Source organism: Amycolatopsis sp. NPDC059657 (assembly GCF_042734395.1).
Lineage (GTDB): Bacteria > Actinomycetota > Actinomycetes > Mycobacteriales > Pseudonocardiaceae > Amycolatopsis.
In genome coordinates, this window is record NZ_JBHWEB010000079.1 from 1 (window position 1) to 45812 (window position 45812).

Here is a 45812-nt window from a genome sequence, read left to right on the forward strand (position 1 = left end):
ACCAAGTAAAAAAAATCCCAATGTGGCTTTCGTCAGATCTGCGCTGACGAAAGCCACATTGGCGTGCTGAAACCTGACGAATGCCGCATTGGGATTTTTTTCCCAGGAAAGCGCTGGTCAGATGGGGTCGTACCGCCCGCAACGCTCACGAGTCACTTAGCCCGTCGCGCGGAAGGTGCTTCGGTAGGCGCTGGGCGAGACGCCGAGGCTCGCCTGCAGGTGTTGCCGCAGCGAAGCGGCCGTTCCGAAACCCGAGTCGGCCGCGATCCGGTCCACCGGCAGATCCGTCTGCTCCAGCAGTTGCCGGGCGCGCTCGATTCGTTGCTGTGTAAGCCATTGCAGTGGCGAGACGCCCACCTCCTCGCGGAAGCGGCGAGTGAACGTCCGCGTGCTCATCGACTGCCGCGCGGCCAGTTCCTTCAGCGTCAACGGCCGGTGCAGCTGCTCGAGTGCCCACGCGCGGGCGTTGCCGGTGGTCGCGAACTGCGGTTCCGGCACCGGGCGCTGGATGAACTGCGCCTGCCCGCCCTCGCGGTGCGGGGACACGACCGTGCCGCGTGCGACGTCGTTGGCGATCGCCGAGCCGTGGTCGCAGCGGATCATGTGCAGGCAGAGGTCGATGCCCGAAGCCACGCCAGCCGACGTCAGCACGTCGCCCTCGTCGGTGTAGAGCACGCCGGGGTCGAGGTCGACGGCAGGGAACAGCGCGCGGAAGTCGTCGGCGGAACGCCAGTGCGTGGTCGCGCGGCGCCCGTCGAGCAGCCCGGCGGCGGCCAGCACGAACGCGCCGGTGCAGATCGACGCGATCCGCGTGCCCGGCCGGATCAGCGCGAGCGCGGCGGCGAGCGCGGGCCCGAGCTCGCCGTAGTACCGCGGCTCCTCGTCGTCGTGCGAGGCCGGGATGACGACCGTGTCGGCGGTCGCGAGCACCTCCGGGCCATGCGGGACGTTGATCGTGACGTCGGTGTCCGTCCGGATGGGACCGGGGGTGACGGCGCAGGTCAGGACCTCGTAGAGCGATTCGCCCCCGGCCTTGGCCTGGCTGAACAGGCGATGCACGATGCCCAGTTCGATGGGCAGCATCCCGTGCCGGACGAGCACGGCCACCCGATGACGCTCCATGGCCCGATTCTGGCACATATCGGCCATCAGGCCACAACGACTCAGGGGTGGTATCGCCGGCCCCAGCCGGCGATACCACCCCTGAATCCCCCAGTTCCCCCAAGCCGGCGGGCGTCGGCGCGGACGGTCAACCCCCGTTGACCGACCCCCTTGGTGCGCCGACGACCCGTGTCATTTGGTCCGGATGTACCGGAAAGGCTTGTACGCCTGCGACTTCCGCCCATGCGGGTAGTCGATCATGTGCAGCACCGTGCCCAGGCCGCCCACCTGCTCGTACCCCCAGAACCTGCTCCGGCGCCGGTTCGCCCACGCGCCGAAGAGGATCACGTGCCGCGTCAGGTTCGTGCCCTCGCAGCGCAGCAGCACATCACCCGGCGCAAGCTCAGCCTTGGCGATCTCGAACCCGGCCTTGGACAACCCCACGGTGTCCAAGCCGCCGTGCACGTTGCCCGCCTTGCCGGGGATCCCCCACGCCATCGAGATGTAGCCGGAGCAGTCGGTCCGGTAGACGCCGTGCTCGTTCTCGTGGAACGCGTACTGGCTGTACGGGACCGATGGCCGCAACCAGCTCGCCGCCCGCGCGATGATCTCGTCGCGGGTCGTCTGCTGGCCCAACCTCAGCAGTGACTTGTCCGGTGCGATGGCGACCATGTTCCCCTCGCTTCTGCTCACCTCGTTCGATGAGCAAAGCTTGGCCGACGCCGCCAGAGATCCCCTTCAGAGAATCGGGGGTCACCTATAAGTTCGCTATAGAGACGGCATTTCGCCAGGTCAACGGGGTATGCGCGGCCAGCTCGGCGAGTTCACGACCGCCGGTCGAAGCGAACAGCTCCAGTGCTTCCCGCCAAGGCGCCCGGCCATCCTCCACCGCGGCGGCGAGATCGCGCAAGGTCCGCGCGCGCCACAGCGGAAGATCGAGTTCGGTCCACTGGCCGAGCGCGACGCCCAGCAGCTCGCTCGCCCGCTCGAGTTCGCCGCGCGCCAGCGCCAGCTCGCCTGCGGTCCTGGTCATCAGTGCGACGCCGAACCGGTCACGGTGCTGCGCGCAGACTTCGAGGCACGAGTCGAGCAGCTCGGCGACGCCGTCGACCTCGCGCTGCCGGATACGGGCCTTCGCGAGCGACTGCCGCGCGTACGCGGCGCCGAGCGCGTCGCCGACATCGCACAGGATGATTTCGGCTTCCCTGCTCAGATCGACGGCCTCGCCGAGCTTGCCGTTCGCGCGGTGGCACAGGCTCAGCGCGCGCAACGCGAGCGCCTCCCCACGCCGGTCACCCAGCTCGCGGTACAGGGTCACGCATGTTTCGAACGAGCCGAAGGCCGCCGCCAGATCGCCGTGATCGCGGCTGATCGCTCCGGCGCCGTAGCTCGCGGCCGCGAGCACCGTGTCGTCGCCGATGCGCTCGGCGAGCTCCGCCGCCTGCCCGAGGTCGGCCAGCGCCTCGTCGAACTGCGCCAGATCCCGCCGCACGGTCCCGATCCCGACCAGCGCGACGGCCAGCGTCGCGTCGTCGCCGACGGTCACCGCGTACCGCTTCGCGAGCTGGAAATGATCGAGCGCGGTCGCGAAATCGTCCTTCTCGTAGAACAGCTGCCCGAGCCCGGCCAGCACGCTGGCCTCGGACCGCAGGTCACCGGACTTCCGCGCGGCGGCGAGCGCGACCTCGTGCGTGCGCTGCCAGCCGTCGAACTCGTTGCGCGCGGCGAACGGCGAGGAGAGCAGCGCGGTGATCAACGTGGTGGTGACCTCGTCGATGCCGAGTTCGTGCGCGCGCTCGACCGCCCGGACCACGGCCGCCGTCTCGGATTTCAGCCATTCCGTCGGGTTCTGCTCGGCTTCTTCGATGAGCCGGGGATCGGTCACGACCGTGGTCTCGACCTTCGGCCGCAGCCCGAGCGTCACGCGCGGCAGCCGTTTCGCGCCTGCTTCGACCAGCGCCATCCACGTCGCGAGCGCGCGGCTCAAGGCGGCCGCGACCAGCTCCGGCGACTCCGTTTCGGCTTGCTCGGCACCGAAAAGCTGGACCAGGTCATGGAAGCGGTACCGGACGCGGCCGAGCGGATCGATGCCGACCACGTCGAGCAGCCGCAGGTCGACGAGCCGTTCGACGATGTCTTCGGCGTCTTCGAGCGAGACCTCCAGCAGCGGCGCGGCCAGCCAGAGGCCGAAATCGGGCAGATCGAGCAGCGCGAGCAGGTGGAACGCGCGGCGATGACGCTCGTCCAGTTCCGCGTAGTTGAGCCGCAGGCTCGACCTGATCGCCAGGTCGCCGACGGCCAGCTCGTCCAGCCTGCGGCGCTCGTCGGACAACCGCGACGCGAGTGCGCGCAGCGGCCAGTGCGGCCTGGCGAGCAGCTTCGCCGCGGCGGCCCGGATGGCCAGCGGGACACCGCCGCAGAGCGAGACGATCGTGAGCGCCGCCTCCGGTTCGGCCGCGACGCGGGCGGGGCCGATGATCTTGCGCAGCATGTCGACCGCGGCTTCGGTGGAGAAGAAGCCGAGTTCGATCGGCGCGGTGCCTTCGAGCCCGGTCAGCCGCGAGCGGCTCGTGATGATCACCAGGCAGTGCGGGTCACCGGGCAGCAGCCGCCGGACCTGATGCTCGCCGCGTGCGTTGTCCAGCACGATGACGAGACGGCGGCCCGCGACCTTGCGGCGGTAGAGATCGACGCGGTCGTCGAGGGTGTCCGGCAGATCGCTGCCGCTGATGCCGAGCGCGCCTAGGAACCGGCCGAGCACCTCCTGCGCCTCGAGGTCGCGCTCCGAGCCGCGCAAGTCCGCGAAGAGCTGGCCGTCCGGGTAGTCGCCGCGCAGCAGATGCGCCGCGTGCACGGCGAGCGCGGACTTCCCGGCGCCACCGAAACCGGAGATCACCACGGTCGGCGTCGCGGTGCGAGTGTCCAAAGCAGACTGTCCCGCCAGCCGGAGCACGTCGCCGAGATGTTCGGCGCGGCCGGTGAAATCGCCGATGTCGGGCGGCAGGTGCCGGGGGACCACGTACTCGTCCTGCTGCCGGGGCGCCGGGACCTCCGACGGCGCGACCGGCTTCTTGACGGTCAGCGTCCCGTTGAGGATCTCAGTGTGCAGGTTCTTGAGCTTCTCGCCGGGTTCCATGCCCAGCTCGTCCTGGAGATGCCGGCGGCCGTCGCGGTAGACGGCGAGCGCGTCGGCGTGCCTGCCGGCTTCGTAGAGCGCGCGCATCAGGAGTCCGCGCGCCTCCTCACGCAGCGGGTTGGCGTTGACGAGCTGCGTGAGGCTCGCGGTGACCTCGCCGCCGCGCCCCAGTTCGAGCAGGCAGCGGGCGCGGCCTTCGGTGGCGCCGAGCCGGTCCTCGTCGAGCGCGTCGGCGCTGCTGCGGGCGAACGCGGTGTCGACGCCGCCGAACGCCGGGCCGCGCCACAGCCGCAGCGCCTGCTCGTAGCGCTCGTTCGCCTCCGTGTGGTCCCCGCGGCGCTCGGCTTGCCTGGCCTTGTCGATGAGCTGCTCGAAGGCTTCGAGGTCACAGTCGTCCGCGGTCACGTCGAGCAGGTAGCCGGGCGGGCGGGTGACGAGCGCCTCGGCATTGCCCGCCTCACCGAAAGCGCGTCTGAGCTGGGAGACGTAGGTGTGGACGAGCGCGGTGGCCGAGCGCGGCGGCGCGTCGTCCCAGATGAGCGCGATCAGCCGTTCGACGGAGACGACCTGCCGGGGCTGCAGGAGCAGGGCGGCGAGCAGCGCCTTCGGCTTCGGGCCGCCGAGCGGGACCGCGCGCTCGTCCGTTCTGAGCTCGATCGGGCCCAACGCCTGGATGCGCATTTTCGCTTCTCCCCAGAGGACTGTGCGCGGTGATTTTGGCACAGGTTTCAGGCCTGGAGGTACTTCAGCACCGCGAGCACGCGGCGATTGTCCCCCTCGGACTGGTGCAGTCCCAGCTTGCCGAAAATACTGGTCACGTGCTTTTCGACGGATCCCGCGGAGAGGAACAGTTTCGCGCAGATGGCCGCGTTCGACCGGCCCTCGGCCATCAGGTCGAGCACCTCGCGCTCGCGTGTGGTCAACCTGTCGAGTTCTCCGGTTTTACGCGTGGCTGAAAAGAGCTGGCTGACGACCTCGGGATCGAGCACGGTTTCGCCGTCGGCGACCCTTTTGAGCGCATCGAGGAAATCCGAAACCTCGGCGACGCGGTCCTTCAGCAGATAGCCGACCCCGCCTGCCCGGTCGGCGAGCAGCTCTGCGGCGTACCGGGTCTCGACGTACTGGGAGAACAGCAAGACGGCCTGGCCCGGCTGCTCTTTGCGGAGCGCGATGGCGGCGCGCAGGCCCTCGTCGGTGTGCGTCGGCGGCATCCGGATATCCACAATGGACACATCGGGCGCGTGCGTCTTGACGGCCTGTTCGAGCGCGGCCGCGTCCTTGACGGCGGCGACCACCTCATGCCCGCGCAGAGTCAGCAGCTCGGCCAGTCCGTGGCGCAGGATGGTGGAGTCTTCCGCGATCACGACCCGCACTGCCTTACCCCCTTGGTGACTTCACCACTTTAGCCAGTCAGGGGGATCGATGCGGTCACCATGGTGGGCCCGCCGGGCGGGCTGGAGACGTCCAGCGTGCCGTCGACGGCACGCAGCCGTTCGGTGATCCCGGCCAGCCCGCCGCCGGGCGTGATCCTGGCACCGCCGAGGCCTTGGTCGGAGACGGTGACTTCGAGCGTGTCGGTCGCTCTGACCTGCAGATGTATGCCGCTGGGAGCGTGCTTGGCCGCATTGGTGAGCAGCTCGGCCGCGGTGAAGTAGGCGATCGTCTCCAGCGACGGCGGCGGCCGCCGCCCGACGTCGACGTCCAGTTCGACGTCCACCCCGATCGTGGTGACCAAAGTGGACAGAGCGACGTCCAGCCCGGCGTCGAGCGCAGGCGGGTGGATGCCCCTGGCGAGGTCGCGGAGTTCGATGAGCGCCTGCTTGGCGTTGGCGTGCGCGGTGGTGACCAGCTGCCGCAGCTGGGTGACATCGGGGCTGGCCTCGTTCAGCTCGTCCTTGGCGATCCCGAGCTTCATCGCGAGCGCGACCAGCTGCGCCTGCGCCCCGTCGTGCAGATCGCGCTCGATCCGCCGCAGCTTGACGTCGGCGTCCTCGACGGCCGCGGCCCGGCTGACCTCCAGGTCACGCACCCGTTCGGTCAGTGTCTTCGGCCCGAGCAGTCCGCGCACCAGCAGCTTGTCGACCCCGACCATCAGCCTGATCACCCACGGCAGCGCGATGAGGATGGCCGCCCCCAGCAGCGCGAGCGGGAAGCTCAGCAACCACGTGTCGGTCCGGATGCGGAACATCGGCATCTCCCGGCCACCCGTGGTGTGCCAGAAGAACGGGTACAGCACGGTCGCGACCCCGCCCACGATCATCCAGGCGGTCACCAGCAGCTCGGCGGCCGCGACCGGCACCCGCAGCACCAGGTAGGCGACGGCCCGCCACGCGATCGGATCCCCGATCCGCGCCTTCATCCACTTCCCGAGCCCCGGCTCCATCGGCCGTGACGCGGGCACCCCCACCTTCACGCCGAGCAGCCTCGCCGCCAGCCGCCGATGCATCCCACCCAGCGCCCGCACGAACACCAGCACACCCGACAGCAGCATCAACCCCACGAAAAGCGGTGAGACCACCACCCCGACCGCCAGCCCGGCGACCACCAGCACCAGGCACACGGCGGCCAGCGGAACTCCGGCCAGCACCCACCCCAGCTCAGCCCGAAACCGCCGCCGTCCGATCTCCCCGACGACCAGCCGAACCCCAGGATGCACCCGCTTCACACCCTCACCCTGCCTCCCCGGACCCACCCCCGCCCACCGGGTTTTCCCCCGCAGATCGCGGACACGCGTGCACAGAAAGCGGACACGCGTGCACAGAAAGCAAGTTACGTGACTTGCTCGCTGTGCACGCGTGTCCGCGATCCCTGCACGCGCGTCCGCGATCCGGGTACGGGGTCAGGGGTCGAGTTTTTCGGGGGTGGTGTCGTTGCGGGCACGGGTGGAGGCTTCGCGCATTTCGATCACGTCGGTGATCCAGTCGCCGGTTTCGCGGGCGACGTCGCGGACGGCGCCGGTGATGATCGTCGCTATCCGGCCGATGTGCGTGGCCGCCGACTCGGTGATCTCCTGGATCGTGTCCTTGGTGCTCTCGAACTGGCCGACCATAGTTCGTTCCTAAGCCGCTCGGAGTGTGCTGGCGGACTCCACGGTACTGGGCCGAGCCGGTTCCCCGCCCGGCAAAGCCAGCTTGACGATCTTGCGGGCGACCGAGAGCAGCTGCTTGTGCAGGGGGCCGGTGTTGTACGGCAGGCCGTACTTCTCGCAGATCGCGCGCACCTCACCGGCGATTTCCGGGTAGCGGCGCGCGGGGATGTCCGGGAACAGGTGGTGCTCGATCTGGTGCGAGAGGTTCCCGCTCATGATGTGGAACAGCTTCCCGCCGGTGATGTTCGCCGACCCGAGTATCTGCCGCAGGTACCACTGCCCGCGTGTCTCGGAAGCGGTCTCCTCCTCGGTGAAGCTCTCGACGTCCGCGGGGAAGTGGCCGCAGAAGATGATCGAGAACGACCACAGGTTGCGCACCAGGTTCGCGGTCGCGTTGCCGAGGAACGTCAGCGGCGCCATCGGCCCGGTGAGCAGCGGGAACAGCACGTAGTCCTTGCCGACCTGACGCGCGGCCTTGCGGACCATCCGGCCGGAGACCTCCTTGGTCTCGGCCCAGGTGCGCTCGCCCTTGACGATCCGGTCGAACTCGAGGTCGTGCAGCATCACGCCCCACTGGAACATGAACGCCAGCATCACCGCGTACACCGGGTTGCCCAGGTAGTACGGGTGCCACTTCTGCGCCGGGTCCAGCCGCAGGATGCCGTAACCGATGTCGCGGTCCTTGTCGAGGATGTTCGTGTACGTGTGGTGCATGTAATTGTGCGAATGCCGCCAGTTCTCGGCGGGCGCGACGTTGTCCCATTCGAACTTCTGCGAGCTCAGCGCCGGGTCACGCGTCCAGTCGTACTGGCCGTGCATGACGTTGTGGCCGATCTCCATGTTGTCCAGGATCTTCGACACCGAAAGCGCCGCGACACCCGCGAACCAAGCCGGCGGGAAGAAACCCGCGAAAAGCAGCGCGCGGCCCGTGACCTCCAGCGAACGCTGGGCCTTGATGACGGTATGGATGTAGTCGACGTCCTCCTGGCCGAGCGAAGCGACGACCCGCTGGCGGATCGCATCCAATTCGGCGCCGAATTCCTCGACCTGTGCCGGGGTGAGCCGGTCTTGCAAGCCGGTCATGAAAAGTCTCCTTAAGCGTTGATCTCGACGTCTCCGACGGGGACGGAAATGCACAGCTGGATTTCTTCGTTCTCTTCTTCGGAAAGCTCGCCCGTTTTGGCGTTGCGCACGCAGCCGGAGGTTTTGACCTTCGTGCACGAGAAGCAGATCCCCATGCGACATCCGTGCTCCGGGCTCAGCCCGGCCGCCTCGGCCTGCTCCAGCAGCGGCTTGCCGGAGTTCGCGAACTCCTTGCCGCTGTGGGCGAACCGCACCTGGCCCTCGGCTGACGCGGTGTCGAACACCAGCGTCGGCGGGGTGAACTCCTCGGTGTGCAGGTGTTCACTCAAGCCTTCATCGGCGTACATCGCGCGCACCGAGTCCATCAACGGCTTGGGTCCGCACAGGAACGTCTCGGCGTCACGGAACCACGGCGCGGCCTTCTCCAGATGCTCCATGGAGAAGAATCCGTGCAGGTCGGCGCCGGATCCGCTGGTGTACGCGAGCATGGTGTGCTCGCCCGCGTAGAGGACATCGCCGGCGTCGTTCGCGTAGTGCAGGAACGCGAGCTCACCCGAATAGCCCTCGTCGCGCAGCGTCTGGAACATCGACCGCACCGGCGTGATGCCGCTGCCGCCACTGATCAGCACGATCCGCGAAGGACGCGGCGCCGGCATCGTGAAAGCACCGTCCGGTTCGGACAGTCCGAGCGTCATGCCGGGCCGCGCGTTGTCGTGCAGGAACCCGGAAACGAGCCCGTCGCGCTTGATCGTGAGTTCCAGCAGGCCACGGGTGTGCTCTGAACAGGCAGGGGAGTAGCACCGGGTGCGCCGCACCCCGTCGATGTCGACCGTGATCCGCACGTACTGCCCGGCGGTGAACCCGCGCCACGCCCGGCTGGGGCGGATCGCGAGCGTCACGGTGTCGGCGGTCTGCCGCCTGACCTCCCGGATCTCGCCGCGGATCTCGCGGCGCACCAGCATCGGGTTGACGAGCTCGAGGTAGCGGTCCATGCCGTGCGGGGTGAGCAGCGCCTCGGCGACCGAGGCGAGCGAACGGAGCGCTGGCATGCTTCCCTCCCGAGATTGAGTGAACAGTCGTACACTGAATAGTGCACCGCGTCCGAACCGCGCTGTCAACTGGAAGGACCTGTGATGTGGTCGATACCGTGAACACCGTGACCGAGCCGGTGACCCGCCAAGAGCGCAAGCAGCGCACCCGTCAGTCCCTGCTGGACGCGGCATGGGAACTGCTGGCGGTCCGCAGTTTCGACGCGCTCAGCCTGCGTGAGGTGGCGAAAGGCGCCGGCATCGTGCCGACCGCCTTCTACCGCCATTTCTCGTCTATGGAAGAACTCGGCGTCACACTGGTGGAGCAGTCGATGCGCACGCTGCGCGGCATGATCCGCGCTGCACGCGCCAAGCCGACCCAGCCCAGCCGGATGATCCGGGCATCCGTGCACACGCTCTACGAGCACGTGCGCGCGCACGAGGACCACTTCCGGTTCCTCACCCGCGAGCGGTACGGCGGCAACGAGCAGGTCGCCCGCGCGATCGCGGTCGAGCTGAAGCTGTTCTCCAGCGAGCTCGCCATCGACCTCGTCCGGCTCGACGGACTGCGCGAATGGAACACCGACGACCTGCACATGATGGCGGACCTGATCGTCGTCGCGATGCTCGCGACCGTCCTCGAACTACTCGAGGCGCGCCCGCGCGACCAACAGACCGACAACGCGATCAAACTGGTCGCCGAGAAGCGGCTTCGGCTGATCTTCCTGGGGGTTCCGCACTGGCGGAGTTCGTAACCAGCATCTCTTGACCGGTCAACAGGGGCTCCCTGACCTCATATTTAGGGGTCTCAAGCCGATGAACAGGGACCTTGGAACGTGGGAAGCACCCCGTGACCGTGGTACAAACTCCCGGTGATCGCGCCCATCGGGGCAGATCTTCAGTGCCGAGGAGGTCGCGGAGTGGCCGAAACCGAGCAGCTCACGGTCGGCGTCGTGAAGGAGTCCAGGCCCGGCGAACGCCGGGTCTCGCTCGTGCCCAAACTGATCGAACGCCTCACGAAGAGAGGCTTGCGGATCGTCGTCGAATCCGGGGCGGGCGAAGGCGCCTATCTCGCCGATTCCGTCTTCGAAGAAGCAGGCGCCGTCATCGGTGACGCCTGGGGCGCGGATGTCGTGCTCAAGGTCGCGCCGCCGACCGCGGACGAGGTCGCGAAACTCAAGACCGGAACGCTCCTGATCGGATTCCTGAATCCCAGGTCCGATCCGGACGGCATCACCGCGCTGGAAAAGGCGGGGGTGCGCGCGTTCGCCGTCGAAGCCATTCCCCGTATTTCCCGCGCGCAGGCGATGGACGCGCTTTCGTCGCAAAGCGGTGTCGCGGGTTATCGCGCGGTACTGCTGGCCGCCGAGAAACTGCCGCGGTTCTTCCCGATGCTCACCACCGCGGCAGGCACCGTCCCGCCCGCGAAGGTGCTCGTATTGGGCGCCGGTGTCGCCGGGTTGCAGGCGCTGGCGACGGCGAAACGGCTCGGCGCGCAGACCACCGGCTACGATGTGCGCCCCGAGGTGGGCGAGCAGGTCAAGTCGCTCGGCGCGAAGTTCCTGGAACTCGGCATCGAGGCCGCCGGCGAGGGCGGGTACGCCCGCGAGCTCACCGAGGACGAACGCGCCGAGCAGCAGCGCAGGCTCACCGACGCGATCACGAAGTTCGACGTCGTGATCACCACCGCGCTGGTGCCCGGCCGCAAGGCGCCGACGCTCGTCACGGCCGAAGCGGTCAAGGGCATGCCTGCCGGCGCGGTCGTCGTCGACCTCGCCGGCGAGTCCGGCGGCAACTGCGAACTCACCAAGCCGGGCGAGGACGTCGTCGAGTACGACGTCACCATCACGTCTCCGCTCAACCTGCCCGCCGAGATGCCCGCGCACGCCAGCGAGCTCTACGCGCGCAACGTGACCGAACTGCTGGAGCTCATCGTCGACAAAGAGGGCAAGCTCGCGCTCGACTTCTCCGACGAGATCGTCGCCGGAGCCTGCGTGGCCGGGAAGGGAGCGGAGTAATGCTGGTGCAGAGCCTGGCCATCCTGGTGCTGGCCGGATTCGTGGGTTTCACGGTGATCTCCAAGGTGCCCAACACCTTGCACACCCCGCTGATGTCGGGCACGAACGCCATCCACGGCATCGTGCTGCTCGGCGGGCTGGTGGTGCTCGGCCTCTCGGCTGACGGCGTGCTCAACAAGATCCTGCTGGTGATCGCCATCGCGTTCGGCACGATCAACGTGGTCGGCGGGTTCCTGGTCACCGACCGGATGCTGTCGATGTTCAAGGACAAGAAGAAAGAGGGAGCCGACTCATGACGAGTTTCATCGCTGTCCTCTACATCATCTCGTTCGCCTTGTTCATCTACGGCCTGATGGGCCTGACCGGTCCGCGCACGGCCGTCCGCGGCAACTGGATCGCCGCCGTCGGCATGGGCATCGCGGTGATCGCGACGCTGCTGACGCCGGGCATGAGCAACTGGGTACTCATCATTTTGGGCGTCGCGATCGGCACCGTGGTCGGCGTCCCGTCGGCACGCAAGGTCAAGATGACCGCGATGCCGCAGATGGTGGCGTTGTTCAACGGCGTGGGCGGCGGCGCGGTCGCGCTCATCGCCTGGGTCGAGTTCCGGTCCTCCGAGGGCTACGCGCACGAGCCGAAGTACGTGGCCATCGCGTCGCTGTTTTCGGCGATCGTCGGTTCCATTTCGTTCTGGGGCTCGAACATCGCCTTCGGCAAGCTGCAGGAGCTGATCTCCGGCCGCCCGATCAGCCTGGGCAAGCTCCAGCAGCCGATCAACGCGCTGCTGCTGCTCGTCGCGCTGGGCTGCGCTGTCACCATCGGCTTCGGCGGCGACAGCGAGCTGCTGATCGTCGGCCTGCTGATCGCGGCGGGCGTGCTGGGTGTCACCTCGGTGCTGCCGATCGGTGGCGCGGACATGCCGGTGGTCATCTCGCTGCTCAACGCCCTCACCGGGCTTTCGGCCGCCGCGATGGGCCTCGCGCTGAACAACACCGCGCTGATCGTCGCGGGCATGATCGTCGGCGCGTCCGGTTCGATCCTGACCAATCTGATGGCCAAGGCGATGAACCGGTCCATCCCGGCGATCGTCGCCGGCGGGTTCGGCGGGGGCTCGTCGGTCGCCAGCAACCGGTCCACGGAGGAACGCCCGGTCCGCAGCACCAGCGCGTCCGACACGGCCATCCAGATGGCCTACGCGAACAAGGTCGTGGTCGTGCCCGGGTACGGCATGGCCGTCGCGCAGGCGCAGCACCAGGTCCGCGAGATGGCGAAGCTGCTGGAAGCCAAGGGGATCACGGTCGCCTACGCGATCCACCCCGTGGCGGGCCGCATGCCTGGGCACATGAACGTGCTGCTCGCCGAGGCCGACGTGCCTTACGAGCAGCTCAAGGAAATGGACGAGATCAACTCCGAGTTCGCCCAGACCGACGTCGCGCTGGTGATCGGCGCGAACGACGTCACGAACCCGGCCGCCGAGACCGACCCCGGCTCGCCGATCTACGGCATGCCGATCCTCAAGGTCAACCACAGCCGGTCGGTGATCGTCCTGAAACGCTCGATGAGCTCGGGCTTCGCCGGTATCGACAACGATCTGTTCTACGATCCGAAGACCAGCATGCTCTTCGGCGACGCGAAGTCTTCGGTGGGCGACATCGTGGAGGAACTCAAAGCACTGTGACAGCGGGCGACATCAGCGCGGGGTCTTCGGATCCTGCCGAAAACCTCGCGCTGGATGAAGCTCTGCTGCGCGCCGCGCCTGCCGGGCCGCTGATCTGGATCTGGCGTAACCCGGCTTGCGTGGTCGTCGGGCGCGGGCAGAAGGTGCATCGCGAGGTGCGCACGGACGTCTGCGCCCAGGACGGGATTCCCGTGCTGCGGCGGGCCAGTGGCGGCGGCACGGTTTTTCACGATGACGGGAATTTGAACGTCACACTGGTGCTGCCCGACGCCGGTGAACGCCCGTTGGAAGCCATCGGCGAACTCATGAGCGGCGCGGTGTCGGAGCTGGGGCTGCCGCCCCGCCTCGGCGATCGCGGCCTGTTCATCGGCGAGGCGAAACTGTGCGGGTTCGCGGTTTTCCGCACCAAGACGGGACTGCTCGCGCATTCGACGCTGCTGGTGCACACGGCGGCCGAACGCGTCGGCCGGTATCTGACCGGGCCGCCGCCGGACCCGAAGCCGCTGGACTCCCACCGCAGTCAGGTCGCGTCGCTGGCCGAACACGGCTTACGGGTGGGTATTCGCGAGGCGTCGGCCGCTGTTCGCGTCGCGGCCGCCCGGCAGTTCGACGGGCTGGCCGCGCGGCCGCCCAGCGCCGGGGAACGGGACTGGCAGCGCCGTCTGCTCGACTCGCGCTACCGGTTCCCGGATTGGCACGCCGACGGGCGCCAGAAGTCCTAGTGACCCCAGAACGCCGAAAGGGCCGCCCAGGGAACCGGTGAGTTCCCTGGGCGGCCCTTTTTCGCGTCTTATTGCGCGGCCGAGAACTTGACCGGCGGAGCCTTGCGGATCGTGCGGGTGGTCTTCGCCACCGGCTTGTCAGCCACGGGCTTCGCCGTCGTCTTGGCCGGAGCCTTGGCGGCGGCTGGCTTGGCGGGAGCCTTGGCGGCGGCGGGCTTCGTCGCGGTGGTGCGTGCGGCGGGCTTCACCGCGGTCTTGGCGGCGGGCTTCGCCGCGGCTTTGGCCGCCGGCTTGGCCACGGTCGCCTTCGCGGCGGGCTTCGCGGGCGCCGCCTTCTTGGTGACCGGCTTGGCCGCTGCCTTCGCCGGGGCCGCCTTCTTGGCCGCCGGCGCCGGAGCTGCCTTGGCCGTCCTGGTGGTTTTGGCGCGCGTGGCGGTCGCCTTGACCGGCGCGGCCTTGGCCGGGGTCTTGGCGGCGGCACGCTTCGGCGTCGCCTTCACCGGAGCGGCTTTCACCGGAGCGGCTTTCGCCGGGGCGGCCTTCTTCGCGACCGCGGTTTTCGCCGCGGCGGCGGCCTTCGGGGCCGCCTTCTTCCTGGCCGCCTTCGGCTGCGCGATGATCCGCGGCGCGCGCTTGCGGCCGCCGGTGCGGCGGCCGTTCGTCACGTAGGCGTCGAAGATCTCGCGCAGGTTTCCGGCGTTCTCAGCGGAAAGGTCGATGTCGTACTCGATCCCGTCCAACGCGAAGCTGACCGTTTCCTCGGCGGGGTCGCCGTTGAGGTCGTCCAGCAAGTGCACAGCAGTGTTCTGGGCCACGAAAACTCCCGGGGTGCTCGATCGAAGTCTGACTCTGCTGCAACCGGCCGTCGCCGAGTTCTCCAGCTCGCACCGAGGATACCGTTGGGTTGCGCGAACGTGCGCGGTGGTGTGGATTGAAAGCATGTCCGTACAGACTTTTGACGTAGTGGTGATCGGCGCGGGGCCCGTCGGCGAGAACGCGGCGGCCAGGGCGGTGCGGGGCGGGCTGACCGCGGCGCTCGTGGAAAAGGAACGTTTCGGTGGTGAATGTTCCTATTGGGCGTGCATCCCGAGCAAGGCGTTGCTGCGTCCGGGAAACGCGCTGGCCGCCGCGAAACGCCTGCCAGGCGTCCCGGTGGGCGACGCGCTCGACGCCGAGGCCGTGTTCGCCAGGCGGGACTGGTTCACGTCCAAAGGGGACGACACCGGCCAGTTCGACTGGGCGCGGGGAGCGGGTATCGAGGCGATCCGCGGCGAAGCGAAGATCACCGGGGTCAAGGAGGTCACCGTCGGCGAGCGGGTGCTCGTGGCGCGGCACGCGGTGATCGTCTGCACGGGCAGCGTTCCGGTGACCCCGCCGATCCCGGGGCTCGACGAGATTCCCGTGTGGGGTTCCCGTGAAGCGACTTCGGCGAGCGAGGTGCCTCGCAGGCTCGCGGTGCTCGGCGGCGGCGTGGTCGGCGTCGAGATGGCGCAGGCGTGGGCGCGGCTCGGCGCGAAGGTCGACCTCATCCTCACTGGGGCAAGGCCTTTGCCGAGGCTGCCCGAGTTCGCCGGTAACGCCGTTGCGGACGGGCTGCGCGCGGACGGCGTCACCGTGCACACCGGCTCCGGGCTGGAGCGTGCGTCCCTAGTGGACGGTGCGGCGAAGCTCGAGCTGCGCGGCGGCGTCGAGCTGACCGCCGACAAGCTGCTCGTCGCGACCGGGCGGCGTCCCGCCACCGAGAACCTCGGCGTCGAGTCGATCGGACTGACGCCCGGCAAGCCGCTGACCGTCGACGACGCGGGCCGAGTGTCCGAAGTGGACGGAGGCTGGCTGTTCGCGGCCGGCGACGTCACCGGCCGCGCACCGGTGACCCACCAGGGCAAATACGCGGCCCGCGCGGCTGGCGACGCCGTCGCGGCGCTGGCCCGAGGCGAGTCGGTCAAGCCGGAGCCGTGGAGCGCGTACGCCGCGACCGCCGACCATCACGCGGTGCCCCAGGTGATCTTCACCGACCCGGAGGTGGCCTCGGTCGGCCTCACCGCCGCCCGCGAGGGCAAGCCGGACCGCGTGGTCGAAATCGACATCGCCGTCGCGGGCTCGTCACTGCACGCGGACAACTTCACCGGCAAGGCCTCGATGGTCGTCGACACCGAGCGCGACGTACTGCTCGGCGTCACCTTCGCCGGCCAGGACGTCGCCGAACTCCTGCACGCGGCCACGATCGCGATCGTCGGCGAGGTCCCGCTGCACCGACTCTGGCACGCGGTACCCGCCTTCCCGACCATGAGCGAGGTCTGGCTCCGCCTCCTCGAGGAATACGGCCTCTGACCTGGGAAAAAAATCCCAATGCGGCATTGGTCAGGTTTGAGCACGCCAATGTGGCTTTCGTCAGCCGAAAACTGACGAAAGCCACATTGGGATTTTTTTCAGAGGTTGATGGGGAGGTCGAGGGCGGCTTTGGCGGCGCGCTGGAGGCCTGGGTCGTCCGGTGTGGACGGTCCGGGGAGCCAGGCGACCAGCACCAGGCGGACCGAGGTGCCGTTGAGTGAGCTGGCGTAGGCGGCGCCGTCGAATTTCGGGACCTCGCCGGTCCATTTGCCGGTTTCGGTGGCGAGGTCGAGTATTCCGCCGCCGCCGGGGGTGTCGGCGACCGCTTTGAAATCGGCCGCCTGCTGCGCGTCGGGGAATTCGATGATGCCGACGGTCGCGGCGGCCTGCCTGCCGTCGATGTTCGCCGCGAAACTGCCGCGCTTGACCGCTGTACAACTGGTGCGGCCCAAGCTCGCCTGCACATCGCCGAAAGCGTGCGACGCGCATTTCTGGTCGGCGGCGGCGTCCTGCGGGGTGAACTGGAGGCTCTCGATCGGGCGGCTGCTCGACGGCGGCGCGACGGTCTTCGTGGGGGACGGGGACGCCTTCGGGGGCGGCGGGGTCTCGTTGTCACCGCTGGCGACGAGGATCGCGGCGATCAGCAGCACGGCCAGCATCCCGATCGCGCCGATCGGCAGCCAGCGGACGAGCGACGGTCTCGGCTTGGCGGCCGGGGGAGGAGCGACCGGCGGCGTGGCGGCAGGCTGCGGTCTGACCTCCTGTCTGACCTGAGGCTGCGGCTGAACCTGGGGCTGAACCCGAACCTGAGGCTTCGGCGGGGATTGAGGCGCGGGCAGCGGAGGAGCCGCGGCCACCGAAACCCGCTGCTTGCCGGGATGTTCGGCCGGAACCGTCGGGCTCAGCGAGATCAGCGGGTTCAGGTGCACCACGGTCGGCTCGTCGGCGTGCTCGGCGAACCCTTCCCCGAGCAGCAATTCGTCCGGCAGCCGCGGCGTGTTGGCCGCGACCGTCTTCAAGACGTCGCGTGCCTGCTGCGCGGACATCGCGCGCGGCGAGTCGGCCAGCGAAACCGTGGCGGCGTGCATGCTCGTCGGCGTCGGATGCAGCACCCGCGTGCGCCCGGCGAGATCGGCGGCAGGCTGGTCGACGGCCTCGACGTACGGCCCGACCGCGATCACGGTGCTCAGCGGCGGCACGTCCGGATGGGCCTCGGCGAGCTGGACGGCGACCGCCTTCGCCATGGCGAGCGCCCGCGTCGCCGGATTGACCTCGTTCTCGGCGCCGACGAGCGGCCAGCCGTCGGCCTGCCACGCGCCTTCGAGCGGCGCCTCCAGCTTGAGCGCCGGGTCCGGCAGGTCGACGCCGATGATCATCAGGATTCCGCGTGGCAGCACGACGAACGCGTCGACCACCCGCTCGTCGCCGAACGGCTTGATACCGGCCAGCGCGATACCGCCGACGACCGTGCTCCCCCGCCCGAGCGAGGCCAGTGCCGCGCGGATGTCCTCGGCCACCCGCGACGGCTGTGGCGCGAGACGAACCAGCCGCACGTCGCATCCTCCCCGTTTTTGTCGACACCGCCAGTTCACCACGCTAGCGTGCTGGACACGCGCACCGGGGCAGGACGGCACGAACCGTCGGGTGACCTAAGTGGACACTCACCCTTTCCCGCTGGGTGAAAACGTCCGCTCATCGGTGGCACGGAACCCAAGTGACCGCCCGAAACAGTCCAACAGTGTAGTGACTCTTGTGGTGACGCGTCCGGTCATCTGATGTGCAACTTGCGCGCCGCGCTTCCCATTCGGGTGTGACTTGTGGGTTTCGTGTGGCCAAAGAGCATGTCTGGGGTGCAGAATGTGGTAGTCGTGCCGAAGACGTGCAACGAGTGAACCGGCAGCCGGGCTCGCGAGGTCGTAGGGGAAGACGCATCTCGTCGAGTAGCGGAGGTCAGCAGTGAGCACCCGTGGCAACACCCGAGGCATGGTGTACGTCCACTCGTCGCCGTCTGCGGTATGTCCGCACGTCGAGTGGGCACTTTCGGGCACCCTTGGCGCCCGGGTCGACCTGAAGTGGACGGCACAGCCGGCCAGTCCCGGTCAACTGCGCGCCGAGTGTGGCTGGCGTGCGCCTTCGGGCACCGGCGCGAAGCTGGCGTCCGCGCTGAAGGCGTGGCCGATGGTCCGTTTCGAAGTCACCGAGGAGCCGAGCGCCGGCGTGGACGGCGAGCGGTTCTGTTTCGCGCCCGGACTGGGCCTGTGGCATGGGCGGACGAGCGCCAACGGCGACATCGTCGTGGGTGAGGACCAGCTGCGTTCGCTGGTCGCGCGCAGCCGCGCCGGTGAGCACCTGGCGCACAAGCTCGACGAGCTGCTGGGCGCGAACTGGGACGAGGCACTCGAGCCGTTCCGGCACGCCGGCGACGGCGCGCCCGTCACCTGGCTCCACCAGGTCGGGTAAACCTGTTCGCTAGGGTGGCCGCGTGACGACCACCTCCACCCAGCGCTGGCTCATCCCCGCACTCATCGTGGTGGTCTCGTTGACGGTCGGCGGCGGCCTGCTCGCCCGCGAGCTCTACAGCCCGCCGACCGTGGCCCCGATCGTCCCCGGCGTGCTGCCGACGTCGGGTTCGCTGACGCCGGAGGAGCAGCCGGGCAGTGATGAGGTCTTCATGACCGCGGACGCGGCCGCCCATCCCGACGGCGTCGATGTGCGTGGCGCGCTGCAGAGCTACTTCCGCTCGATCAACCAGAAGAACTACGACCTCTGGGCCAGCGTGGCCAGCGCCAAGCGGCTGGGCAAGAAGCCCAGGGACTCCTGGCTGGACGACTACAAGACGACCAAGGACGGCAGCATCCTCGTCTACCGGATCGAAGCGCCGGTCGGCTCGCTGCGGGTGCTGGTCGGGTTCACGAGCACGCAGGCCGTCGAATTGGCGCCTGCCGACCTCATGGAGCCCTGTATCCGCTGGCGGGTGGTGCTGCCGATGGTCAACGAGAACGGCACGTGGAAGATCGACGAGGCCGAAGGGTCGACGCCGGAAAAGGAAAAGTGCTGACAAACGAAACGCGGTGACACCCGAAGTGGATGCCACCGCGTTTTCGCAGCTGTATATCAGGCGGGAACGAACGCCAGCGCCACGTTGTGGCCACCGAAGCCGAACGAGTCGCTGACCGCGGCCTTGAGGTCCACCTTGCGCGGCTCGCCGGAGACGACCTCCTGCACGACACCGGGGTCCTGGTTCTCCAGGTTCAGTGTCGCCGGGATGACGCCTTCCTTGATCGACAGCACGGTCGCGATGGCCTCGACCGCGCCCGCGGCGCCGAGCAGGTGGCCCAGGTTGCCCTTGGGCGCGCTCAGCAGCGGGTGCTCGCCGATGGCCTTGCGGATCGCCACCGTCTCGCCGACGTCGCCCGCCGGGGTGGAGGTGGCGTGCGCGTTGACGTGCCCGACGTCCTTGGGGTCGAGGCCCGCGGTGCGCAGTGCCGCGCTGATCGCCTTGGCCTGTCCCGTTCCCTCGGGGTCGGGACCGGTGATGTGGTACGAGTCGGCACTGGTGCCGATCCCGGCCAGCCGTCCGTGGATGGTCGCGCCACGCGCCCTCGCGTAGTCACCGCGCTCCAGCACCATGACCCCGGCGCCCTCACCGAGCACGAAGCCGTCGCGGTTGATGTCCCACGGGCGCGACGCGCGCTCGGGGTCGTCGTTGCGGGTGCTCATGGTCCTGGCCTGTGCGAACCCGGCCATGGTGATCGCGGCGATCGCGGCCTCCGCGCCACCGGCGACGACCACGTCGGCCTCGCCGAGCGTGATCATCCGCCAGGCCCAGGCGAGTGCCTCGGCGCCGGACGCGCACGCCGAAACGGGCGCGTGCACCCCGGCGCGTGCCTTGAGCTCCAGCCCCACGTGCGCGGCCGGGCCGTTCGGCATCAGCATCGGGACCGTCAGCGGCGAAACCTTGCGCAGGCCCTGCGTCTCCAGGATGTCGTCCTGGTCGAGCAGGGTGTTCGCGCCACCGATGCCGGTGCCGATGATCACCGCGAGCCGGTCGGGGTCGACCGAGTCCTCGCTGTGGCCGGCGTGCGCCCACGCTTCGCGGGACGCGATGATCGCGACCTGCTCGCTGCGGTCGAGCCGTCGTGCCTGTACCCGCGGCAGCACCTCGGTGGGTTCCACCGCGAGCCTGGAAGCGATCTTCACCGGCAGGCCGAATCGTTCGACCCAGTCGGCCTTCAGCGTCTTCACACCGCTGCGGCCGGCCAGCAATCCGTCCCATGTGGACGCGACGTCACCGCCGAGTGGCGTGGTGGCGCCGAACCCGGTGATTACGACGTCGTTCTTGCTCATGGGTTTCTCCCCGAGGTTGGCGCTTGGGAAACGTCTTACTTGAGGTTGGCGGAGACGTAGTTCACCGCGTCGCCGACGGTCTTCAGGTTGGCCAGCTCGTCGTCCGGGATCTTGACGCCGAACTTGTCCTCGGCCTGGACGGCGATCTCGACCATGGACAGCGAGTCGATGTCGAGGTCGTCCACGAAGGACTTCTCGGCGGTGACGTCGTCCTGCGAGACACCGGCGACCTCTTCGACGATCTCGGCGAGGCCCGCGAGGATTTCGGTGTTGTCAGCCATGGGTGTTCCCTTTCATAGATGTTCTTGATTGGTCTGTCCCCGGCCGCGGTGGTGCGGCAGGGGAAAGTGTTATCACGGGCAGATGAACGCTTGGCCCGCGTAGGACAGCCCCGCGCCGAAGCCGACGGCCAGCACGACGTCACCGGGCTTGGCGGTGCCCGCCTTGCGCATGTGGTCGAGCGCCAGCGGGATCGAGGCCGACGAGGTGTTGCCCGAGTACTTGATGTCGTCGGCGACGACCATCTCCTCGCGGGCGCCCAGCTTGCGCAGGCGCTTCGCGATGGCGTCGACGATGCGCAGGTTGGCCTGGTGCGGGATCAGCACGTCCACATCGGACGGCTCGAGGCCCGCGAGTTCCAGCGCCTGCACGGCGATCGGCGCGATCTGCGTGGTCGCCCACCGGAAGACCGACTGGCCCTCCTGGTAGATCCACTTGCCGTCGCGCAGGTAGATCGTGTCGACCAGGTCGCCGGCGCTGCCCCAGGCGACCGGGCCGATGCCCGGCGTCTCGGAGCCGCCGACCAGCGCGGCGCCCGCGCCGTCGGCGAAGATGATCGCGTTCGCGCGGTCGGTCGGGTCGACGGAGTCGGTGAGCTTCTCCGCGCCGATGACCAGCACCTTGTCCGACGAACCGGCGCGGATCAGGTCGGAGGCGACACCGAGGCCGTAGCAGAACCCGGCGCAGGCGGCGTTGAGGTCGAACGCGCCGGGCGCCTTGATGCCGATGCGGTCGGCGACCTGGGCGGCGGCGTTCGGGATCTGGCCAGGCATCGTGCAGTTGGGCACGATCACGGTGTCCACTTCGGACGGGTCGACCCCGGCGTCCTCGAGCGCCAGCGCGCCTGCCTTGACGGCCATGTCGACGAGCAGCTCGTCCTTGTCGGCGAACCGGCGCTCGATGATGCCGACGCGGTCGCGGATCCACTGGTCGTTGGTGTCCATGATCTTCGAGAGATCGTCGTTGGTCACCACGCGGTCGGGCTGGGAGCTGCCGACGCCGAGAATGCGGGTCGCGGCTGGCCCCTGCTTGAGCCGCAAGGTCGGTCGGTCTGTCACTGAGCGTCCTCCTGCTCGCGCAAGGCTGCCAGCTCGGCAGGGGTCTTCAGCGCGATGGTCTTGGTCACGGTTCCCTTGAGCTGGCGCTTGACGAGGTTGGTCAGCGTGCCTGCCGGGGGCAGTTCGAGAGTGCTGGTGACGCCGAGGGCCACCAGGCCTTCCATCGTCAGGTCCCACCGCACCGGGCTGGTGACCTGGGTGATGAGCCGCTCGAGGTACTCCGCGCCACTGGTGACGACCTTACCGTCCGCATTGGACAGCAGCGGCCTGGTCGGGTCGGCGGGGGTGATCCCGGCGGCGTAGGCACGCAGCGCCTCTTCGGCGGGTGCCATGTAGTGCGTGTGGAAGGCGCCCGCGACCTTGAGCGCGCGGACCTTGGTGCCCTCCAGCGGCGACGCGAGGATGCGCTCGATCGCGTCGGCGGCGCCGGAGGCGACGATCTGGCCAGCGCCGTTGCGGTTCGCGGCGGCGAGGCCGTGGTCGCCCAGCCAGGCGACGATCTGCTCGGGGTCGCCGAGCATCACCGCGGCCATGCTGGTGGGTTCGAGTGAGCACGCCTTCGCCATCTCGGCGCCACGGACGGCGGCGAGCGCGACGGCGTCCTCGGCGGAGAAGACACCGGCGACCGCGGCGGCGGCCAGCTCGCCGACCGAGTGCCCGGCGACCGGGGTGTCGGACGGCAGGCCCAGCTTGGCGACCTGCTCGTAGGCGAGCAGCGCGTTCGCGACGATCAGCGGCTGCGCGATCGCGGTGTCCTGGATCTCTTCGGCAGGCGAGTCCGTACCCAGCTTGACCAGGTCCATACCGGCCCGCTCCGACCAGCGTTCGACGAGTGCGCGGGCACCGTCGAGTTCGAGCCACGGAGCCAGCATTCCGGGAGCTTGGGAGCCCTGTCCTGGGGCGAGTACGGCAGTCACCCTCTTAGGGAACACGGTGCGCTGCCATGGTCGGGATGTCGGCACTCACCAAGTACACCGGGTGTAGTTGTAGGAACCCTCCAAAAGCGCCCGGTTTCCCCTGGGTTTTCACTCTAGTGCCTTGTCGGGTTCACGCAGAATTGCCCGTGAAGTGCGTCACCTCAGGGTAGCCACCGAGTTACCGCCGTCACCATATGCCTCTGGCTCTTGCCAAACGCCCGACGGTGAGCGCTATGCGCAGTACCAATGCGTCGCGCGGTTCGGCCGGGTTGCGGCCGGTGAGCTCCGAAGCCTTCTTCAGGCGGTACCGCACGGTGTTCGGGTGGACGAACAGCTCGCGCGCACAGGTTTCCAGCACGCCACCGCTCTCCAGGTAGGTCTCCACTGTGGTCAGCAGCGTCGGCCCGGCCTCTTCCAACGGCCTGGCGATCTCCTCGATCAGGCGGCGCTCCGCCTCCGCGTCGCCGGACAAAGCCCGCTCCGGCAAGAGTTCCGACGAGCGCGCGGGGCGCGGGGCCGCAGGCCAGCCGACGATCGCGCGCAGACCCGAGAGCGCTTCGGCGGCACTGTGATGCGCCTCGGCCAGGCTCGGCACGGTCGGCCCGGCGACCACTGGGCCATCTGCGAACGCGAGCGAGAGCTTGCCGAGTGCCTCACGGTCCTTCTGGGTGCCGTCGGTCGGGCCGCCGACGACCACCACCAGGCGCGAGCCCTGTACCGAGAGCAGCACCGACCGGCTGACGCGGGCGGCGCGGCTGCGCACTTCGAACACGACCGCGGGCGGGTCGTCCGACGGCGGCGTGCCGACCAGCACGGTGGCCTTGAGGCTCGGGTCCCAGCCGAGCGCGGCGGCGCGGGAGAGCACCGACTCCTCGGCGTCGCCACGGACGATGCCGTCGACGACCAGCGCCTCCAGCCGGGCGTCCCATGCCCCGCGCGCCTCGGCGGCCGCGGCGTAGGAGTTGGCGGCGGCGAAGGCGATTTCCCTGCCATAACGCAGGATTCCCTCGATGAGCGCGGCCCGTTCCGCCTCGTTCACGGCGAACTCGGGCAGCTCCTCCTCGAAGACCTCGATGGCGAGGCGGACCAGGCCGACGGCCTGGCGCAGGCTGATCCAGCGCGACAGTTCGGCGGGCGCGTCGCGGAACGCCTCGGTGGTGAGCTTCAGGGCTTCCTTGGAGTCACGAAGCCAGGCGACGAAGCCCGCGGCACCCGCCTGGGTGATCAACAGCACGCTCGCGCGCTGGTCCGCGGTCAGCCTGCCGAACCACGGCAGCCGTGCCTCCATGGCGGCGATACTCGCCGACGCGAGCCTGCCGGTGGCACGTTCGAGCTGCCGGAGTGTCTTGGCGGACAGGCCGTGATGCCGCGGTGGTCGTCGTTTCGTGATCGCTTCTGCCATGGTCAGGCGATCCTACTTCCCGCCGCCGATCCGCAACTCCGGTCGTGGCCATCGTCAACCTTTGTCGGTAGGCGGGCCGCGTCGTTCCTCCCTACGCTCGACCCGAGAAACAGAGGGGAGTGACCATGCTGGAAATCGACGCCATCACGAAGCGATATGGCGATTTCGTCGCGCTGCGCGAGATGAGTTTCGACGTCCGACCGGGGGAGTTGTTCGGTTTCGTCGGCAGCAACGGCGCGGGCAAGACCACCACCATGCGGATCGCGCTCGGCGTGCTGAGCAGCGACGGCGGCGAGGTGCGCTGGCAATCGAAGCCGATCACGCTCGAAACGCGCAGGCATATCGGCTACATGCCGGAGGAACGCGGGCTGTATCCGCGGATGAAGGTCGCCGAGCAGCTCGTCTATCTCGCGCGGTTGCACGGTATGTCGGCTTCGGCGGCCCGGCGTTCGGTGGAAACGTGGACCGAACGGCTCGGCGTGGCGTCACGGCGCGATGACGAGGTGCAGAAACTGAGCCTCGGAAACCAGCAGCGCGTGCAACTCGCGGCCGCGCTCGTGCACGATCCGAGCATTCTGGTGCTCGACGAGCCGTTTTCCGGGCTCGACCCGGTCGCGGTCGACGTGATGAGCCAGGTGCTGCGGGAAAAGGCCGACGAAGGCGTGCCGGTGGTTTTCTCCAGTCATCAGCTCGAGCTGGTCGAGCGGCTGTGTGACCGGGTCGGCATCGTCCGAAGTGGACAGATGGTCGAGACGGGCACGGTCGCCGAGCTCCGGGCCGGTGGCGCCGTCGGGCTCAGCGTCCACGCGCCGCGCGCACCGCATGGCTGGGCCGACGGGCTGCCCGGCATCAAGGTCAAGGCGTATGGCGAGACCACCGAGCTCGAACTTCTGGACGGCGCCGACGACCAGCTGGTGCTCAAGGCCGCGCTGGCGACCGGCCCGGTGCACGAGTTCGCGCGCAGGCTGCCGTCGCTGACCGAACTGTTCCGCAACGTCGTGACCGAAGAGGTGCCCGCATGACCGACATGGATGTCCGGCTCGGCCCGGCCGCCGCCGTCCGGCTGGTCGCATCACGGGAAATCGGCGTCAGGCTGCGCTCGAAGGCGTATCGCCTCTCCACGATCGCGATGCTCGTGCTGATCGTCGGCGGGGTGTTCGTCGCGAAGCTGATCGGTTCCTCCGGCGGCACGACCGTCGGCGTCGTCGGCCCGACCGCCCCGCTCGCCGCGCCCTTGCAGGCCAGCGCGCAGGCGATCGGCGAAAAACTCGAGACCAGCCAGGTCGCGGACGAGGCCGCGGGCCGCGCCAAGGTCGCCGACGGCTCGCTCGACGCGCTCCTTGTCGGCGATGCGACGAAGTTGCGTGTCGTGGTGAAGAAGGATCTCGACGGCAAGCTGAAGAACGCGCTCACCGTGCTCGCCGGGCAGGTGGCGCTGAAGCAGGAGATCGACGCGCAGGGTGGTGACGCGGCGAAGGTGCAGGCGGCGGTCGCGACCGCGTCGGTCGACGTGCTGCCGATGGAGAAACCGTTCGACTACAGCGGCGAGCAGCTCGTGCTCGGCTACATCGCGGGGCTGCTGATCTACATCTCGCTGATGATCAACGGCCAGATCGTGGCGCAGGGCGTGGTCGAGGAGAAGACCAGCCGGGTCGTCGAACTGCTGCTGGCGACCATCCGGCCATGGCAGCTGATGGCGGGCAAGGTGCTCGGGATCGGCGTGGTCGGGCTCATCCAAATGGTGCTGATCGGCGGGCTCGGCGTCGTCGCGGCACTGGCTGCCGGGGTGCTGACGCTGTCCGTCTCGGCCGCGCTGGGCATCGTGGTCTGGCTGATCGCCTGGTTCCTGCTCGGCTTCTTCATGTACGCGATCGTGTTCGCCGGGCTCGGCGCGCTGGTCTCACGGCAGGAGGACGTCGGCGGCGCGGTGGCACCCGCGCTGACCTTCGTGATCGCCGGGTACATCGTCGGCGCGACGGTGCTGCCGTCCAACCCGGGCAGCGGGTTCGTCGAGGTGCTCTCGATGATCCCGATGTTCTCGCCGACGCTGATGCCGATGCGCCTGGCGATGGGCGGGGTGCCGGTGTGGGAGGCCGCGCTTTCGGTGGTGCTGGTGCTGGCCACGATTCCGGCGCTGATCTGGTTCGCCGGGCGGATGTACTCCGGCGCCGTCATGCGCACGGGCGCCAAAGTGAAACTGCGCGACGCGCTGAAGGCCCCGTAAGGACTCGCCGGGCCGTTCACGCGAACGCCACTTTCGCAAACGTTCAACGTTGCGAAAGTGGCGTTCGCGTCGTCTGAACCCGGGCAACCCGAGGTGAGAGGGTACGCAAAAGCGACATTTAGGCATGAAACGGTCGCACTTGCGTCCATTGTGGACCTTTGATGGGGAGGTCAAGGAGCGCTTAGGTCTTGGGAGTTCCAGCCGGGCGAAGGGGCCTTCACGGCGCGAGTTGGTAGGCCTGGGTCGTGAGTGTTGTGGCCGGTTAGAACCGGCTGTGCCACTCACGACCCCGTATGCGAGGCGCCCTTGGCTCGGGTGAACGAGTGGAAGCTTTGCTGCGTTGGATGAAGCAAAGCTTCCACTCGCTCACCCGGCCCTAGGGCTAACCCGGAAATGCTGGCCGTCATGTACCTTTTGCCCCAGAAATGTCTCGAGGCCGCCCGGCGAGCGTTTTCGCTACGCCGGGCGGCCTCGTCTCCCCGGTCCCCACCGGTAGTCCAAGTATGGGTCGCGGCGATCTTCCTCGCCACCCGTCTCACCCAATCGTGGACCTGAGTTGCCGGGCGTCTGGTGCTGATCAACGCTTCTCCCCGTACGGAATTTCACCGTCGACCGAGGAGGAAGTCATGGGAGATCAGCTGAAGGAGGGGCTCGGCCAGGCGTGGAGCCTGGTCGCCACGTTCGTGCCCAAACTCTTCGGTTTCCTGATCGTGTTGTTGATCGGCTGGCTCATTGCGAAAGCGGTGGCCAAAGGCCTGAGCATGGTTCTCGGAAAGCTCGGATTCGGCAAACTGGTCGAGAAGACCGGGCTCACCGGAATGCTCAAGAATTCGAACGTCGACGCCACCGGCATCATCTCGAAGCTGGTCTACTACTTCATTCTGCTGATCGCGCTGCAGCTGGCGTTCGGCGTTTTCGGGCCGTCGAATCCGGTGAGCCAGCTGCTCAATGACGTGATCGCGTTCCTGCCGAAGATCGCCGTCGCGGTGGTGCTGCTGATCGTCGCCGCCGCGATCGCGAAGGTCGTCCGAGGCGCCGTCACGGGTGCGCTGTCAGGCCGCCCGGCAGGCCGTCTCGTCGGCACCATGGCGTACTGGCTGATCATGGCGTTCGGCATCATCGCCGCGCTGAACCAGGTCCAGATCGCGACCACGGTCACCATGCCGGTGCTGGTCACGGTGCTCGCCACGATCGGCGGCGTGATCGTCGTCGGCTTCGGCGGCGGCCTGATCAAGCCCGCGCAGCAGCGCTGGGACGGCTGGATGGCGAACGTCCAGGGGCAGCTGAGCACCAGCGACCACACCACGCCCGCCGCGCGCACCTCCGAGCCCATCTCGAACGGCATGGACACCCCGACGCCGCCCGCAGGCATGGCGCGCCCCGGGCCCCGCTGACCTGGCGTACGAGGAAGGCGCCAAGCCCCGCCCCAATGCGTCCTTCGGCACCTGGCAGGTGCCGAAGGACGCATTGGGGCGATCGGGGATGTTCGGCCGCTCACACTTGCTAGGGAATGCCCTGCCCCAGGAGCATGTTGGACTGGGGAGACGGAAGGGGCGCTGGCGTGGGTTTCTTGCTGCAACACGGCTTCACGGTGCTGGGTCAGTGGATCTCGATCGCCGAGCTGCTCGGCCAGCTGTGCGCGCTCGCCGTCGTCTTCCTCGCGCAACGCCGCACGCTGTGGACCTGGCCGGTGCAGGTCGGCGCCACCGTGCTGCTGTTCGCCGTCTACGTCTCCGCGCACCTCGGCGGCCTCGCCAGCAGGCAGGTCGCGATCCTGCTGATCTCGCTGTACGGCTGGTGGGCGTGGTCACGGCGCCAGGACCCGGTGTACGGCGTGGTCGTGCGCCAGGGCAGCTGGACCGAACGCCTGGTCATGATCGGCGCGTTCGCCGTCGGCACCACCGCGATGGCGCTGGTGCTGGACTCGCTCGACGCGTCGTGGGCGCCGTGGCCGGACGCCGCGATCTTCGTCGGGACGCTGGTCGCCTTCGGGGCGCAGGGCGCGGGGCTCGTCGAATTCTGGCTGGTGTGGCTGGTGGTCGACGCGATCGGTGTGCCGCTGCAGATCAAGTCGGGGCTCTGGTTCTCGGCGACCGTCTACCTCATCTTCGCCGCGCTGGTCGTGCACGGCTGGTGGAGCTGGAACCGCTCGGCCCAGCGGGTCGCCGCCGGGCGCGCGGTCACGGCAGCATCCAGCTGAGCACCGGGCTCGCCTGACCGGCCACGATCAGGCACATCAGCAGCAGAAGCCCGATACTCCACGGCAAGACCTTCCGCAGCAGCATGCCTTCCTCACCGGGCAGGCTCGCCGCGACGCACGCGATGGTCAGGTTCTGCGGCGAGATCATCTTGCCGAGCACGCCGCCCGAGCTGTTCGCCGCCGCCAGCAGATCCGCCGGCAACCCGGTCTTGTTCGCCGCGGTCACCTGCAGCGCGCCGAACAGGGCGTTCGCCGAGGTGTCCGAGCCGGAGACGGCGACGCCGAGCCAGCCGAGCACGGGTGAGAAGAACGCGAGCGCCGCGCCGGCGCCGGCGATCAGGTTGCCGATGGTCGCGGTCTGGCCGGACAGGTTCATCACGTACGCCAGCGCGAGCACGCCCATCACGGTCAGGATCGCGAACCGCAGCTCCTTGATCGTCGCGAGCCATTCCCGCGCGGTGTCCTTGAGCGAGACGCCGAGGAACACGGCCGTGATGACACCCGCGATCAGCACGAGCGTGCCGCCGGTGCTCAGCAGCGTGAAGGTGAAACTGTTGCCGGACACGGGTTTCCCGTTCGGCGCGGCCACGTTGAGGAACGGCCAGTGGAACTTCCAGGTCGCCTGGTCGAGCATCTTCTTGATCGGCGGCACCTGCGCGAGCGAGAAGATCACGATGATCAAGGCGTACGGCACGTACGCCTTGACGACGTCCTTGCGGTCGTCCGTGCTTTCCCGGCGCCTGCGCACGCCGACGACCAGCACCAGCGCGGCCGCACCCGCGAGCGCGGCGCCGATGTCGGCGAGCTGCGCCGAAACGAAGTTCGACACCGCGAACTGCACGACCCCGAACGCGATCCCGCAGACCAGCGCGGGCAGCCAGGTCTCCTTCAGCCCACGCTTGCCGTCGACGATCACGACCAGCAGCAGCGGCACGAACAACGCCAGCAACGGCGTCTGCCGTCCGACGATGGACGAAACCTGGTCCAGCGGCAGGCCGGTGACCTGCGCGAGCGTGACCACGGGCGTCCCCATCGCGCCGAACGCGACCGGCGCGGTGTTCGCCACGAGCGCCACGACGGCGGCCTTGACCGGGCTGAAACCCAGCGCCACCAACATGACCGCGCTGATCGCCACCGGAGCCCCGAATCCTGCAAGCGCTTCCATCAAGGCACCGAAACAGAAAGCCACGATCAGCGCCTGGATCCGCTGATCGTCGGAGACGTTCGCGAAACTGCGCCGCAGCACGTCGAAATGCCCGGTCCGCACGGTCAACCGGTAGATCCACAGCGCGTTGACGACGATCCACATGATCGGCCACAACCCGAACGCGGCGCCAGAGAACGCCCCCGAGATCGCCTGCCCGACCGGCATCCCGAACACGATGATCCCGGCGGCGAGCGCGACCGCCAGCCCGATCAGCGCCGCCCAATGCGCTTTCATCCGTACGACGCCGAGCAACACCAGCACGGTGGCCAGCGGCAGCACGGCGACGAGCGCGGACCAGCCGAGGCTGCCTAGCGGCGCGAGTTCCTGCACGAACATGACCGGGTCCCCGTTTCCACGATGCGAAAACACCCTTTCACTGCGTGGCCGAGATCTTCCTCACAACCCCGCCGCTTCGTCAAGCTTCCGTCTCACCCAAGAACTTCGGGCTGGGCTGGGGCTGCCGTGCCGCGATCAGCGAAGCCATCAAGAACAGGAGCGAAACCAGGATCGTCACGACGCACACCATCATCAGAAAGTGATTCGAGTTCGGATCTTCGGCTGTGCGGACAAGCTCGGGATCGGCCGGGTCGTAGACCACGGTGACGTTGTCCGACAACCGGTATGTCCGGCCGATGGTCTCGATCTCGGCGTGGTACGACCGGCCTTCGACGGTGTACTGGACCTGTATCGAGCGTGCTCCCTTGGTGGGGCTGTGCACGCTTTCCACGACACCTGTGGTGCGGGATCCGGTGGTGAGCAGGTTGTCCGCGGCTCCGGCGAGGAGCACGAAACCCAGGATCCCGCCGATGAAGACCGCCAGGCTGAGCACGGCTGGCCAGTATCTCCAACCGTCTTGTCCGTCTTTCCGCCCCAGTTTCATCGCAGGAGCTCAAGCCGCGCTAGCGGATCGTGGCGTGGGTTGGCCGGAGGTCGGCGATCGTCCGCACGCCCAGCAGCTGCATGGTCCGGACCAGCTCGGCGCGCAGGATGTCGACCGTGCGCTGGACGCCGCGTTCGCCGCCCGCCATCAGGCCATACAGGAACGCCCTGCCGATGAGGCAAGCGCTTGCGCCACGGGCCATGGCCGCGACGATGTCGCCGCCGGAGAGGATGCCGGTGTCGACCCAGACCTCGGCGTCGTCGCCCACCTCGTCGAGCGTGGGGGTGAGCAGCTCGATCGGGGTCGGGGCGCGGTCGAGCTGGCGGCCGCCGTGGTTGGACAGGAGCACCGCGTCGGCGCCGTGCTTGACCACGTCACGGGCGTCGGAGACGTTCTGGATGCCCTTGACCACCAGCTTGCCCGGCCAGGTCGCGCGGACCCAGTCGAGGTCGTCGAAGTTCAGCGTCGGGTCGAAGAGCTTGTTCAGCAGCTCGGCGACCGTGCCGTCGAAGTGACTCAAAGAAGCGAAGGTCAGCGGCTCCGTGGTCAGCAGGTTGAACCACCACGCCGGGTGGGTCGCGCCGTCGAGGAAGGTCTTCAAGGTCAGTGCGGGCGGAATGGTCAGACCATTGCGCACATCGCGCAGGCGCGCGCCCGCGACCGGGGTGTCCACGGTCAGCAGCAGCGTGTCGTAGCCTGCCTCCCAGGCGCGATTCATCAGATCTTCGCCGGCGCCGTGGTCGCGCCAGACGTAGAGCTGGAACCACTTGCGGGCCTCGGGCGCGGCCGCGGCGGCGTCCTCGATCGAGGTGGTCGCCATCGTCGAGAGCGAGAACGGGATGTCGTTGCGCTGGGCGACGCGGGCGACGGCGCATTCGCCCTCGTGGTTCATCATGCGCGTGAAACCGGTGGGCGCGAAGGCGAACGGCAGCGCCGAGCGCTTGCCGAGAATCTCCACGCTGGTGTCCACATCGGACACTCCGCGCAGCACGTTGGGGTGGAATTCCACGCTGCGGAAGGCCTGGCGGGCGCGGCGCAGGCTGTCTTCGAGCTCGGCGGCGCCGTCGGTGTAGTCGAAGGCCGCGCGCGGCGTGCGCTTGCGGGCGAGTGTCCGCAGGTCGGCGATGGTGTGCGCGCCGGCGAGGCGGCGCTCGGTCGGGTTGAGCACGATCGGCTTCGGGCGAAGGATCTGCTTCAGCTCGCTCGGCTTGGGCAGGCGGCGTTTCGTCACACGATCATCTCCCGAATATGAAAGGACCCGGCAGACATCCGATGTCTGCCGGGTCCTTTCTAGCACTTATTTACGCGGAACCCGAGTCCGAGGTCTGCGGACCGGCCGCCGAGACGTCGTCGATGCGGTACTTCTGCGCCGCCTCGACCACCTTCGACTGGTCGACCTTGCCCTGCTTGGCCAGCGCGGACAGCGTGCCGACCACGATCGACTGGGCGTCGACCAGGAACTTGCGCCGTGCCGCCGGGCGGGTGTCGGAGAAGCCGAACCCGTCCGTGCCGAGGGTGAGCATGTCGTTCGGCACCCACGGGCGGATCAGGTCCGGCACCGCGCGCATCCAGTCCGAAACGGCCACGACCGGGCCTTCGGTGCCGGAGAGCGCCTGGGTCACGTACGGCACGCGTGCCTCGCTGCCCGGGTAGAGCAGGTTGTCGTGGTCGATCGCCACGGCCTCGCGGCGCAGCTCGGTCCACGACGTCGCCGACCACACGGCCGCGCGCACGCCCCACTCGTCCTCGAGCAGCTTCCGCGCCTTGAGCGCGTCCGGCATGGTGACGCCGGAGACGAGGATCTGCGCCTCCGGGCCGCTGCCCGCCGGAGCCTCTGCGTAGCGGTACAGGCCCTTGAGCAGGCCGTCCACGTCGAGGTTCGCCGGCTCGGCTGGCTGCTGGTACGGCTCGTTGTAGATGGTCATGTAGTACATGACGTTCTCGCCGTTGCCGTCCGGCCCGGTGTCGCCGTACATGCGGTGCAGGCCGTCGCGGACGATGTGCGCGATCTCGAACGAGAACGACGCGTCGTACGCCACGATCGCCGGGTTCGTCGCCGCGAGGAGCAGCGAGTGGCCGTCGGCGTGCTGCAGGCCTTCGCCCGTCAGCGTGGTGCGGCCCGCGGTGGCGCCGAGGATGAACCCGCGTGCCATCTGGTCGGCGGCCGCGTAGATGCCGTCACCGGTCCGCTGGAACCCGAACATCGAGTAGAAGATGTAGATCGGGATCATCGGCTCGCCGTGCGTCGCGTACGACGTGCCCACGGCGGTGAACGACGCCGTCGAACCGGCCTCGTTGATGCCCTCGTGGAGGATGACGCCCTTCTCGGACTCCTTGTACGCCAGCATCAGGCTCGCGTCGACCGAGGTGTACGTCTGGCCGTGCGGGTTGTAGATCTTGGCGGTCGGGAACATCGAGTCGAGGCCGAAGGTGCGTGCCTCGTCCGGGATGATCGGGACGATCCGCTTGCCGATCTCGGAGTCCTTCGCCAGCTCGCGGATGAGCCGGACGATCGCCATGGTGGTGGCGACCTCCTGCTTGCCGGAACCCTTGCGGATGCCTTCGTAGACCTTGTCGCCGGGCAGCACGAGCGCCTTCGCGCGCGCGGCGCGGCGCTCGGGCAGGAAACCGCCCAGCGTGCGGCGGCGCCCGATCATGTACTCGATCTCCGGCGAGTTCTTGCCGGGGTGGTAGTACGGCGGCAGCTTCGGGTTCTTCTCGAGCTCCTCGTCGCTGATCGGGATGCGCTGGGCGTCGCGGAACAGCTTGAGGTCGTCGAGCGTGAGCTTCTTCATCTGGTGCGTGGCGTTGCGGCCCTCGAACGACGAACCGAGGCCGTAGCCCTTGATCGTGTGCGCGAGGATCACCGTCGGCTGGCCGTGGTGCTCCAGCGAGGCCTTGTACGCCGCGTACACCTTGCGGTAGTCGTGGCCGCCGCGCTTGAGGTTCCAGATCTCGGCGTCGGTGAGGTCCTTGACGAGGTCCTTCGCCCGCGGGTCGCGGCCGAAGAAGTGCTCGCGGACGAACGCGCCGTCGTTGGCCTTGTAGGTCTGGAAGTCACCGTCGGGCGTGGTGTTCATCAGGTTGATGAGCGCGCCGTCGCGGTCGCCGTGCAGCAGGTTGTCCCACTCGCGGCCCCAGATGACCTTGATCACGTTCCAGCCCGCGCCGCGGAAGTACGACTCCAGCTCCTGGATGATCTTGCCGTTGCCGCGCACCGGGCCGTCGAGCCGCTGCAGGTTGCAGTTGATCACGAAGGTCAGGTTGTCGAGGCCCTCACCGGCCGCGACGTGGATCAGGCCGCGCGATTCGGGCTCGTCCATCTCGCCGTCGCCGAGGAACGCCCAGACGTGCTGGTCGTTGGTGTCCTTGATGCCGCGGTCGCGCAGGTAGCGGTTGAACCGCGCCTGGTAGATCGCGTTCATCGGGCCGAGGCCCATGGACACCGTCGGGTTCTCCCAGAAGTCCGGCATCAGCCGCGGGTGCGGGTACGACGGCAGGCCGCCGCCCTCGCCGGCATGCGAGAACTCCTGGCGGAATCCGTCGAGTTGCTGCTCGCTCAGGCGGCCCTCGAGGAACGCGCGGGCGTAGATGCCGGGGGAGGCGTGACCCTGGATGTAGATCTGGTCGCCGCCACCGGAGTGGTCCTTGCCGCGGAAGAAGTGGTTGAAACCGACCTCGTAGAGCGCCGCGGAAGAGGCGTACGTCGAAATGTGGCCGCCGACACCGATACCGGGGCGCTGCGCGCGGTGCACCATGATCGCCGCGTTCCAGCGGATGTAGGCGCGGTAGCGGCGCTCGATCTCCTCGTCACCGGGGAACCATGGCTCGTTCTCGGTGGGGATCGTGTTGACGTAGTCCGTCGCGGTCAGCGGCGGAACACCGACGTTGCGCTCCCTGGCTCGCTCCAGGACGCGCAGCATCAGGTACCGCGCACGCTGCTGACCTCCCCTTGCGAGCGCCTCGTCGAAGGAGTCCAGCCATTCGGCGGTCTCCTCCGGGTCGATGTCGGGCAGGTGCGCCGCCAACCCGTCACGGATGACTCGGACGCGTGCCGGGGCCTCCGTGCTGGGGGCGCCGTCGTTCTGCGGGGCCAAGGGATCTCCTCGCCAAATGGTTTGTGCTCTGTCGGTCTGCCTAGCAGCGATCTATCCCTGCCATCGTCGTCGCAAATCCCGCTTCCGTCACCGCTACTGCCCGGTAACGTTGCGCGACCCGGACGCGACACCACCACTGGATGGTTGTATCGCGCGCGCGACTTGTACTCACCCTATGCGACGCCCGTGCGCGGCGATCCACGGCAGGGGCCCCTGAACGCCGGAATTGCCGTCGCGGAGGGGGTGGTAAGGGCCGTACCCTGCGACACGAGTTGTTGCCGATCCGGTGTGGACGGTTGCGCGCGAGCCCTCACCAGTGTTCGCTAGTCGCATCGTGTACCCGAGTGTGGTGGTCCGCAGGCCGATCCGGCAGGCGGTAGCCGCCACACTCCGTCGTAAGTTGGAGGAGTGAAAACAGTGGTCGCCGCGGGAGACGCTGATCAGAACAGCGTCGCCGAAAGGCTTGGGATCAAGCCGGACATGGTGGTCCAGGAGATCGGCTGGGACGAGGACGTCGATGAGGACGTCCGCTCGGCGATCGAGGAAACGATCGGCGCTGACATCCTCGACGAGGATGCCCAAGAGGTCATCGACGTGGTGCTGCTGTGGTGGCGTGACGACGACGGTGATCTCGGAGACGCGCTGCTCGAAGTCCGGGGCCTCTTGAACGAGAACGGCGTGGTCTGGGTGCTGACCCCGAAGACGGGACAGCCCGGGCACGTCCAGCCAAGCGAAATCGCGGAAGCGGTGCCCACTGTGGGGCTCTCACAGACGGCCAACATCAGCGTCGCCGCCGGCTGGGCCGGCACGAAGCTCGTACCGCCGAAGTCCAAGACCAAGCGCTGAACCGGGCCCTGCGGGCGACACGATAGGGTTGTCCCGCAGGCTCGGTTCGACGCGGTGAGAGGACTACAGAGGCATGGCCGTCGAGGTCGGTACGCAAGCCCCGGACTTCACGCTCAACGACTACAACAAGCAGCCGGTGAAGCTGTCGTCCTTCCAGGGTGACAAGCCGGTGCTGCTGGTGTTCTACCCGTTCGCGTTCAGCGGGATCTGCACCGGCGAGCTGTGCCAGCTGCGTGACGAGTTCGCCGACTACGACGGCCAGGGCGTGCAGGTGCTCGGCGTCTCCGTCGACACCCCGTTCTCGCTCAAGGCGTGGGCGGAGCAGCAGGGCTACCAGTTCCCGCTGCTGTCCGACTTCTGGCCGCACGGCGAGGTCGCCAAGGCGTACGGCGTCTTCAACGAGAACGCCGGCCTCGCGGTCCGTGGCACCTTCCTGATCGACAAGGACGGCGTCGTCCGCTTCGCCGAGGTCAACGCGCCCGGTGAGGCGCGCGACCAGGGCTCGTGGAAGAAGGCCGTCGCCGAACTCGCCTGAGTCCGGCTTTGCGGTGACGCCTCCCGGGGCGTCACCGGTCTAGGGCGCATAGCTCAGCGGGAGAGCACTCGGTTTACACCCGAGCGGTCGTAGGTTCGATCCCTACTGCGCCCACTCCCTGGCTCAGGGTCGTGAGTGTTTTGGCCGGTTAGAACCGGCGATACCACTCACGAGCCCTTTGCCCGTCAGGCCCAGGTCGGTTCGATCTCGGTCGCGCTGACGGGCGTCCGAGGTTCGGGCACCAGGCGGGAATCCGGGATGTGGAGCCAGCCTCGGTGGCGGGCTCCGGCGACGCGGACCTTCACCGAGGGCTCGAAGGACTTGTGGTCTATGCCCTCGTAGCCGTGGCGGATCACCGATTGGTAGATGTCGTGCGAGACGACCAGTATCAGCGGGGCGTCGATCGTGCGGAGCTTGCGTTTGACCTCGGGGGCGTCGAGCAGGCGGAAGGCGATGTCCAGCGCCTCGCCGAAGCAGCCCTGTGAGTCGTAGTTGACCTCGCCGGCGTGCAGGACGACGCGCAGCCGGAAGCTGTGTTCGGGGTCCTGCAGGGTGAGTTGCTCGGCCAGGCGCGGGATCACGCGGTTGAGGAGCAGCGTCTTCGGGGCCTCGTCGACCGGGTGGACCAGTATCAGCGCGCCGTCGCCGCGGTCGGCGGGCGGATCGTGGTGCTCGGCGGCTATCCCGCTGGAGCGCAGTGCTTCTTCCAGGATCGCGTACATGGAAGCGCGCAGCCTGGCCTTGGCCGTGTCCGTGCGGCTGGTGGAGCCTTCGATGTCGAGCACGAGAATCGTGCGGTGCCTCGGCAAGATCTGGTGACGGTTCATGGCGACCCTCGATTCCCCTCGACCGCCGTCAAAGCTGAAATTTGCTGAAACTCCACGAAATTCGCTAGGCTTCAGAGTAGAGGCTGAAGGTGACCTCGACAATGCCAGTGACCAGGCCCTCATGCCGCCTTGCCGTGCCATGGCCGGATTGAGGCCTTGTCGTAACATTCCGTGTACACGAGCCGATTCACCCTGTATACCCCGATCTTCAGCAAGCTAAACTGAAGTCAACTGGAAGGCCTGGTGCCGTGCAGGTGTATGAGGAACCGAGGCTCATGCTCGCCCGGCGGCTCAAGGAGCTGCGGGAGCAGAAGTGGCCCCGGTGCGTCATCACCCAGGGGCAGCTGGCCGAGGCGCTCTCGGCCAGGCGCTCGGTGAGTGTCGCCTCGATCTCCTCGTGGGAGAGCACCACCACGCCCAAGCCACCGCCGGTGCACCGGCTGGAGGCGTACGCGACCTTCTTCGCCACCGAGCGGTCGGTCGCGGGAGAGCCGTACCAGCTGCTCGACGTCCGCCAGCTGACCGAGGAAGAGCGGGCCGCGCGGGGCGACCTCCTGGCCGAGCTGACCGGGCTGCGCACGGCCGCCACCACCGAGCCCGTCGAGGCCTCGGCGGAGGGCGGCAACCTGCTGCGCTTCGACGACGGCAAGCCGATCACCATCGTCTGCTCGCAGCTGCCCGCCGAGCTGCTCAAGGGCTTCCCGTACGCCAACGTCGACGACCCCGACTACGTGCGGCTGTACACCTACGCCGACCCGGACGCGCTGCTCGAGCTGTACGGGCATGTCCGCGCGCTCAACCCCGGCGCCGACGTCCGGTACCGGCTGGCGTCCGAGCTCGGCAGCGCCGACTATCCGGCCATTCACCTGATCTCGCTGGGCGGCGTGGACTGGAACGCGCTGACCCGCGACCTGCTGCGGCGGCTGCGGCTGCCGCTGCGGCAGGAACTGCGGCCGGAACATTCGGAATCAGGACATTTCGAGATCAACGAAGGAGGTGAAAAGAAGAATTTCGTACCACATTTGCAGGAGGTCGACGGCAAGACCATTCTCGTCGACGACGTCGCGCATTTCTACCACGGGCCTAGCCCGTTCAATTCCGCGCTGACCGTCACCATCTGCAACGGCATGTACGGGCGTGGCACGCTGGGTGCCGTCCGCGCGCTGACCGACCCGTTGTTCAGCAGGCGGAACCAGGCGTACATCGAAAGGCGCTTCGCGGGGCGGAGAAGCATCAGTATCCTCAGTCGTGTGTCCGTGGTGAACGGCAGGCCCGTCGCGCCAGACTGGACCGATCCGAAGGTACGGCTGCACGAGTGGTCGGAGGAGCCGTTGTGAATCAGACCTTGGTCACGCCGGGAGACACGGGCTTCGCGCCCCGCTCCCACCACCAAGGATCCCACCTCCCTCTCCTCAACCGCAGGGGCTCCGTGCCGACCGGCGCAGCAAGAGTCGACGCGATCATCGTCCCCACCGCGCGTTTTCCCGAGCAGATGCACACCGCTGTCGCCGCGGCCGCCCGGTTGAACTGCACACTTGTCGTGCTCTGCAGCAAGCGCGCCTCCGCCGTGCGCACCGCCGAACTCGCGGTGGCCGCAGGCGTCGAGCTGATCTCCGTCGACGTCGGCCTGCTGCCGGACGGGCTGCTGCCCGAGTTCCACACCACCCGGCTGCTGCGCGAAACCCGGTTCGCCAGGTCGACGGACACCGGCCTCAAGCGCAATCTCGGCCTGCTGCTGGCGCGTTCGCTGGGCTGGCAACGGGTCGTGTTCCTCGACGACGACATCTTCATCCCCCGGATGGCCGATCTCACGGACGCCGTTCGGTTGCTCGACCGTTACGCCAATGTGGGCCTTTCGATCACCGGGTTCCCCGACAACTCGGTGGTCTGTCACGCGAACCGCTACTCCGGCGGCTCGCAGGAAATGTTCATCGGCGGCGGCGCGCTCGCGATCTCCGCGGAATCATTCGAATCGTTCTTTCCGGATATCTACAACGAGGACTGGTTCTTCCTGCTCGACGATCACGGATTACGTCCGTCGGGTGTCGTCGGCACCGCGGTGCAGGGGCCGTACGACCCATTTCTCGACACCGAAAGGGCGCGTTCGGAGGAATTCGGCGACGCGCTCGCGGAAGGTGTTTTCGCGCGGCTCGACGATCATCGGCCGCTCGAAACGGATCTGCGGTACTGGCGGGCGTTCCTGACCAGGCGCCGCACCTTCATCAGGGAGATCGTCGCCAGGGTCGAGTCGATGGGCGGGCCGGACGCCGAGCGGGAACGGGTGCTCGCCGCGCTCAAGGCCGCGCACATCCGCAGCCTGCTGGTCACCGCCGAGCTCTGCCTGGACTATCTCGCGGCGCTGTCGCTCGACCGCCGCCGGTGGCGTCGGCATCTCGCGCAGGCGCCGACCGGGCTGCATCCCGCGAAGGTGCTGGCCGAACTGGGCCTGCAGCACCGCGGCGAGTACGTGCCGATCAGTCCTCGAGTTTTTTGACCATGATCCGGCAGGTCTCGTCGTAGGACTTGCGGCGGCCGTCCTCGAGCACCTCGATGCCTTCGCAGGTGATCTGGCCGTGGTCCCATTCGTCGAAGTAGAGCCGTTTGTAGAGCAGTTCCGCGCGGAAGTTGGTGACCTCGACCGCCAGCGCCACGGTGTCGTACCCGGCTTCGCGCAGCAGATCCTCGCCCGCGCTGATCAGCTGGGTGCCGATGCCCCTGCCGCGGTAGCCCTCGAGCACCTCGATCCGGGTGAACAGGGGCACCCCTGGCAGCAGCTTCCGCAGCTCCGGCTCCTCGGCGGCTTCGAGCCAGATGTACATCGAGCCGAGCAGCACGTCGCCGGACCAGATGGTCAGCAGCTTCCCCAGGCCGAGCGCTTGGCGGTCCAGGCGGTCCTTGACGAACTCGCGGTCGCCCAGCACCTCGACCAGCGCGTCGACGTCACGATCCTGCGCGAGACGGATCTGGTTGCGGTGGGTCACGCGGGGATTCTCCGCTCTGGCTCTTCGTGGTCGGCAACCGGGCTGGTTTGTCGACCCTAGTCATTACTGCATACGTCTGATAATCCCCTAGAGACGTAGTCAAGGGCCCGGATTCCACTATGTGGCGGAGACGAAACCCCGGTGCCGGACGAGTTCCGCCACGGCCGAGCGGAGTAGCGAGAACGCGAAAGGGGCCGGGTCTGCCCCCTCGGCAGGCCCGACCCCGTTTCACGCGGCGCCGCGGGGCGCACATGAATCAGGACGCCGTTTCCCTGACACAGATACGCGGAGATCCATGGCAAACGGGTGATCAACATCGCCCGTCGTCACGCCGAGCCGATCTGGCCTGGCAGCGAGGTTTTCCGGGTTCGCGTGTGATCCATTCGTTACCTCAGAACAGGTTCTGGCAGGCGGGCATGTCCAGCTCGCGCGCGTACTTGGTGATCTCCTCGCGCAACGGGACGAGAACTTCTTCGACGATCTGCTCCGGCGATTTCCCTGTTCCGCCGTAGACGGTGAGGTCATCACCCCGGAGCATCAGCGAGTGGAGCTGAGCCGACTCCTTGAACTCACGCAGGTGGGCGACGAATTCGGGGGCGTAGTCGACCCGGTCGGGGATTTCGACGCGTTCCACGTCGAAGATCCAGGCGACCAGTGCGTCGAGGCGGTCGGGAAGGGTGGCCGCCTTCGCGATCCTCGTCGCGGCGGGCCCGCAGAGTTCATTCACCTTGCCGTGCCAGATCCGGCTGGGTGACACGTAGACGTACGTCGATTTCGACGGCGGTGGTGCGGGCGGCGGCGGCGTGTCGCCTGCCGGGGCGCAGGCGGTCAGTGTGGCCGCGACCAGCGTCGACATCCAGATTCGCGCATGCATGATTCCCCCAAGGTCGCGCTTTTTGAACACGTTCAAGATAGCGCCGGGCAAACCCTGGGGGCAAGGATTTTCTGAACGTGTTCAATTCAGCAGGGCGGCCGCCTTCGCCAGCTCGTCCAGCACCGCCTGCTGGGCCAGGCTGGGGGAGCGCCGGGCATGCCGCGCCAGCAGGATCGCGTTCGGCCGGATGCGCGGCGCCTGGAACTCGGCGAGGCCGCGGCCCGCGAGCGCGAACGCCGGCAGCAGCGAGAGACCCAGTCCCGCCGCGACGCACGCGCGCACCGCTTCGACGCTGCCGAGCCGCGTGATCTGCGGGTGCTCGCCCGCCGCGAGTTCGCGGGCGACGTCGTCGCTGTACGTGCAGCCCTCCTCGAGCAGGAACCACCGGTGCTTCGCGAGTTCGGCCCAGCCCGCCTTGCGCCCGGCCAGTGTGTGGTCCGGCGCGCAGGCGAACCCGAGATCGAGCGCGCCTGCTTTCCGGATCACGAGATCGGAGGCCCGCAGCGCCGGTTCGAGGATCAGCCCGACCGAGATCCGTCCGTCGCGCAGCCGCTCGACCGTGCCGGCGGTCCCCGAGGGTGTCAGCCGCACGTCAACGCCCGGGTGGCTCGCGTGCAGTGCGGCGATCGCGCCGGGCAGCAGGTAGGCGCAGAGCGACTCGGTCGCGCCGACGGTCACCTCGCCTTCGATCGGGCCGTCGGACGCGGCTTCGGCGCGCAGTGCGGCCTCGGCGTCGAGCAGCAGCTGGGCCCGCTCCAGTGCGCGGCGGCCTGTCTCGGTGAGCGCTGCGCCGGACGGCAGGCGGTCGATGAGGCGGGCGCGCAGCTCCCGTTCCAGCGTCTGGATGTGCGCGGTGACGGTCGATTGGGCGAGATGCAGCTCGGCGGCGGCCGCGGTGAAGCTGCCGGTCCGCGCGAGCGTGGTGAAGGTCGAGATCAGCCGGGTGTCCACGGTATCGAGCTTACCGATGGAGTCCATAGAGAATCATCGTTGGCTTCGATGGCTTCGCCGTACCATCATCGAAGCCATGGAACTGCTGCGCTACTCCGCCTTCACCACCGACCCGCACGGCGGCAACCCCGCGGGTGTCGTGCTCGGCGCCGGCCACCTCGGCGACGACGAGATGCTCCGCATCGCCGCCGAGATCGGCTACTCCGAGACCGCGTTCGTCGACGACGACCGCCTCCGCTACTTCAGCCCGCTGGCCGAGGTCGACTTCTGCGGCCACGCCACGATCGCCACCGCCGTCGCGCTCGCCGAGCGCTTCGGCGTGGGCCCGATGAAGTTCCAGACCAACGCGGGCGAGATCGCCGTCGAGACGGCCGTCGTGGACGGCAGGGTGACCGCGACGCTCACCAGTGCCCCGACCCGCTCGCGGCCCGCGACGGACACCGAACTCGACGAGGTGCTCGCCGCGCTCCGCTGGGACCGCGCCGACCTCGACCCGGCGTTCCCGCCGCATGTCGCGTTCGCCGGGAACGAGCACCTCGTGCTGGCCGCGGGCACGCGCGAGCGGCTCGCGAAGCTCGACTACGACTTCGAGTCGCTCGGCGACGTGATGAGCCGCGGCGGGTGGACCACGGTGCACCTGGCCTGGGCCGAGTCCGCCGAGGTGTTCCACGCCCGCGATCCGTTCCCGCCAGGCGGGGTCGTCGAGGACGCCGCGACCGGTGCGGCGGCTGCCGCCTTCGGTGGCTACCTGCGGAAGATCGGCAGGCTCGAAAGCGGTCGTTTCACGGTGCTGCAAGGGGAAGACATGGGACGGCCGAGCGTGCTGACCGTCGAGGTCGACGACCGGCCGGGTGTCCGTGTCACAGGCAACGCCGTCCGGATCCATTGAGTGGAAGGGCAAAGGTGGCGTGCTCTGGGCCGGCTTGGTGAGGGCCTCCCTCACCAAGTGCGCTGGCTGCGGCATCGAAGGCTGGTGTGATGGCTTTGCGTCGTCCAACGCCGCAACGCCATCGCGCCACGACGAGCGCGAGAGTCTTCGGTGCCTGGCAGACGGTCGGGAGCACCGTTACCTCACTGGTCTGGGCGAGCCGAGCGAACCGCCACTTCCCGGCGACGACCAGACGAGACGCCACGTTTGACTTTCCCCTCACTAATTGCGGCGCAACAGGTAGGTGTCCATGATCCAGCCTTTGCGCTCGCGTGCCCGCGAACGCAGTGCCACGATCTCCTCGGCGACGTCCGCGAGCCGTCCGGACACGACGAGCTCGTCGGGCGTGCCGAGGTAGGCGCCCCAGAAGATGTCCATGTCCTCGCCGGTGAACCGGGTGAACGTGCAGTGCGCGTCGAGCATGACGAGCACATCGTCCGCGCCGTCCGGCCAGCCGTCGGCGAGCCGCCGCCCGGTGGTGATCTGCACGGCGGTGCCGATGCGGTTGAACGTCGTCCTGTGCTGGGCCGCCAGCACGGAAACGCTGCTGACGCCCGGAATCACGGTGTAGTCGAACGCGGTTCCCCGCTCCTGTACGGCGTTCAAGAGGGTGATCGTGCTGTCGTAGAGCGCGGGATCACCCCAGACGAGGAACGCGCCCACCTCGTTCTCGCGCAGCTCCCCGGTGATGAGCCGGTCGTAGACATCGACGCGCCGTCCGTGCCACGCCTTGACTTCCGCCTCGTAGTCGGCGGGCGTGCGGTCGCGTTCGGGGTCCTTCGCCTCGGCCAGCCGGTACGGCCTGGTCACGTACCGGTCGAGGATCTCGTGGCGCAGGCGCACCAGGTCGGCCTTCTCCTTGCCCTTGTCCAGCACGAAGAAGACGTCGACCTCGTTCAGCCGGTTGATCGCCTGGACCGTCAGGTGCTCGGGGTCGCCGGCCCCGATACCGATCACATAGAGCTTGCGCACGCCGAGAGTCTGCCTTGGCGGGCCAGGGTGTGTCAGGTTAGGGGTCCCCTGGGATGGTCGCGGCCACCCCGTAAACCGGGTTCGCGGCCTCGACAGGCGCGGAATTGCCGCCCTAGGGTGAAATGAAGGCCCACGGATTCCCGGGGAAGCCGGTGCGAAACCGGCGCGGTCCCGCCACTGTGACCGGTTTTGCGCGCGCCGAACCGGAAGCCAGATCGCCGGCCGTGGGCTCGACGTGTTGTCCACGAGGATGGAGCTGGCACGAATGTCTCTTCGCCCTGCGAGGAAAACCTCCCTGCGACCAGGGTGGGTCAGGTGAGTGACGAACTGTTCCATTTCATCGGCGGCAAGCCGGTTTTCGGGACATCGGGGCGGTTCTGCGAACTGCCCGGCATCCGCGTCCCGCTCGCCGGCAAGCGTGAGGTCGGCTACGCCGTCGAAGTGGCGGTCGCGGCGCAGGACGAGTGGGCGCTGTGGCAACCGGACCGGCGACTGCGGGGGCTGATGGATTTTCTGGAGCGTGTCAGTGACGAACTCGACGGCTGCCCGGTGATGGTCCCGGTCTGGAACGCCGCGCCCGCGATCGCCTGCGGCAACTCGTTCGTGCTCAAGCCATCCGAGCGCGACCCGTCGATCGCGTTGCGCCTCGCGACCACGTTCCTCGACGCGGGCCTGCCGCCCGGCGTCTTCAATGTCATCAATGGTGACCGCGAGGCCATCGACGCGCTCATCGCGCACCCCCGTGTCGACGCGATCGGTTTCGTGGGACCTTCGGCCGTCGCCGAGTCCGTGCAGGCGACGGCGCTCGCGTACGGCAAGACGGCGCAGTGCTTCCACGGCACCCGCAGTCATCTCGTACCAGTGCCGGAGCCCGACACCGACGAGGTGGTCGGCGCCCTCGTCGGCGCGGGTACCGGCCCGGCCACCGAGGCGCAGATGGCCACCTCACTGGTGGCCCAGTTCGCCGACCGCGCCCCAGACCCGGTGGTCGAACGCCTGGCCGCCGTCTACCGTCCCGACTTCCGCCGTTCGGCAGGTTCCCGATGAACGATTCCCTTGTAGACGGTCATGCCTGAGCTGACGCGGCCCAAGCGCCGCCCCGCCAGGAAACGCGGCGGCACTCGCCCGGCCGTCGTGCTGGTCAGCGAGCTCGAGAGCCACCTCGAGCTCATCTGCAGGCTCGGCGAAGTCGGCCTGTACGAGCCGGAACTTTCCCGCCTGCAACGAGAAGACTGCGTCTTCGACGTGGACGTCTCAGGCGAGGTGCTCGCCGAGTACAAGGAAGCCGAGACGGCCCAGTTCGCGCAGCTGCTCGGGCAGTTCCAGGCGGTGCTGCTCGGCTACGACGAAGGCACGGGGGCGCGGACGTTGCTGCGGGATCTGTTGCCAGGGCTGGAAGGCATCCTCGATACCGGAGGCAGCACACTGCTCGGCTACGAAGAGGTGCTGATCCGGTTCCACGACGACCCGGCGTGGGATCTGAATACGTAGGCTATTGGAAGTCGCAGCCGGGGTTGGGCGCGTCCTCCGAGAGCGGGCTTCCGGTCGGCAGTACGTAAAGCACGTCGAGCACCACCGGCGTGGTGCCGAGGTTGCGTCCGATGTGGACAAGGTCGGGGTGCTCCGGGAACGTGGAGCCGGTGCGGTACACGTCCTCGGTGACGCAGTCGGCGTCGTTGTGGGTCAGCGTGCCCGCCTTGACGAAGGCGTAGAGCGTGCCGTCGTGGTAGTGCCAGCCGGTGCCGCCGCCGGGCTGGATGGTGATCTCGCGCAGGATGTAGTCGGTCTTGCCGAGGGTGGTTTTCGAGAGGATGACACCGGTCACGCCTGAGCTGGGCGTGGCCTCGGCGGTGGCAGGGACCAGCAGCGCGCCCAGTACGGCCGCGCCGGCGAGAATGCCTCGGACTGAGTTGCGCATGGTGATCCCCTTCGAGTAGACGGCTCGGAGGTTATCGGCAAACGCGCAGCCGATCCATGGCCAAAGGGGCGAGATCTAATGGTCGATCGGGTCGTGAGTGGTACGGCCGGTTCTAACCCAATGCCACGTAGCTTAAGTTGATCTTGCTTGTGGTGTTGGGTTCTCGGCGTGGCGGCGTGGCTTG

General features: G+C 68.3%; 44 protein-coding genes, 1 tRNA gene and 1 riboswitch. Of the genes, 20 read left to right on the top strand and 25 right to left on the bottom strand.

All coding sequences use genetic code 11. The features are described 5' to 3' along the window. Positions 1 to 156 precede the first annotated feature (156 nt). The 8 genes from ACFV15_RS32840 to ACFV15_RS32875 form a co-directional block, all read right to left on the bottom strand. Positions 157 to 1149, bottom strand: a complete 993-nt coding sequence (locus ACFV15_RS32840; protein ID WP_378355252.1) for a GlxA family transcriptional regulator — start codon at positions 1147 to 1149, stop codon at positions 157 to 159. 144 nt (positions 1150 to 1293) lie between these two features. Next, positions 1294 to 1773, bottom strand: coding sequence for a hypothetical protein (locus ACFV15_RS32845; protein WP_378355253.1), 480 nt, complete (start codon positions 1771 to 1773; stop codon positions 1294 to 1296). Between the two features lie 85 nt (positions 1774 to 1858). Continuing rightward, a complete protein-coding gene (locus ACFV15_RS32850) occupies positions 1859 to 4918 on the bottom strand; it encodes a BTAD domain-containing putative transcriptional regulator (RefSeq protein WP_378355254.1) in 3060 nt (1019 codons plus the stop codon). Positions 4919 to 4965: 47 nt separating this feature from the next. Then, positions 4966 to 5610, bottom strand: coding sequence for a response regulator (locus ACFV15_RS32855; RefSeq protein ID WP_378355256.1), 645 nt, complete (start codon positions 5608 to 5610; stop codon positions 4966 to 4968). Between the two features lie 29 nt (positions 5611 to 5639). Beyond that, positions 5640 to 6893 (bottom strand): sensor histidine kinase, encoded by a 1254-nt coding sequence (locus ACFV15_RS32860; RefSeq protein ID WP_378355257.1) that lies wholly within the window; start codon positions 6891 to 6893, stop codon positions 5640 to 5642. 183 nt (positions 6894 to 7076) lie between these two features. Next, positions 7077 to 7286, bottom strand: coding sequence for a hypothetical protein (locus ACFV15_RS32865; protein WP_091299974.1), 210 nt, complete (start codon positions 7284 to 7286; stop codon positions 7077 to 7079). Between the two features lie 9 nt (positions 7287 to 7295). Next, a complete protein-coding gene (locus ACFV15_RS32870) occupies positions 7296 to 8408 on the bottom strand; it encodes a fatty acid desaturase family protein (RefSeq protein ID WP_378355258.1) in 1113 nt (370 codons plus the stop codon). Between the two features lie 11 nt (positions 8409 to 8419). After that, entirely contained in the window at positions 8420 to 9457 is a 1038-nt protein-coding gene (locus tag ACFV15_RS32875) for a ferredoxin reductase (RefSeq protein ID WP_378355259.1), read from the bottom strand. A gap of 107 nt (positions 9458 to 9564) precedes the next feature. Between ACFV15_RS32875 and ACFV15_RS32880 the strand changes: the two genes are divergently transcribed. The 5 genes from ACFV15_RS32880 (at position 9565) to ACFV15_RS32900 (ending at position 13854) form a co-directional block, all read left to right on the top strand. Beyond that, positions 9565 to 10191, top strand: coding sequence for a TetR family transcriptional regulator (locus tag ACFV15_RS32880; protein ID WP_378355261.1), 627 nt, complete (start codon positions 9565 to 9567; stop codon positions 10189 to 10191). 165 nt (positions 10192 to 10356) lie between these two features. Then, the gene (locus tag ACFV15_RS32885; RefSeq protein WP_378355263.1) at positions 10357 to 11454 is read left to right on the top strand and encodes a Re/Si-specific NAD(P)(+) transhydrogenase subunit alpha; all 1098 of its coding nucleotides are present in this window, start codon (positions 10357 to 10359) and stop codon (positions 11452 to 11454) included. Continuing rightward, complete coding sequence (locus ACFV15_RS32890; RefSeq protein WP_091299966.1) at positions 11454 to 11750, top strand: NAD(P) transhydrogenase subunit alpha; 297 nt, start codon at positions 11454 to 11456, stop codon at positions 11748 to 11750. The genes ACFV15_RS32885 and ACFV15_RS32890 overlap by 1 nt, the downstream gene beginning before the upstream one ends. Further along, a complete protein-coding gene (locus ACFV15_RS32895) occupies positions 11747 to 13132 on the top strand; it encodes an NAD(P)(+) transhydrogenase (Re/Si-specific) subunit beta (RefSeq protein ID WP_378355265.1) in 1386 nt (461 codons plus the stop codon). Before ACFV15_RS32890 ends, ACFV15_RS32895 begins: the two co-directional genes overlap by 4 nt. Continuing rightward, positions 13129 to 13854 carry a biotin/lipoate A/B protein ligase family protein gene (locus ACFV15_RS32900; protein WP_378355267.1) on the top strand — a complete coding sequence of 242 codons (726 nt, stop codon included), beginning with the start codon at positions 13129 to 13131 and terminating at the stop codon, positions 13852 to 13854. The genes ACFV15_RS32895 and ACFV15_RS32900 overlap by 4 nt, the downstream gene beginning before the upstream one ends. A 68-nt stretch (positions 13855 to 13922) precedes the next feature. Here the strand turns inward: ACFV15_RS32900 and ACFV15_RS32905 are convergent, their stop codons facing one another. Then, on the bottom strand, positions 13923 to 14669 hold the full coding sequence (locus tag ACFV15_RS32905) for an Lsr2 family protein (protein WP_378355269.1): 747 nt from the start codon (positions 14667 to 14669) through the stop codon (positions 13923 to 13925). Between the two features lie 124 nt (positions 14670 to 14793). Between ACFV15_RS32905 and ACFV15_RS32910 the strand changes: the two genes are divergently transcribed. Next, on the top strand, positions 14794 to 16185 hold the full coding sequence (locus ACFV15_RS32910) for a dihydrolipoyl dehydrogenase family protein (protein WP_378355270.1): 1392 nt from the start codon (positions 14794 to 14796) through the stop codon (positions 16183 to 16185). A 98-nt stretch (positions 16186 to 16283) separates the two neighbouring features. On the opposite strand, the gene ACFV15_RS32915 is transcribed toward ACFV15_RS32910, so the two are convergent. Continuing rightward, the gene (locus tag ACFV15_RS32915; protein WP_378355272.1) at positions 16284 to 17738 is read right to left on the bottom strand and encodes a hypothetical protein; all 1455 of its coding nucleotides are present in this window, start codon (positions 17736 to 17738) and stop codon (positions 16284 to 16286) included. A gap of 430 nt (positions 17739 to 18168) precedes the next feature. Here ACFV15_RS32915 and ACFV15_RS32920 point away from each other — a divergent pair, with 430 nt between their 5' ends. After that, positions 18169 to 18645, top strand: a complete 477-nt coding sequence (locus tag ACFV15_RS32920) for a DUF3145 domain-containing protein (RefSeq protein ID WP_091299951.1) — start codon at positions 18169 to 18171, stop codon at positions 18643 to 18645. 22 nt (positions 18646 to 18667) lie between these two features. After that, the gene (locus tag ACFV15_RS32925) at positions 18668 to 19243 is read left to right on the top strand and encodes a hypothetical protein (RefSeq protein WP_378355274.1); all 576 of its coding nucleotides are present in this window, start codon (positions 18668 to 18670) and stop codon (positions 19241 to 19243) included. 56 nt (positions 19244 to 19299) lie between these two features. Here the strand turns inward: ACFV15_RS32925 and ACFV15_RS32930 are convergent, their stop codons facing one another. The 5 genes from ACFV15_RS32930 to ACFV15_RS32950 all read right to left on the bottom strand — a co-directional run bounded on the left by ACFV15_RS32930 (position 19300) and on the right by ACFV15_RS32950 (position 24188). Beyond that, on the bottom strand, positions 19300 to 20532 hold the full coding sequence (locus ACFV15_RS32930; RefSeq protein ID WP_378355276.1) for a beta-ketoacyl-[acyl-carrier-protein] synthase family protein: 1233 nt from the start codon (positions 20530 to 20532) through the stop codon (positions 19300 to 19302). A 35-nt stretch (positions 20533 to 20567) separates the two neighbouring features. Next, a complete protein-coding gene (locus ACFV15_RS32935) occupies positions 20568 to 20813 on the bottom strand; it encodes an acyl carrier protein (protein WP_370943317.1) in 246 nt (81 codons plus the stop codon). Positions 20814 to 20885: 72 nt separating this feature from the next. After that, positions 20886 to 21869: a beta-ketoacyl-ACP synthase III gene (locus tag ACFV15_RS32940; RefSeq protein ID WP_378355278.1), complete on the bottom strand. Its 984-nt coding sequence runs from the start codon at positions 21867 to 21869 to the stop codon at positions 20886 to 20888. After that, positions 21866 to 22801, bottom strand: coding sequence for an ACP S-malonyltransferase (locus ACFV15_RS32945; RefSeq protein ID WP_378355280.1), 936 nt, complete (start codon positions 22799 to 22801; stop codon positions 21866 to 21868). The genes ACFV15_RS32940 and ACFV15_RS32945 overlap by 4 nt, the downstream gene beginning before the upstream one ends. Positions 22802 to 22973: 172 nt before the next feature. Next, complete coding sequence (locus ACFV15_RS32950) at positions 22974 to 24188, bottom strand: helix-turn-helix domain-containing protein (RefSeq protein WP_378355282.1); 1215 nt, start codon at positions 24186 to 24188, stop codon at positions 22974 to 22976. Between the two features lie 125 nt (positions 24189 to 24313). Here ACFV15_RS32950 and ACFV15_RS32955 point away from each other — a divergent pair, with 125 nt between their 5' ends. The 4 genes from ACFV15_RS32955 to ACFV15_RS32970 all read left to right on the top strand — a co-directional run bounded on the left by ACFV15_RS32955 (position 24314) and on the right by ACFV15_RS32970 (position 28612). Beyond that, positions 24314 to 25210 (top strand): ABC transporter ATP-binding protein, encoded by an 897-nt coding sequence (locus ACFV15_RS32955; RefSeq protein WP_378355284.1) that lies wholly within the window; start codon positions 24314 to 24316, stop codon positions 25208 to 25210. Then, entirely contained in the window at positions 25207 to 26412 is a 1206-nt protein-coding gene (locus ACFV15_RS32960; RefSeq protein ID WP_378355285.1) for an ABC transporter permease, read from the top strand. Before ACFV15_RS32955 ends, ACFV15_RS32960 begins: the two co-directional genes overlap by 4 nt. A gap of 626 nt (positions 26413 to 27038) precedes the next feature. Continuing rightward, entirely contained in the window at positions 27039 to 27806 is a 768-nt protein-coding gene (locus tag ACFV15_RS32965; RefSeq protein WP_378355286.1) for a hypothetical protein, read from the top strand. A 167-nt stretch (positions 27807 to 27973) separates the two neighbouring features. Beyond that, entirely contained in the window at positions 27974 to 28612 is a 639-nt protein-coding gene (locus tag ACFV15_RS32970) for a nicotinamide riboside transporter PnuC (protein ID WP_378355288.1), read from the top strand. On the opposite strand, the gene ACFV15_RS32975 is transcribed toward ACFV15_RS32970, so the two are convergent. The 4 genes from ACFV15_RS32975 to aceE all read right to left on the bottom strand — a co-directional run bounded on the left by ACFV15_RS32975 (position 28593) and on the right by aceE (position 34796). Beyond that, positions 28593 to 30155 (bottom strand): L-lactate permease, encoded by a 1563-nt coding sequence (locus ACFV15_RS32975; protein ID WP_378355289.1) that lies wholly within the window; start codon positions 30153 to 30155, stop codon positions 28593 to 28595. The two genes, ACFV15_RS32970 and ACFV15_RS32975, sit on opposite strands and share 20 nt — an antisense overlap. 79 nt (positions 30156 to 30234) lie before the next feature. Then, a complete protein-coding gene (locus tag ACFV15_RS32980; protein WP_378355291.1) occupies positions 30235 to 30648 on the bottom strand; it encodes a DUF3592 domain-containing protein in 414 nt (137 codons plus the stop codon). Between the two features lie 70 nt (positions 30649 to 30718). Next, positions 30719 to 31930 carry an alpha-hydroxy-acid oxidizing protein gene (locus ACFV15_RS32985; RefSeq protein WP_378355293.1) on the bottom strand — a complete coding sequence of 404 codons (1212 nt, stop codon included), beginning with the start codon at positions 31928 to 31930 and terminating at the stop codon, positions 30719 to 30721. 70 nt (positions 31931 to 32000) lie between these two features. Next, on the bottom strand, positions 32001 to 34796 hold the full coding sequence (aceE, locus tag ACFV15_RS32990) for a pyruvate dehydrogenase (acetyl-transferring), homodimeric type (RefSeq protein WP_378355295.1): 2796 nt from the start codon (positions 34794 to 34796) through the stop codon (positions 32001 to 32003). 417 nt (positions 34797 to 35213) lie between these two features. Between aceE and ACFV15_RS32995 the strand changes: the two genes are divergently transcribed. The 3 genes from ACFV15_RS32995 (at position 35214) to ACFV15_RS33005 (ending at position 36291) form a co-directional block, all read left to right on the top strand. Further along, positions 35214 to 35642: a DUF3052 domain-containing protein gene (locus ACFV15_RS32995; RefSeq protein WP_370950381.1), complete on the top strand. Its 429-nt coding sequence runs from the start codon at positions 35214 to 35216 to the stop codon at positions 35640 to 35642. Positions 35643 to 35715: 73 nt separating this feature from the next. Further along, positions 35716 to 36177, top strand: a complete 462-nt coding sequence (locus tag ACFV15_RS33000) for a peroxiredoxin (RefSeq protein WP_378355296.1) — start codon at positions 35716 to 35718, stop codon at positions 36175 to 36177. A 42-nt stretch (positions 36178 to 36219) separates the two neighbouring features. Beyond that, positions 36220 to 36291 (top strand) — tRNA-Val (locus ACFV15_RS33005). Between the two features lie 71 nt (positions 36292 to 36362). Here the strand turns inward: ACFV15_RS33005 and ACFV15_RS33010 are convergent. After that, entirely contained in the window at positions 36363 to 37004 is a 642-nt protein-coding gene (locus ACFV15_RS33010) for a hypothetical protein (RefSeq protein WP_378355298.1), read from the bottom strand. Positions 37005 to 37258: 254 nt separating this feature from the next. Here ACFV15_RS33010 and ACFV15_RS33015 point away from each other — a divergent pair, with 254 nt between their 5' ends. Both ACFV15_RS33015 and ACFV15_RS33020 read left to right on the top strand, forming a co-directional pair. Continuing rightward, positions 37259 to 38341, top strand: coding sequence for a helix-turn-helix domain-containing protein (locus ACFV15_RS33015; RefSeq protein WP_378355300.1), 1083 nt, complete (start codon positions 37259 to 37261; stop codon positions 38339 to 38341). 92 nt (positions 38342 to 38433) lie between these two features. After that, complete coding sequence (locus ACFV15_RS33020; protein ID WP_378355301.1) at positions 38434 to 39498, top strand: hypothetical protein; 1065 nt, start codon at positions 38434 to 38436, stop codon at positions 39496 to 39498. Here the strand turns inward: ACFV15_RS33020 and ACFV15_RS33025 are convergent. From ACFV15_RS33025 to ACFV15_RS33035, 3 genes are all read right to left on the bottom strand, one after another. Then, positions 39479 to 39985 (bottom strand): GNAT family N-acetyltransferase, encoded by a 507-nt coding sequence (locus ACFV15_RS33025; protein WP_378355303.1) that lies wholly within the window; start codon positions 39983 to 39985, stop codon positions 39479 to 39481. The two genes, ACFV15_RS33020 and ACFV15_RS33025, sit on opposite strands and share 20 nt — an antisense overlap. A gap of 391 nt (positions 39986 to 40376) precedes the next feature. After that, positions 40377 to 40859, bottom strand: coding sequence for a hypothetical protein (locus ACFV15_RS33030; RefSeq protein WP_378355305.1), 483 nt, complete (start codon positions 40857 to 40859; stop codon positions 40377 to 40379). An 81-nt stretch (positions 40860 to 40940) separates the two neighbouring features. Next, entirely contained in the window at positions 40941 to 41837 is an 897-nt protein-coding gene (locus ACFV15_RS33035) for a LysR family transcriptional regulator (protein ID WP_378355307.1), read from the bottom strand. A gap of 49 nt (positions 41838 to 41886) precedes the next feature. Here ACFV15_RS33035 and ACFV15_RS33040 point away from each other — a divergent pair, with 49 nt between their 5' ends. After that, on the top strand, positions 41887 to 42699 hold the full coding sequence (locus tag ACFV15_RS33040) for a PhzF family phenazine biosynthesis protein (RefSeq protein ID WP_378355308.1): 813 nt from the start codon (positions 41887 to 41889) through the stop codon (positions 42697 to 42699). Between the two features lie 261 nt (positions 42700 to 42960). On the opposite strand, the gene cobF is transcribed toward ACFV15_RS33040, so the two are convergent. Next, positions 42961 to 43710 (bottom strand): precorrin-6A synthase (deacetylating), encoded by a 750-nt coding sequence (cobF, locus tag ACFV15_RS33045; protein ID WP_378355310.1) that lies wholly within the window; start codon positions 43708 to 43710, stop codon positions 42961 to 42963. Positions 43711 to 43808: 98 nt separating this feature from the next. Further along, positions 43809 to 43952, top strand: a riboswitch (cobalamin riboswitch). Between the two features lie 73 nt (positions 43953 to 44025). Between cobF and ACFV15_RS33050 the strand changes: the two genes are divergently transcribed. Both ACFV15_RS33050 and ACFV15_RS33055 read left to right on the top strand, forming a co-directional pair. Beyond that, positions 44026 to 44757 carry an aldehyde dehydrogenase family protein gene (locus ACFV15_RS33050; RefSeq protein WP_378355311.1) on the top strand — a complete coding sequence of 244 codons (732 nt, stop codon included), beginning with the start codon at positions 44026 to 44028 and terminating at the stop codon, positions 44755 to 44757. Positions 44758 to 44778: 21 nt separating this feature from the next. Next, positions 44779 to 45201: a hypothetical protein gene (locus tag ACFV15_RS33055; RefSeq protein WP_378355313.1), complete on the top strand. Its 423-nt coding sequence runs from the start codon at positions 44779 to 44781 to the stop codon at positions 45199 to 45201. 1 nt (position 45202) lies between these two features. Here the strand turns inward: ACFV15_RS33055 and ACFV15_RS33060 are convergent, their stop codons facing one another. Beyond that, positions 45203 to 45628: a cupin domain-containing protein gene (locus ACFV15_RS33060; RefSeq protein ID WP_378355314.1), complete on the bottom strand. Its 426-nt coding sequence runs from the start codon at positions 45626 to 45628 to the stop codon at positions 45203 to 45205. Positions 45629 to 45812: the final 184 nt, after the last annotated feature.

What these genes read in the sequence shown, in the direction of transcription:
- ACFV15_RS32840 (WP_378355252.1), bottom strand. Translation starts at nt 1,149, where the DNA reads ATGGCCGATATGTGCCAGAATCGGGCCATGGAGCGTCATCGGGTGGCC.
- ACFV15_RS32845 (WP_378355253.1), bottom strand. Translation starts at nt 1,773, where the DNA reads ATGGTCGCCATCGCACCGGACAAGTCACTGCTGAGGTTGGGCCAGCAG.
- ACFV15_RS32850 (WP_378355254.1), bottom strand. Translation starts at nt 4,918, where the DNA reads ATGCGCATCCAGGCGTTGGGCCCGATCGAGCTCAGAACGGACGAGCGC.
- ACFV15_RS32865 (WP_091299974.1), bottom strand. Translation starts at nt 7,286, where the DNA reads ATGGTCGGCCAGTTCGAGAGCACCAAGGACACGATCCAGGAGATCACC.
- ACFV15_RS32870 (WP_378355258.1), bottom strand. Translation starts at nt 8,408, where the DNA reads ATGACCGGCTTGCAAGACCGGCTCACCCCGGCACAGGTCGAGGAATTC.
- ACFV15_RS32875 (WP_378355259.1), bottom strand. Translation starts at nt 9,457, where the DNA reads ATGCCAGCGCTCCGTTCGCTCGCCTCGGTCGCCGAGGCGCTGCTCACC.
- ACFV15_RS32890 (WP_091299966.1), top strand. Translation starts at nt 11,454, where the DNA reads ATGCTGGTGCAGAGCCTGGCCATCCTGGTGCTGGCCGGATTCGTGGGT.
- ACFV15_RS32895 (WP_378355265.1), top strand. Translation starts at nt 11,747, where the DNA reads ATGACGAGTTTCATCGCTGTCCTCTACATCATCTCGTTCGCCTTGTTC.
- ACFV15_RS32910 (WP_378355270.1), top strand. Translation starts at nt 14,794, where the DNA reads ATGTCCGTACAGACTTTTGACGTAGTGGTGATCGGCGCGGGGCCCGTC.
- ACFV15_RS32920 (WP_091299951.1), top strand. Translation starts at nt 18,169, where the DNA reads ATGGTGTACGTCCACTCGTCGCCGTCTGCGGTATGTCCGCACGTCGAG.
- ACFV15_RS32930 (WP_378355276.1), bottom strand. Translation starts at nt 20,532, where the DNA reads ATGAGCAAGAACGACGTCGTAATCACCGGGTTCGGCGCCACCACGCCA.
- ACFV15_RS32935 (WP_370943317.1), bottom strand. Translation starts at nt 20,813, where the DNA reads ATGGCTGACAACACCGAAATCCTCGCGGGCCTCGCCGAGATCGTCGAA.
- ACFV15_RS32950 (WP_378355282.1), bottom strand. Translation starts at nt 24,188, where the DNA reads ATGGCAGAAGCGATCACGAAACGACGACCACCGCGGCATCACGGCCTG.
- ACFV15_RS32955 (WP_378355284.1), top strand. Translation starts at nt 24,314, where the DNA reads ATGCTGGAAATCGACGCCATCACGAAGCGATATGGCGATTTCGTCGCG.
- ACFV15_RS32960 (WP_378355285.1), top strand. Translation starts at nt 25,207, where the DNA reads ATGACCGACATGGATGTCCGGCTCGGCCCGGCCGCCGCCGTCCGGCTG.
- ACFV15_RS32965 (WP_378355286.1), top strand. Translation starts at nt 27,039, where the DNA reads ATGGGAGATCAGCTGAAGGAGGGGCTCGGCCAGGCGTGGAGCCTGGTC.
- ACFV15_RS32975 (WP_378355289.1), bottom strand. Translation starts at nt 30,155, where the DNA reads ATGTTCGTGCAGGAACTCGCGCCGCTAGGCAGCCTCGGCTGGTCCGCG.
- ACFV15_RS33000 (WP_378355296.1), top strand. Translation starts at nt 35,716, where the DNA reads ATGGCCGTCGAGGTCGGTACGCAAGCCCCGGACTTCACGCTCAACGAC.
- ACFV15_RS33010 (WP_378355298.1), bottom strand. Translation starts at nt 37,004, where the DNA reads ATGAACCGTCACCAGATCTTGCCGAGGCACCGCACGATTCTCGTGCTC.
- ACFV15_RS33030 (WP_378355305.1), bottom strand. Translation starts at nt 40,859, where the DNA reads ATGCATGCGCGAATCTGGATGTCGACGCTGGTCGCGGCCACACTGACC.
- ACFV15_RS33035 (WP_378355307.1), bottom strand. Translation starts at nt 41,837, where the DNA reads ATGGACTCCATCGGTAAGCTCGATACCGTGGACACCCGGCTGATCTCG.
- ACFV15_RS33040 (WP_378355308.1), top strand. Translation starts at nt 41,887, where the DNA reads ATGGAACTGCTGCGCTACTCCGCCTTCACCACCGACCCGCACGGCGGC.
- ACFV15_RS33055 (WP_378355313.1), top strand. Translation starts at nt 44,779, where the DNA reads ATGCCTGAGCTGACGCGGCCCAAGCGCCGCCCCGCCAGGAAACGCGGC.
- ACFV15_RS33060 (WP_378355314.1), bottom strand. Translation starts at nt 45,628, where the DNA reads ATGCGCAACTCAGTCCGAGGCATTCTCGCCGGCGCGGCCGTACTGGGC.